The organism is Sphingobium lactosutens, from assembly GCF_013393185.1.
Classification (GTDB): domain Bacteria; phylum Pseudomonadota; class Alphaproteobacteria; order Sphingomonadales; family Sphingomonadaceae; genus Sphingobium; species Sphingobium lactosutens_A.
Window position 1 is genome coordinate 222,764 of record NZ_QJQX01000037.1, and the last position, 57,671, is coordinate 280,434.

Here is a 57,671-nt window from a genome sequence, read left to right on the forward strand (position 1 = left end):
CCCTGACGGCGATACAGCTCGACGATGCGGGCGACGTCGGCGCGGACCTTGGACCGGGTATAGATCTGGCGCGGTGCCAGTTTTATTTCAGGACGGATCTTGTCTTCCTTGAGGCGCTTATTACCTTCAAGGACGATACGGTTGATGACGGGATTTTCCTTCACCTCGACCGTCAGCGCACCATTGTCGTTGCGGATCTGGACGTCGGCGAACAGTTCGGTTTCGTACAGGTCGCGCAGCGCCTGATCGAGGATTTCCTGGCTGTAGGGCTGGCCGACGCGCAACTTGGTGTAGGACAGGACGGTATCCGGCTCCAGCCGCTGGGTGCCGGTCACGGTGACGGCGCTGATCGTGCCCTGCGGCGCGGGCGCGGAAACGGGTGCCGCCGTGGCAGGCGCAGGCGCGGTCTGGGCCATGGCGGGAACCGCCGGCAGGCCCGCGATCATGGTCGTCGCCAACAGGACGGCCACCACCGGGCGCTGCCTCATGCTGCTCTTGTTCGCTGTCACCCGCACCACCTCAAAAACTCGAAAAAACATGTGTCTGCTGCAACAGACGCCGCCAAATGGCGCATCCCTGCCCGAAGCGCGTCAGCCGATCAAGCCGGAGAGACTCTTCCACAGGCCGAAAGACGATAAATCGTTGAAAGTTACCAGCAGCATCATCGCCATCAGCACCGCCAGACCCGACCTGTAGGCCCATTCCTGCGCCTGCGGGCTGACCGGCCGCCGCTGCACCGCCTCGATCCCGTAGAACAGCAGATGGCCACCATCCAGCATGGGGATTGGCAAGAGATTGATGAACCCCAAGTTAATCGAGATGAGCGCGGCGAAGAAGATGAAGCTTTCCAGCCCCAGCGTCGCCGCCTGCCCCGACACCTGCGCGATCTTCAGCGGTCCGCCCAGTTCCTTGACCGACCGGCCGCCGCCGACGATCTGGCCCAGCGTTTCAACCATGGTGCGCACGATCTGCCCGGTGCGCTCGATCGCCACGATCGGTGCGCGCGCCAGGCTGACCGGCACGATCACCGGCTTGCCCGGCGCCAGGCCGAGGCGACCCACATTGAACTTGTTGCCGAAGCCGTCATCCTCGCTGACGCTGCCGATCCTGCCCTGCTTGACAATGCGTCGACCTGCGCGGTCCAGCACGATCTCGACCGGCTCGCCGGGGCGGATCTGCGCATAGAGGCGGATGTCGTCGAAGGTCGCCATCTCACGGCCACCCAGCGACACGATGCGGTCGCCCGCCTGGATACCCGCAGCCGCAGCCGCGCTGCCCGCCTGCACCTGACCGGCGACCGCCGGGGTGCGGCCTTCGCCATGGACGAAGGCGAAGGTCGCCAGGATCAGGATCGCGAAGAGGAAATTGATCGCAGGCCCTGCCGCCACGATCGCGGCGCGCTGCCACAGCGGCTTGCCGGGAAAGCTTTCCGCCCGATCCTTCGCCGGCATTTCCAGCCAGGCGGGATCGGTCATGCTTGCCGCGTTCATGTCGCCCTTGAAGCGGACATAGCCGCCCAGCGGCAGCGCCGCGACGCGCCAGCGCGTCCCGCGCCGGTCGACCCAGGCGAACAGCTCCGGCCCGAAGCCGATCGAAAAGGCCTCCGCCTTGACCCCGCACCAGCGGCCGACCAGATAATGGCCCAGCTCATGCACGAAGACGAGCGGTCCGATGACCGCCACGAAGGCGAGAACGGTCAACAGGAAACCGGGATTCTGGATCAAGCCGTCAATCTTTCCATCACTTCGCCCGCCATGACGCGCGCCTGTGCATCCGCAGCGAGCACATCGTCGATCGCGCAAGGCGTTGGCGCGCTATAGCGGTCCAACACATCCTCCACAATCATGGCAATATCAAGGAAGCCGATCCGCCCCGCAAGGAAAGCGGCGACCGCGACCTCATTGGCGGCGTTCAGGATGGCAGGCGCGGCCCCACCCTCATTGGCGGCGGCGCGGGCGAGACGAAGAGCCGGAAACCGTTCGGGATCAGGTGCTTCGAAGTCAAGCCTGCCAATCCGTGCCAGGTCGAGCGGCTGGCACGGCGTGGCGATCCGGTCGGGCCAGGCCAACGCATGAGCGATGGGGATGCGCATATCGGGCGAACCGAGTTGTGCCAGCGTCGAACGGTCTCGATATTCGACCATCGAATGAATCACGGACTGGGGGTGGACCAATATCTCGATGCGATCCAGCCCGACCGGGAAGAGATAGGCCGCCTCGATCAGTTCCAGCCCCTTGTTCATCATCGTCGCGCTGTCGACACTGATCTTCGCGCCCATCGACCAGTTGGGATGGGCCACCGCCTGCGCCGGCGTGATATCCGCCATCTCGTCCAGGCGGCGGGTGCGGAACGGGCCGCCGCTCGCGGTCAGGATGATTCTTGACACGGAATCCAGATCGCTGCCGGCAAGGCACTGGAAAATGGCATTATGCTCGCTGTCGACGGGCAGCAGGGTCGCGCCGGCCGCGCGTGCCGCCTCCATCATCAGCCCGCCCGCCGACACCAGCGATTCCTTGTTCGCCAGCGCCACCGTGCCGCCAGTCCTGAGCGCCGCCATGGTAGGCTTGAGGCCCGCACAGCCGACGATCGACGCCATCGTCCAGTCCGCGCCCAGCGCCGCCGCCTCGACCAGAGCATCCTCGCCTGCCGCCGCCTCGATCCCCGATCCGGCCAGCGCCTCCCTGAGCGCGCCGTGAAGCCGCTCCTGCCCGATCACGGCCACCTGCGCACCCGTTGCGCGCGCCTGCGCCGCGAGATTGTCCACATCGCTGTTGGCCGTCAGTGCGACCACCCGATAGGCATCGGGATCGCGCCGAATGAGGTCCAGCGTGGACAGGCCGACCGATCCGGTGGCGCCAAAGATCGAAACGCTCTTCATCCGCCCTGCACCAGGATCAGATAGGACAAGGCGGCAAGCGGCGCGGCGGCAACCACCCCGTCGAGCCGGTCCATCACCCCGCCATGGCCGGGCAACAGCGTACCGCTGTCCTTCACTCCGGCGCGGCGCTTCATATGACTTTCCAGCAGGTCGCCCAGTTGTGCCACCACGGCCAGCAGGCCACTCGCCGCCGCGAGCTGGATCGGCAGACCCGCGAAGCGATGCAGCAGGAAACCCAGCACCAGCGCCGCCAGCACGCCGCCGGCCAGACCGGACCAGGTCTTGGACGGGCTGACCCTCGGCGCCAGCTTCGGCCCGCCGATCGAACGCCCGGCGAAGTAGGCGCCGATATCGGTCGCCCACACCAGCGACAGCGCCCAGAAGGCGAGCAGCAGACCATAGGCGTAGGGCTGCTCGCCACGCAGGAACTGGAGCGCGGTGATCGGCACGCAGATATAGGGAATGCCCAGCGCCAGCTTCATGTTGCGGCTGGTGAAGACGATGAAGAAGAAAGCCCCTGCCCCGGCCATCAACACCGGCCAGTCGATGCCGGCCGCCAGCGGGCAGAGCAAGGCCAGCGGGATCGACACGGCGAACATCGCCGCCTTGCGCTGTTCGGGCGTCGCGCCGGTCAGGTCGCCCCATTCCCCCTGCATCAGCACGCCGGCCACCACCAGCAGCAGCCAGAAGAACAGCCCGCCCGCCAGCAGGGCGCCGAGCGCCACCGCGATCAGCGCGACGCCGACGATGGTGCGGGTGCGCAATTCGCTTGTCATAGAATCACAATCCGCCGAACCGGCGGTCCCTCAGGCGGAAGGCGTCCAGCGCCTGCGCCAATGCATGGGCGTCGAAATCGGGCCACAGCATGTCGGTGAAATAGAGTTCGGCATAGGCCGCCTGCCACAGCATGAAATTGCTGAGCCGCTGCTCACCCGAGGTCCGCACCAGCAGGTCGAGCGGCGGCAGGTCGGCGGTATCCAGTTCAGCATCGATCGCGGCAATACCGATATCGTGCGTCGCCAGATCGCCCTTCGCGACGCGATCGGCGAGCCGCTGCGCCGCCCGCACCATCTCGTCCTGCGCGCCATAGTTGAGCGCGATCGCGATCACCGGCCCCGTATTGCCTGCGGTGCGCGCCATGGCGCTCTCGATCAGTTGGACCAGAGACGGTTCGAGCGCCCGATAATTGCCGATCACCCGCAGCCGCACGCCATTGGCGTGAAACTCGTCAATGTCCGACTGGATGAAATGGCGCAGCAACCCCATCAGGTCGGACACCTCGGTCGCCGGCCGCTTCCAGTTCTCCGAAGAGAAGGCGTAGAGCGTCAGGCATTCGAGGCCCATATCCTGCGCCGCACGCGCGACACGGCGCACCGCCTCCACCCCGGCGCGATGGCCGGCGATGCGCGGCAGCAGCCGCTTCTTCGCCCAGCGGCCATTGCCGTCCATGATGATGGCGACGTGGCGCGCGCCATGGGCAGGCGCGGCGCGGGTGAGATCGGGCTTGGCTTGTGTGGCCATCAGAAGGACATGCGTGTTTTGGCCGCGAAAGGAAAGCCCCGGCTTACTGGCCGAGGATTTCCTTTTCCTTCGAGCTCGCTGCCGCGTCGATATCCGCGATGCTGCTGTCGGTCAGCTTCTGCACCTCGGTTTCCAGCCGCTTGCGCTCGTCCTCGCTGATCTCGCCCTTCTTCTCGTCGGTCTTGAGGCTGTCCATGCCGTCGCGACGGACGTTACGCACGGCGACGCGCGCGCCTTCGGCATATTTGCTGGCGAGCTTGGCCAGTTCCTTGCGGCGTTCCTCGGTCAGGTCCGGGATCGGCAGGCGCAGCGTCTGCCCGTCGACGATCGGGTTGAGGCCCAGACCCGCCGAGCGGATCGCCTTGTCGCAGGGACCGACATTGCTCTTGTCCCACACCTGGACCGACAGCATGCGCGGCTCGGGCGCCGATACGGTCGCAACCTGGTTGAGCGGCATATGCGCGCCATAGACTTCGACCGTGACCGGATCGAGCAGCTGGATGTTGGCGCGGCCCGTGCGCAGGCCGGACAGGTCGCCCTTCAGCGATTCAAGCGCGCCGGCCATGCGGCGTTCGATGTCAGCCTTGTTATATTGCGGCATGGTATTTCAGCGCTCCTGATTTTGCACGATCGTCGCCACGCCATCCCCGGCGAGCACCTTGGCCAGGTTGCCCGTCTCGCGGATGTTGAAGACGACGATGGGAATATTGTTTTCGCGGCACAGCGCAATGGCGCTGGCGTCCATGACTTTCAAATTGTCGTTCAGCACCTGGTCGAAGCTGATCTCTTCGTAGCGGACGGCGCCGCTCACCTTCTTGGGGTCGGCATTGTAGATGCCGTCGACGCTGGTGCCCTTGAACAGTGCATCGCAATTCATTTCGGCCGCGCGCAACGCTGCGGTCGTATCCGTGGTGAAGAAGGGGCTACCGGTGCCAGCCGCGAAGATCACGATCCGGCCTTTCTCCATGTGGCGCTCGGCCTTGCGGCGAATATAGGGCTCGCACACCGACGCCATGGGGATGGCCGACTGGACGCGGGTGTCATAACCCAGCTTTTCCAGCGCATTCTGCACCGCCAGCGCATTCATGACCGTGGCGAGCATGCCCATATAGTCGGCGCTCGCCCGGTCGAAGCCCTTGGCTGCGCCGGCAAGGCCACGGAAGATATTGCCACCGCCCACGACGACGCAGATTTCGAAGCCGGCATCCTTCGCCGCCGCAATCTCACCCGCGACACGGGCCACGGTTTCAGGCTCGATGCCGAACTGCCCTTGTCCCATCAGCACTTCGCCGGACAATTTCAACAGGATGCGCTTGTAGGCGGGCCGGGTCATGCGGGGCAAGAATCCTTATGGTTGGCAGGGAAAGCGCGCGGACATTAGAGGGGCAAAACCGGGATGCCAAGGGGCGTTTGCGCAATGATGATCCAACAAACCTCACTCGATCATCGCTTCAACCGTTTCCCGAGGGTAAAGCATGAATTCGCGGTAGAGCCGAAAATGCGGCACATCCTCCAGCGCGACAGGCCTGACGCTGTAACTGTCGATCTGCCACAGGTCCGCACCAGGCAATGCCATCAGGATCGGCGAATGGGTCGCCATGATGACCTGCGCATTGTCGGCGCGCTGTATCCGACGCAGCAGTTTCAGAAATTCGAACTGCCGCTGGGGCGACAGGGCGGATTCCGGCTCGTCCAATATATAGAGTCCCTGGCGCTCCATACGCTCGCCAAAGAAATCGAAAAATCCCTCACCATGGGACGCGCGCAGATATTGGGGGCCGACAGCCCCCACCTCGAATGCCGCCTGATCCAGATAGCGCGCGACCGAGAAGAAGGTCTCCGCGCGAAAGAACCAGCCTTGCTTGACCTGCGGCAGCCACGCTCCGCGCAGATGCCCCGCCAGCGAGCCAGCATCGCCAGCCGAGGCCGGCGCATCCTCCACCGCCCGCATTCCTTGCGCGCCGCCGGAATCGCTGAACCCAGCCAGTTGCGCGATCGCTTCCAGCAAGGTGGACTTACCCGTCCCATTCTCCCCGACCAGAATCGTCACCGGCCTGGAGAAATGGAAGTCCAGCCCGCCGTTACGAATGAGCGGAAGGTTGAAGGGATAATGACCCCAGTCCGGCGCCCGATCGGGATCGTCATCCCGCAGCCAGACACGCTTCAGATATGGCGGCGGCAGCGATGTCGTGCGTTGCTTCGATCCCATGGCGGGCCACGATAGCGAACGCCTATTCATCCGCAAGCGAAACGAAAAAGGGCGCCCCGCAGGGCGCCCCTTCCCTTTTTCCTGTCGCGTGCGCTGGCGATCAGACGCCGGCGGCGGCAGCCACTTCGGCGGCGAAGTCGCTGACTTCCTTCTCGATGCCTTCGCCCAGCTGGAAGCGGACATAGCTCTTCAGCGTGATCGAAGCGCCGGCATCCTTGGCGGCCTTGGCGACGACGTCGGCGACCGGGGTCTTGTTGTCCATCACGAACAGCTGCGACAGCAGAGCCTGCTCCTTGGCGAACTTGGCGACCGCACCGTCGACCATCTTGGCGACGATCTCGGCAGGCTTGCCCGATTCGGCGGCCTTTTCGGCGGCGATGGCGCGTTCACGCTCCAGCAGGGCCGGATCGATGTCGGCAGCCGACAGGGCCAGCGGGAAAGCGGCGGCGATGTGCATGGCGAGCTGCTTGCCCAGCGGCTCCAGAACGTCGGCAGGCGCATTGCCTTCCAGCGCGACCAGCACGCCGATCTTGCCCAGGCCCGGCGCAGCGGCGTTGTGGACGTAAGGCACGACGACGCCTTCGGTCACTTCGACATGGGCGACGCGACGGACGGTCTGGTTTTCGCCGATGGTGGCGACGTTCGACACCAGCTTTTCGGCGATCGTGCCGCCGGCGGGGTGCGCCTGCGCGGTCAGGGCTTCAGCGTCGGCAGCGCCGCTTTCCAGCGCGACGGCCGAAACGGTGCGGACGAAATCCTGGAACTGGTCGTTCTTGGCGACGAAGTCGGTTTCGCTGTTCACTTCGACGGCGACGCCCTTGGTGCCGGCGACGGCAACGCCGACCAGGCCTTCAGCGGCGGTACGGCTCGACTTCTTCTGGGCAGCGGCCAGACCCTTGGCGCGCAGCCAGTCGGTCGCCGCTTCGATGTCGCCATTGGCTTCGGTGAGCGCCTTCTTGCAGTCCATCATGCCCGCGCCCGAACGGTCGCGCAGTTCCTTGACGGCGGCAGCAGTAATCTCGGCCATGATAAGGCTCCTAATTTCTGAGGGGATTTAAATATGCGGCAGGGCGCGTTCCTTGTGGAGCGCGCCCTAGCCTGTCATTCTTGCAGTTCGAAGACCGCGGATCAGGCCTGAACGGCGATCTCTTCGGCTTCCGGCTCGGCCAGCGCGCCCAGGTCGACGCCCGAAGCCTGCTGCGCACCACGGTTGCCCTTGGTGGCGGCGGCGGCGATCGCGTCGCAATAGAGGCGGATGGCGCGGCTGGCGTCATCGTTCGCCGGAACCGGGAAGGCGATGCCGTCGGGCGACACGTTCGAATCGAGGATCGCGACGACCGGGATACCCAGCGTGTTGGCTTCCTTGATCGCCAGCTCTTCCTTGTTGGCGTCGATCACGAACATGACATCGGGGATGCCGTTCATGTCGCGGATGCCGCCCAGCGACAGTTCCAGCTTCTCGCGCTCGCGGGTCATCTGGAGGACTTCCTTCTTGGTGAAGCCGTGGGTGTCGCCCGACAGCTTCTCTTCGAGGGTCTTCAGGCGCTTGATCGAGCCGGAAATGGTCTTCCAGTTGGTGAGCATGCCGCCCAGCCAGCGATGGTTGACGAAGTGCTGGCCCGACTTGCGGGCGGCTTCGGCGATCGGATCCTGCGCCTGACGCTTGGTGCCGACGAACAGCACCTTGCCACCGGCGGCGACGGTCGCCGACACGAAGTCCAGCGCGCGGCCGAACAGCGGCACGGTCTGCGACAGGTCGAGGATGTGGATGCCGTTGCGCTCGCCGAAGATGTACGGCTTCATGCGCGGGTTCCAGCGGTGGGTCTGGTGGCCGAAGTGGGCGCCAGCCTCGATCAATTGGTGCATGGTGACGACAGGTGCCGCCATAATCTTTCTCCTTCCGGTTGCTACCTCTGGGAATCAGGAACCAGCCAAGACCTGAAAGGCCGGGCAAGGCACCGGATATGTCGATTCCCATGTGGAATGGGCGCGCGTTTAGACGCGAAAAAAGACAATTGCAAGGGTTGACGGCGCGCCCGAATGAGAACATAAGAAGAACAGACGGAACAAAGACGGTTAGCAGCCGTTCCCATCGTCATAGTGAGCCATGGCGTTCATATGGCAAGATAGAAAGTGGTCGACATGTTCACTCTTGTTGCAGCGACTCTCTTTTCCGCCGCCTTCATGTTGGCGATCGGCACCATCGCGTGGATGTTCGCGGCCTATCATGACAAGATGGTGGCCGCCCTGCTGTTCCAGCCCATTCCGCAGACGCCGCAGGTCTATCATATCCGCGTCAGCCGTCCGCGCGTGACGCATGGCCTGCGCAAGGTGAACCGTCCCCTGCCCGTCGGCGCAATCGCAGCCTGATCTGATTTATGGGGAGGGCAAGCCCCTCCCTTTTCCGTTCGTTTCGATCGCAGTCGAGACACACAGAGCAACTCAGCCCTGAACCGCCGCCTCGCGCTGCCGCTTCACCTTGGCATAGGACATGATGCCGAACGGGATGAGCGCAATATAACCCGCACACAGGATCAGCAGCGTCAGCCAGGGATCCGTCACCAGCAGGGCCGCCATCAGCCCCGCCACCGCAATCGCCTCCAGCCTGATGCGCTTGCGCAATCGCAGCGCCGACCAGCTATAGGTGGCGATATTGGAGATCATCAGGAACGCCGCGAAGGCCGTCCAAGGGGCGACCACATACCAGGCGCGGAAAAACTCCTCGCCCGTCACCAGCCAGAGATAGAGCGGCACGAACGCCAGCCCGGCCCCGGCAGGCGCAGGAACGCCGGTCAGGAATCCCGCCGATTTGTGCGGCTGCTCATCCGCATCGATGTTCGCGTTGAAGCGGGCCAGTCGCAGCGCACAGGACAGCGCATGGGCCAATGCGAAGATCCAGCCGAATTTCGGCATGGCATGCAGCGACCAGAGATAGAGGATCAGGGCCGGCGCGACGCCGAACGCGATCGAATCGGACAGCGAGTCCAGTTCCGCGCCGAAACGGCTTTCGCCACGCAACATGCGCGCGATCCGGCCATCCAGCCCATCGAGCACGCCGGCGAACAGGATCGACAGAACCGCCCGCTCCCACTCGCCCGAAATGCCGTACCGCACGCCAGTCAGGCCGAAGCACAGCGCCATCGCCGTGACGGCGTTCGGCGCCAGCATCCGCAGGGTTATCCCCCGCCGCAGCCCGCGCGGCACCGTGCGTCGCTGGCGGCTCAAGCCAACCGCTCCGCCTGCTGGGAAAGGATGCGCGTCACTGCTGGATGCCCGCCACCACGCGGCGGTCGCCGATCTGGCCGAGGATCGTCTCGCCCGCGACGGTGCGCTGGCCCAGGATCACGCGCGGCGCGGTGCCGGCAGGCAGATAGACGTCGACCCGGCTGCCGAAACGGATCAGGCCGATGCGCTGCCCTGCCGCGACCATGTCGCCAGGCTTGACGAAGGGCACGATGCGCCGCGCGACCAGACCCGCAATCTGGGTGAAACCGACGCGCAACCCGTCATGACGTTCGACCAGGATATGCTGGCGCTCATTATCCTCGCTCGCCTTGTCGAGGTCCGCGTTGAGGAACTTGCCGGAGATATAGACGACCGACTTCACCGTGCCTCCGATCGGCGTGCGGTTGATGTGGACGTCGAATACGCTCATGAAGATGGACACGCGGATCAGCGGCTGGTCGCCCAGCCCATTTTCCCCGGCCATTTCGCGCGGCGGCGGCACGCGCTGGATCAGCGTCACCAGACCATCGGCCGGCGCGATGATCGCGCCTTCATCCTGCGGCACGGCGCGCACCGGATCGCGGAAGAAGGCGAACACCCAGATCGTCACCATGACCATCAGCCAGCCCAATATCTCCCACCCCACAAGGAACAGGAGGCCAGTGATCGCGGCGGCGATCAGGCCGAACTTCATCCCCTCCGGATGGACCGAAGGGAAGCGCCATTTAACATTGCCGCCGGCGGCAATCGTGATCTCGTCATTCTCCATGGGCACCGTCTTTAGGGAGAGAGTGTTGCCCTGACAACGACCGATCCGGCGCATGGCTCCGCACGCGGCAGATTCCTGCCCCTCCATGGTTGAACATTGCCGCCGCTTTCCCTAGGGCGTCCCCATAATTCCACCCAAGAGAAAGAAGGCGAATAGGCGCTATGGCGAAGATCAAGGTGAAAAACCCCGTCGTGGAGATCGACGGCGACGAAATGACCCGGATCATCTGGGAATGGATCCGTGAGCGCCTCATTCTCCCCTATCTCGACATCGACCTGAAATATTACGACCTCAGCGTCGAAAAGCGCGACGAAACCAACGACCAGATCACGATCGATTCCGCGAACGCGATTAAGCAATATGGCGTCGGCGTGAAGTGCGCCACCATCACCCCCGACGAAGCCCGCGTCGAGGAATTCAACCTCAAGTCGATGTGGAAGTCGCCGAACGGCACGATCCGCAACATCCTGGGCGGCGTCGTGTTCCGCGAACCGATCGTCATCTCGAACGTGCCGCGCCTGATCCCCGGCTGGACCAAGCCGATCGTCGTCGGCCGTCATGCCTTCGGCGACCAGTATCGCGCGACCGATTTCAAGGTGCCCGGCGCCGGCAAGCTGCGCCTCGTCTTCGAAGGCGAGAATGGCGAGACGATCGACCGCGAAGTGTTCGACTTCCCCGGCTCGGGCGTCGCGATGGCGATGTACAACCTCGACGATTCGATCCGCGACTTCGCCCGCGCCTCGTTCAACTATGGCCTGAACCTCAAGTGGCCGGTCTACCTGTCGACCAAGAACACCATCCTCAAGGCCTATGACGGCCGCTTCAAGGATCTGTTCCAAGAAGTGTTCGAGACCGAGGGCTTCGCGCAGAAGTTCAAGGACACCGGCATCGTCTACGAACATCGCCTGATTGACGACATGGTGGCGTCCGCCCTCAAGTGGAGCGGCGAATTCGTCTGGGCTTGCAAGAATTATGACGGCGACGTCCAGTCGGACCAAGTCGCCCAGGGCTTCGGCTCGCTCGGCCTCATGACCTCGGTCCTGCTCTCGCCCGACGGCAAGACGGTGGAAGCCGAAGCCGCGCACGGCACCGTCACCCGCCACTATCGCCAGCACCAGCAGGGCAAGGCGACCTCGACCAACCCGATCGCCTCGATCTTCGCCTGGACCGGTGGCCTCAAGTTCCGCGGCAAGTTCGACGAGACGCCCGATGTCGTGAAGTTCGCCGAAACGCTGGAAAAGGTCTGCATCCAGACCGTCGAAAGCGGCGCGATGACCAAGGATCTGGCCTTGCTGATCGGCCCGGATCAGGCCTGGATGACCACGGAACAGTTCTTCGAGGCGATCCGCGCCAACCTGGAAACCGAAATGGGCAAGTGGAACTGATCCCTTTCCTTACGGTTTCAGTACGGTAACGGAACGAGGCGGCGCCGCATCCCGGCGCCGCCTTTTTCTTTGGCAGCAACGACCGGGAGACTGACCTTGACCACCACCGCCAAGAAACGCCTGGAGGTCCGCGCCGCGGTCCCGTCCGACGTGCGCGGCATCCAGCGGCTGATCGCCCGCGTCTATCCCGGCCTGCCCAATTATTCGCTGGCTACCCTGCGCGGCCAGATCAACAATTTCCCGACCGGCTGCTTCGTCGCCCTCTATGACAGCAAGGTCGTGGGCTATTGCGCGACCATGCGCGTCAGCAAGAGCATGGCCTTTTCCTATCATGACTGGGAGGAGATCACCGCCAACGGCTTCGGCACGCGCCACAGCGCGGCGGGCGAATGGCTCTATGGTTATGAAATGGCGGTCGATCCCAAGCTGCGCGGCCTGCGCATAGGCCAGCGCCTCTATGACGAGCGCAAGGAACTGGCCGAGGAACTGGACCTGCATGGCATCGTCATCGCCGGCCGCATGCCCGGCTATGCCCGCGCCAGGCGCCGCGTCGGCAGCCCGGCCGACTATCTGGAAAAGGTGATCCAGGGTAAGCTGCGCGATCAGGTCATCAGTTTCCAGCTCAAGAACCAATTCGAGCCGCTCGGCGTGCTCGAAAATTACCTGCCGGAAGACAAGCAGTCGGACGGCCATGCCGCGCATCTCGTCTGGCGCAATCCCTATGTCGACCCCGACGAGGCGCCCGAAATGCGCGTGCCGCGCGGCGTGGAGAGCGTCCGCCTCGCCACCTGCCAGCTTCAGGCGCGCGCCGTGAAGGATTTCGACGAGTTCGTCCGCAACATCGAATATTTCGTCGATGTCGCCGCCGATTATCGATCCGACTTCATCGTCTTCCCGGAGCTTTTCACCCTTCCCCTCCTCTCCTTCGAAACGAAGAAGCTGACGCCGATCGAGGCGATCGACAAGTTGACCGCATACACCCCGCGCCTGACCAAGGAACTGACGCGGATGGCGCTGGAATATAATATCAACATCATCGGCGGCTCTCACCCGACCCGCGCCGACGATGGCGATATCCAGAATATCGCTTATGTCGCGCTGCGGGACGGATCGGTCCATACGCAGGAAAAAATCCACCCGACCCCCAATGAGGCCTTCTGGTGGAACATCAAGGGCGGCGACGCGCTCGACGTGATCCAGACCGACTGCGGCCCGATCGGCGTCCTCATCTGCTATGACAGCGAGTTTCCCGAACTGGCGCGGCGGCTGGTGGATCAGGGCGCGCGGATCATCTTCGTGCCCTTCTGCACCGATTCCCGCCTCGGCTATATGCGCGTGCGCTATTGCGCGCAGGCCCGCGCGATCGAAAATCAATGCTATGTCGTCATGTCGGGCAATGTCGGCAACCTGCCGAACGTCGACAATATGGACATCCAATATGCCCAGAGCGCGATCCTGACGCCCTGCGACCTGCCTTTCGCCCGCGACGGCATCGCGGCCGAATCCACCGAGAATGTCGAAACGCTGACCATGGCCGACGTGAACCTGGCGGACCTCAGCTGGGCACGCGCCGAAGGGACCGTGCGCAACCTTCGCGACCGCCGATTCGACCTCTATCATATCGACTGGGACAGCAATCCCGACCATGGCCATGCGCCCAGCGGCGGGCCGGTTCCGGCAGGCGGCCATAATTCGCCGGGGGGTGGATAAATCCGCCTCCGCACATATCCAGGGGCAGCATTACCGTTCGGACTGGAACCGATCAGGCCCGGAACAGCACCCCGCCTGTCATCGGCGCCGGTGCGCCCGTCGTCCCCGGAAAGCTGATCGCCAGCCCTTTCAGGCGCCGCACCGCCATATAGGCGAAGCCCTGCGCCTCCAGCGCGTCACCATCCCAGCCCAGTTCGTCCACGCTCAGCACCTGCGCTCCCGTCCGCTGCGCCAGCATCGCCATCAGCGTCGCATTATGCCGCCCGCCGCCCGCGACATGGATCTGCGCCGGCCGCTCGGGGAGATGATCGACACCCCGCGCCACCGCCGCCGCCGTGAACGCCGTCAGGGTTGCCGCGCCATCTTCCAGATTCATGCCCCGAACAGCGTCGATGCTGAACTGCTCGCGGTCGATGCTCTTGGGCGGAGGCGCTGCGAACCAGGGATCGGCCATCAATGCCGCCAGCCGCGCTTCGTCCACCGTTCCCCGCGCAGCGCACGCTCCACCCGCGTCATAGGCGGCATCGCCATGGGTCTGCATCCAGTTGTCGATCAGCCCACTCGCCATGCCGGTGTCGAAGGCGACCAGCGTCCCGTCCGACCCGATGAAGGTGATGTTCGCCACCCCGCCCAGATTGAGCACGGCCGCCGGCTTTGCCAGCCCATCGGCCAACGCGCGATGATAGACCGGCAGCAGCGGCGCGCCCTGCCCGCCCGCCGCCACATCGGCGCTGCGCAGGTCGCCGACGACGGAAATCCCGAACGCCCCGGCCAGCGCTGCGCCATCACCAATCTGCCAGGTCCAACCCCATTCCGGCCGGTGCGCGACAGTATGACCGTGAAAGCCGATCACGCCCACATCCTGCGCGATATGCCCGCTGCGTCCCAGCAAGTCCGCCACCGCCTTCACATGATATTCGGTCAGGTCCGCCTCGACCGACGCGATCAGCGGCTCGAAGCCCGGTTTCTTCATCGCCATCGCCCGCTGGCACGCCTCGGCCAGCCGCAGGCGGAACCCGTCATCATATTGCATGGCGTGAAACGCGATCGCCTCGACTTGCCCCGCGCCATCCGTCTCGATGAGCGCGGCGTCGATCCCGTCGCGCGATGTGCCGGACATCAGGCCGATAGCTAGCATAGTCAAAACACTCCGCCTCTTTTACAGTCGCAACCGCAATGCTACAGGCGCGCGCCATGAGCAACTATCAGTCCGACCTCCTGCGCCTGCTCGAAGCGCGCGGCTACATCCACCAGCTGACCGATGCGGAAGGGCTGGACGCCCTTGCCGGCAAGCAGGTGGTGCCGGGCTATATCGGCTTCGATCCGACCGCGCCGTCGCTTCATGTCGGCCATCTCGTGTCGATCATGATGCTGCGCCAGTTGCAGAAGGCCGGTCACAAGCCGATCGTCCTGATGGGCGGCGGCACCGGCAAGATCGGCGATCCCAGCTTCAAGGACGAAGCGCGCAAACTGCTGACGGTCGACAGCATCAAGGACAATGTCGCCAGCATCAAGCGCGTGTTCGAACGCTTCCTGACCTTTGGAGACGGCCCGACCGACGCGATCATGGTCGACAATGCCGACTGGCTCGACAAACTGGAATATATCCCGTTCCTGCGCGACATCGGCCAGCATTTTTCGGTCAATCGGATGCTGAGCTTCGATTCGGTGAAGCTGCGCCTCGACCGCGAACAATCGCTCAGCTTCCTCGAATTCAACTATATGATCCTCCAGGCCTATGATTTCCTGGAATTGTCGCGCCGCTCGGCCTGCCGCCTCCAGATGGGTGGCTCCGACCAGTGGGGCAATATCGTCAACGGCGTCGAACTCGCGCGCAGGGTCGACGGGACGCAGGTCTTCGGCCTCACCACCCCGCTGCTCACCAATGCCGACGGCACGAAGATGGGCAAGACCGTAGGCGGCGCCGTGTGGCTGAACGAGGATCAGCTGTCGCATTACGACTATTGGCAGTTCTGGCGGAACACCGCGGACGCCGACGTCGCCAATCGCCTGCGCCTGTTCACCGACCTGCCGATGGACGAGGTGAACCGCCTCGCCGCGCTTCAGGGCGCGGAGATCAACGAGGCGAAGAAGATCCTCGCCAATGAGGCGACGGCGCTTTGCCGCGGCCTCGACGCCGCGACGGCATCGGCGGAAACGGCCCGCAAGACATTCGAGGAAGGCGCATCGGACGCCAACCTGCCGACCGTCAGCCTTGGCGCGGACGGCCTCAACGTCGTGCAGGCGACGACCGGCCTCGGCTTCGCAACGTCCAACAAGGAAGTGCGGCGCAAGCTGACCGAGGGCGCGATCAAGGTGAATGGCGAAGTCGTCACAGACCCGGCCGTCACGCTGAAGCCCGGCGACAAGCTCAGCTTCGGCGCGAAGAAGCACGGTCTTATCGTCGCCTGATGCTGGTTAAAGGGAAAGAGCGTTAGCCAGTGGTTAACGCTCTCCCCTAGTAAAGCGTCCATGTCCGAGGGACTAGACTCGGGCGCATGTCCTCCTCGGTCTTCGCCAATCTCGGCCATGTGCTGCGCACGCGCGACCCTTCGGTCGAGCAGAGGCGCGCGCAACGCGACCTGGTCGACATGGTCAGCCACGCCACCGCGCGCGGCCGCACCCAGGGCATCCGCATCATCAACATCTCCGCGCTGGGCCTGATGTGCCGCACCGACGGCGAGTTCCTGACCGGGGAGCGCATCACCGTCTGGTTGCCGGTGCTGAAGGATTATCCCGCCGTCATCCGCTGGGCGCAAGATGGGCGTGCCGGCATGGAGTTCATGGAACCGGTCAAGCCACGGCTCTACGACGCGATGATGGCGCTCATTCCGCCGCGCCGTACCGCCTGGTAGCAGCTTCCAGCGCCACAAGGCCCTCGCCCGCTTCCACCCGCTGACGCCCGCGCACCAGCGCCTCGGGCATGTCGGTCCGCAGGAAGGTGAGCATCGCCTCCCGCACCTCGCAGCGCAGGTCGAAGGCGATGCCCGCATTGCGCGCGCTCAGCAGGCCGCGCAGTTCCAGCGCATCGGCGCGATGGTCCGTTACCTGCAGGATCGCGACCCGCCCGTCCCAGCGGCTGTTGGCCTTCACGGCCTCTACGAAGCAGGCACGGATACGTTCGATATCGGCGGTCGGATCGACATAGAGAAAGACCGTGCCCAGCAGGTCGGACGTCTTCGTCGTCCAGTTCTGGAAAGGCTTTTCGAGGAAATAGGATACCGGCACCACCATGCGCCGGTCGTCCCATATGCGCACGATGACATAGGTCAGCTTGATCTCCTCGATCCGTCCCCATTCGCCTTCGATGATGACGACATCGTCCAGCCGGATCGGCTCGGAAAAGGCCATCTGGATGCCGGCGATCAGATTCTTGAGCGCCGGTTGCGCCGCCGCGCCGACCGCGAGGGCAGCCAGCCCCGCCGACGCCATCAGCGACACGCCGATCGTTCGCACGCCCGGAATGGCGATCAGCATCATCGCGATCACGAAGAAGCCGACGATGCACTGGCAGATGCGATAGAGGATGCTGATCTTGGTCCGTTGCCGCCGGGCCTTGAGGTTATCCTCGACGCTGATGTCGGCGCGCTCTTCCAGCATCGCCTTGCCCGCGCGCATCACCCGCAGGATCAGCCAGCCGACGAGCAGCGCAAAGATCATGCGCGCGCCGATCGACCATATATCCTCGATACGTTCGCCCAGTTCGATCGACTTGAGGCCCGCCCCCAGCGCCAGAAGCACGACCAGCCATCGGGTCGGCTGGAAGATGGCGGGCAGCAGTACCGGCTCGATCCGCGCGCGCTTCACCACGCGCACCGCGATCCAGTAGAGCGCCCAATGAATGACGAAGGCGATAGCCACCGACAGCGCGATCGAAAGCGCGGCCATCGGCGAGATATGGGTCAGGCTGATGTCGGACATGCCTGGGGCAACGCGGGCACGCGCTTTTTTGTTTCGCAGATGCAGCGGGATTTGCGGCAAAGGGTTATTTGCTACCGATCTTATCCTGATGCACCGCAGTTTTCCGCGCGCCCAGCATGGTCCAATGCTTGACGCCCGCTGGCGCCAACCATAGCATCCGTCACAGTCTGGTGCAGTATTCGGAGGCATGCTCCCATGGAAGACATCCCCACGGAGCGCGCGCCCGGATACCGCTATCCGAGACGCGACACCGCGCCTTTGATCCGGCAACTTTCCGTTGTTCCCGACTGGCGCAATGCCCTGCTGCTGATCTTTCAATGGGTCGTCATGATCGCGGCCTGTGTGATCGCGATCCGGGTGGATCGGGTCTGGGCCTATCTGCTGGCGGGGGTCGTCATCGGATCGCGCATCCAGTGTCTTGCGGTGATGATGCACGAGGCCTGTCACAGGATGCTGTTCAGCAATCGTCGCCTCAACGATCTGATCGGCGACATTTTCGTCGCCTATCCGCTGGCGCTGAGCGTGGATCTCTATCGTGTCGCCCATATGGTGCATCACCGCCACACCAACACGATGCGCGACTTTGATTATCGGGTCCAGCGGAAGGATCCCGACCAGCATTTCCCGAAAAGCGGTCGTGAGATGGGGGTGCTGCTGCTGCGCAGTGTGTTCGGCCTCAACTATTATCGCGTGGCGCGCGCCGGTCGGATCTGGGCGCCTATTGCCAATTTCCACAATCCCCGGCGCTTCGGCTTCGATTATCGGCTGGGGTTGCGGTTGCGCTATATCGTCTGGGCGGCGCTGGTCTACGGCCTGATCCTGGCGTCGCCGTGGCGCTGGCAGATATTGGGCCTGTTCACGATCCCGCAGTTCCTCTGGGTGAACGTCTTCAACCGGATCCGGGCGATGGCGGAGCATAATGGTGTCGCCGACGAGCGGGAACTCAACGGCACGCGCACCGTCATCCCCACTCTGCTCGACCGGTTCCTGATCGCGCCGTTCAATGTCAGCTATCATCTGGAACATCATCTGTTCCCGTCAGTGCCGGGGCACAATCTGCGGCGGCTACACAGGCATCTGATGACCGATCCGGTCTATGCGGCGAACGCGCATATCACGCGCGGCTATTGGGGCGTGATCCGGGAGTTGATGCCGCCGCCCGCACCTTCAGGCGCAACTGAGCAGGGCGCGGTTGCGGAGGTCAGATCCTGACGCCGGACCGGCTTCTACCCGCCCCTGAGCAATCCCACAGCCGCATCCTTCTCGAACAGATAGAGGCAGGTCCGCGCCGCCTGCCCGCGTGCGCTGTCGAGGCCGCCGTCGCGCTCGATCAGCAGATGCGCGTCGTCCCGCGCGCTGTCGACCAAAGCCGCAACATGCTCGGGCGTTGCGACCTTCAGTTCCGCCTCACCCGACTGGCGCGTGCCCAGCACTTCGCCCGCGCCGCGCAGCTTCAGATCCTCCTCGGCGATGCGGAACCCGTCATTCGTCTCGCGCATCAGCGCCAGCCGCGCCCGCGACGTCTCGCCCAGCGCATTGCCGCGCAGCAGCAGGCAGACCGACGGCTTGTCGCCGCGCCCCACGCGCCCGCGCAACTGATGCAATTGCGCCAGCCCGAACCGTTCCGCCCCCTCTATGATGATGAGGCTGCTATTGGGCACATCCACGCCCACTTCGATCACCGTGGTCGCGACCAGTATCTGCGTGCGGTTGGCGGCGAAGGCCTCCATCGCCGCATCCTTGTCCAGCCCTTTCATCCGGCCGTGGACAAGGCCAACGCGGTCGCCGAAGCGCATCTTCAGCGACTCCGCCCGCGCCTCGGCCGCGGCCTGGTCGCTGGTTTCGCTTTCCTCGACCAGCGGACAAACCCAATAGGCCTGTCCGCCGCCCTCGACATGGCGGGCCAGCGCATCGACCACCTCGTCCAGCCGGCTCGCGGCCATGACGAGAGTCTGGATCGGCTGGCGCCCCGGCGGCATCTCGTCCAGCCGCGACACCTCCATTTCGCCATAATAGGTCAAGGTCAGCGTGCGCGGGATCGGCGTCGCCGTCATCACCAGCAGATGCGGCGACCGCTCCGCCTTGCTCGCCAGCATCATCCGCTGCGCCACGCCGAAGCGATGCTGTTCGTCGATCACCGCCAGACCCAGCGCCTTATATTGCACCGCTTCCTGAAAGATGGCGTGGGTGCCGACGAGGATGTCGATGCTGCCATCCGCCAGCCCCATTAGAGTCGCTTCGCGCACCTTGCCCTTCTCACGCCCGGTCAGGATCGCGATCTCGATCGGCAACCCCGACGCCATTTTCCGCAGCGTCTCATAATGTTGCCGCGCCAGGATTTCGGTCGGCGCCAGCATGGCGCCCTGCATTCCCGCCTCGACCGCGTTCAGCAGCGCCATCAGTGCCACCAGCGTCTTGCCCGACCCGACATCGCCCTGAAGCAGCCGCAGCATCGGCGTCGCCTGCGCCATGTCGCCCTCGATTTCACCGATCGCCCGTCGCTGCGCTCCGGTGGGCGCGAACGGCAGCTTCAGCATCGCGCGCAGCCGCCCGTCGCCCTCGATCGGAACGCCACGCCGCCGCCGCGACGATTGCCGCACCAGCATCAGCGCCAGTTGCCCCGCGAAAATCTCGTCATAGGCCAGCCGCTCGCGCGCCTTAGCGTCCGACGGATCGGCATGGACCCGCGCCAGCGCATCCTTCCACGCGGGCCAGTCCTTGCGCGCCAGCAGGCTCGGCTCGATCCATTCGGGCAATTCGGGCGCGCGAGCCAAAGCCTGCCCCGCAATATCGCGCATCCGGTTGTTGGTCAGCCCTTCCGACAGCCCATAGACCGATTCGCGCGCGGGCACGGTCGCCGCCTCTTCGGGCGGCAGCACATAGTCGGGATGCACCATCTGGAGATTGTCGCCATAAGCTTCCAGCTTGCCCGACACGAATTTGGGTTCATTGAGCGGCAGCAGCTTGCGCGGCCAGGCGCTGTTCTTCCCGAAATAGACGAGGGAGACGGTATTGCCCCCCCCGTCCACCGCCTGCACGCGGAACGGCGCGCGCGCGCTGCCGCTGGCGCGATAATCGACCGGGGTCAGCATCGTACCAATCACCCGGCCCGCATCCGCCATGTCCAGCTCATCGGTCAGGTGCCGGTCCACCCAGCTCACCGGAATATGGAAGGCGACGTCGACCGCGCGCGCCAGCCCCAGCCGCTCCAGCGGACGGGCGAGCGCGGGGCCGATCCCCTTGAACAGGGATATTTCGGCAAAGAGCGGATTGAGAATATCGGGTCGCATGGCTATCTGCTCCCCCTAGAGCATTTTCGAGGCGGTCGGAACGGCCGCTGGCTCGGAAAATGTGACAACAAATTGCGCCAGCCGGGACGGTCATACAAATACCCGATCGGCAGGCGGCGCCATGCCCGTTAAAGGAACAAATTGTGAACGACAATCCCCAGATGCGCCGCATCAAATTCCGGGCCTGGCATCGCGGCACGCGGGAGGCGGACTATACGGTCGGCGGATTCTTCGAGCGTTACCATGCCGAATGGGACGCGGAGGAAATCGCCTGGTTCGAACGCTTCATGGATGAGCAGGACGCCGACATCATCGGCTGGGCGCTCGGCACCATCCCCGTGCCCGAAGTGTGGCAAGGCCCGATGATGGACAAGTTCCTCAAGCTCGATTTCGTGAAGATCGAAAATTGATGCCGTCATCTCCGCGAAGGCGGGGATCCATCTCCTGACGGACCAACTAGGCGAAAGGCCGGGAGATAGATTCCCGCTTTCGCGGGAATGACGAAAAACAGCATGACCGATCTCCAGAAAATCCTGAAGGCGAAGGCGCCGCTCACCCTGTCGGGCGTTCCCGCGGGTTTCCAGCCCTGGCTGCTGGCCGACATCGCCCGCGCTGCCGGAGTGGGGGGCGGGGCCGCGAATGGCCGCGCCGTCTTCATCGCGTCCGACGAGCAGTTGATGCGCGCGGTCGCGGATACGGCGCATTATTTCGCGCCGGAGATCGAAATCATCGAAATCCCCGCATGGGACTGCCTGCCCTACGACCGCGCCAGCCCTTCGCTGCGCGCCGCCTCCGCCCGCCTCGCGGGCCTCTACGCGCTCCAGGCGAAACCCAAGGGGCCGCAACTGGTCGTCACCACGCTGGCGGCGATGACCCAGCGCACCCTGACCCCGTTCCGCGTCCGCCAGCTGGTCGCGAAGCTCGCGCCCAAGGAACGGATCGCCATCCAGAAGCTGGCCGAGATGCTCCAGGCTAACGGCTATGTCCGCACCGACACCGTCCACGACCGGGGCGAATTCGCCATTCGCGGCGGCATCGTCGATCTCTTCCCCGGCGGCGAGGAACAACCGCTGCGCCTCGACTTCTTCGGCGACGAGATCGAGACGGTCCGCCGCTTCGACCCGTCCGACCAGCGCACGATCGAAAATGTCGAGGGCTTCACCCTCCTCCCCGCCTCCGAAGCGCTGCTGGACGAGGACACGATCAAACGCTTCCGTCTGCGCTATCGCGAGACGTTCGGCGCGACCGCGACCGGCGACCCGCTCTATCAGGCGGTCAGCGACGGCCGCCGCCTCGCGGGCATGGAACATTGGCTGCCCCTGTTCGAGGAAAAGCTGGTCCCTCTCGCCGATCATCTGGGCGACGGCGCAGTGCTGATCCGCGATCATGGCGTCGCCGGCGCGGCGGAATCCCGGTTCGAGGCGATCCGCGACTATCACGCCAACCGTATCCAGGCGAAATCCGCCGATCCCGGCGCCTATCGCCCGCTGAAACCCGATTCCCTCTATCTCGACGCCGCCGAATGGGACGCCGCCGTCGCCACCCTGCCGATGCACGGCACCACGCCCTTCCACGAACCGGAAAGCGCGACCGTGCTCGACTTCTCCGTGGACGGACCTCGCGATTTCGCGCCCGAACGCGCGCAGAACAGCAATATCTACGAAGCCGTCGGCAAGCATATCGCTGCGCTCCGCCGCGAGAAGAAGAAGGTCGTCATCGCCAGCTATTCCGGCGGCGCGCGTGAACGCCTCTCCGGCCTGCTCGCCGATCATGGCGTCGCCCGCCTCGCCGCGGCCGACAGCTGGCAGGAAGCGCTGGGCATCGCCGCGGGTGGCAGCGTCACGCTCATGGTCCTCGGCCTCGACCATGGCTTCACCGCGCCCGATGTCGCCGTCCTCACCGAACAGGATATGCTGGGCGACCGCCTCGTCCGCCGCGCCAAGCGCAAGAAGAGCGCCGACGCCTTCCTTCAGGAACTTGCCACCCTCTCGCCCGGCGACCTCGTCGTCCATATGGACCATGGCATCGGCCGCTATGAAGGGCTGACGCAAATCCCGGTGGCGAAAGCCCCGCACGACTGCGTTGCCCTCACCTACGCCGGCGGCGACAAACTCTACGTCCCGGTCGAAAATCTCGAAGTCCTCTCCCGCTACGGCTCCGAAAATGAGGGCGTAACCCTCGACAAGCTGGGCGGCGAAGCCTGGCAGCGGCGTAAGGCGAAGATGAAGGAGCGCATCCGCGAAATCGCGGGCGAGCTGCTCAAGACCGCCGCCGAACGCGCCCTGCGCGCCGCCACCGTCGCCGAGCCCGACGCGGCGGGCTATCCCGCCTTCGTCGACCGCTTCCCCTATCAGGAAACGGACGATCAGGACCGCGCGATCAGCGACGTTGTGGAGGATCTGGGCGCCGGCAAGCCGATGGACCGCCTCGTCTGCGGCGATGTCGGCTTCGGCAAGACAGAGGTTGCGCTCCGCGCTGCCTTCGTCGCAGCGATGGCGGGAATGCAGGTGGTGGTTATCTGCCCCACCACGCTCTTGGCGCGCCAGCATCACATGAATTTCGAAGAACGCTTCCGCGGCTTCCCGGTCAATATCGGTCGCCTCTCCCGCCTCGTCCCCGACAAGGAGGCCAAGGCGACCAAGGCGGGCCTGGCCGACGGCACGATCGACATCGTCGTGGGCACCCACGCGCTGCTCGCCAAGGGGCTGGAGTTCAAGCGCCTCGGCCTCGTCATCGTCGACGAGGAGCAACGGTTCGGCGTCACCCACAAGGAACGCCTCAAGTCCCTGAAAACGGACGTCCACGTCCTGACGCTGACGGCCACGCCCATCCCGCGAACGCTGCAAATGGCGATGTCGGGCCTGCGCGAACTATCGGTCATCCAGACGCCGCCGGTCGATCGCCTCGCGGTCCGCACCTACATCATGCCCTGGGACGGCGTGGTCATCCGCGAGGCGCTGCTGCGCGAACATTATCGCGGCGGCCAGAGCTTCTTCGTCGTACCGCGCATTTCCGACCTCACCGAAGTCGAGGAGTTCCTGCGCACCGAAGTCCCCGAAGTGAAGCCCATCGTCGCCCATGGCCAGATGAGCGCCACCGACGTCGAAGAACGCATGTCCGCCTTCTACGACAAGCGCTATGACGTGCTGCTTTCCACCACCATCGTGGAATCCGGCCTCGACATCCCCAGCGCCAACACGCTCATCATCCACCGCGCCGACCGCTTCGGCCTCGCCCAGCTCTACCAGCTGCGCGGCCGCGTGGGGCGCTCCAAAACGCGCGCCTATGCCTATTTCACGACGCCCGCCAACCGCATCATCACCGAAACGGCGGAAAAGCGATTGAAGGTTCTCTCCGACCTCGACACGCTCGGCGCAGGCTTCCAGCTCGCCTCCCACGACCTCGACATTCGCGGCGCGGGCAATCTCGTCGGCGACGAACAATCGGGCCATATCAAGGAAGTCGGGTTCGAACTCTACCAGTCGATGCTGGAGGACGCGATCATGGACGCCAAGGCCGGCGGTGTCGGCATCGAGCGGCGCAGCGACAGCTTCTCGCCCCAGATCACCGTCGACGCGCCGATCCTCATTCCCGACGATTATGTGCCGGACCTCGACCTGCGCATGGGCCTCTATCGCCGCATCAACGAACTGGAGGACCGCAACGGTCTGGAAGCGTTTGCCGCCGAACTGATCGACCGCTTCGGCAAGCTGCCGCTACCCACGCAGAACCTGCTCAAGATCATAGAGATCAAGCAGAACTGCCTGATCGCGAACATTTCCAAGATCGACGTCGGGCCGAAGGGCGCGCTGGTCAGCTTCTTCGAGGACCGCTTCCCCAAGCCCGCGGGTCTAGTCGCCTATGTCCAGAAACTCAACGGCGTCGCTCGCCTGCGCCCCGACAGCAAGATCGTCGTCGAACGCGCCTGGCCCGACCCGCAAGCCCGCCTCAACGGCGCGCTGCAACTGTCGAAGGGGCTGATGAAGGCGGCTGGGTGAGCCTGTCCCGGCGGCAATGGCACGGGGAGCTTCTTCCCCCTGCCGGGGCCGACGCTCTCCAACCGTCGCACTTCACATGCCGTGTCGCGTTCCGGCTGTCGCTGGAATGGCGGCACAGGAAATGTCCCGCAAATGCGGGCTCATTTCCTGCCATTCACCCCGTCAAGCCGCCACCGGCTCCAGCAATTGGTCGCGCGTCGCCAGCAATTCATCCAGCGGCGGCTGGTCGCTTCCGCGCGTCACGCTCGCCATGGCGCGATCGAGCCGCGCCCTCGACAGGTCGCTGATCTCCGGCAGCGTTTCCACGATGCCGACCATGTCGTCCATCTTGCCGAAGCAGTTGAGCGCCAGGTCGCATCCCGCCGCGATCACGCCTGCCGCCAGTTCCGGAATGCTGCCCTTGAGCGCCTTCATATCCAGGTCGTCCGACATCAGCAGCCCGTTAAATCCGATGCGCTGGCGGATGATCTCGCCGATCACGGTCGGCGACAGGGTGGCGGGCCGTTCCGCATCCCATTCGGTATAGACGACATGCGCGGTCATACCGATCGGCGCGTCGCGCAGCGTGCGGAAGGGAGCAATGTCCGTTTCCAGCGCATTGAGGTTCGCGTCGACCAACGGCAGTTCCAGATGGCTGTCGACCAGTGCGCGGCCATGGCCGGGGATATGTTTGACGATGCCGACCACGCCGCCCTCGGCCAGCCCCTCCAGCACCGCGCGGCCCAGCGCCGCCACCCGCATCGGCTCGGCGCCCAAGGTCCGGTCGCCCATGATGTCGCTCGCCCCCTCCTGCCGCACGTCGAGCAGCGGCAGCGCGTCCACGGTAATGCCGGCCTCCGCCAGCGTCAGCGCGATCGCCCGCGCATTGGCACGCGCCGCCGCGATCGCGCTCGAAGGCGCAACGTCATAGAGCCGGTCGAAGATCGCGCCGGGCGGAAAGCTGGGCCAGACCGGGCTTTGCATCCGGGTCACGCGCCCGCCCTCCTGATCGATCATGATCAGCAGGTCGTCGCGTCCGTGGAGGGCGCGCAGATCGTCGGTCAGCGCGCGCAGTTGCGCCCGATCGACAATATTGCGCTTGAACAGGATGTAACCCGCCGGCTCCGCCTCGGCAAAGAAGGCGCGTTCGTCGGGGGTCAGGGTTTCGCCGGCAAGGCCGAAGATCACAGGCTTCATGCCCACGATCCTAGCGCCCCCCGTGCAACCTGTCGAAGCGCAAATGGCAGGCTGGCCATAACCGGCGGTAGTCACCGTCAGGCCGGTATTCGCTCCACCACTTCCTCGCGCTCCGCATCCATCATCGCCTGGAGCATCCGCCGCCCCTCCACCGCATTGCGATCGGTCTTGATCAGCAGTTCGTCGGGATGCTCGCCGACCACCGCCAGCATCTTCTCGATTTCCTCGGTGGCGAACTTATCCTCTTCCAGCACCGGCCGAAGATAGTCGAACATGAAGTCCATGCCGTCCACATCCTCCGACGCCATGGCGAAGAAATAGATGCAGCTGCCCGGCGTCGCCGGCGTCACCGCATGATAGACGCGGCTGGTCACGATCGTCTCGCCCGGCCGTTCGGGATGATCCTGCGGATAGGCCATGTCGCCAATGCCGGCGTGGAAGCCGGGCAGGTAGAAATCCATCCCCGTCACCCGGTCGATCTTGCCCGCGTAGCGCCCCGCCGCCGCCATCACGGCGGGCGCATCGGCATTGCGGATAGTACGGCGGCAGCTCAGGAAACCCGGCCGCTTGGTCAGCACTTCCGGCGTCGACGCGTTCTCGACCGTGCCGATGCTGCTGGCGTGCAGATAGGCGAGGTGCGACAGGTCGAGCAGATTGTCGTTGAGCAGCTGGTAGCGCCCTTGCACCTCCTGTACATAGAAAGGCCGCGCCTCCATGCCCGGCATGGTGAAGCCGATCTCCTCCAGATCGGGCAGCAGCGACTCATCCGCCTTGTCCGCATCGCCCATCCAGATCCAGGCCCAGAGGCCATGTTCGACCAACGGATAACTCGGAATACGGTAAGCCCGCGGTACGAAATCCTGACTTGGAATATCGGTGCACTGGCCATCCGCACCGAAGGCGATGCCATGATAGCCGCAGACGATGCTGTCGCCTTTGAGGCAGCTCTTGCCGAGCGGGAAATGCCGGTGGGGACAGCGCCCGCCCACCGCGACCGCCTCGCCATCCTCCTTGCGGTAGAGCACGACCGGCTGGTTCAGGATCGTCCGCGCGATCAGGTCGCGTCCCAGTTCGTTGCGGAAAGCCGCGACATACCAGCCGTTGCGGACCGCGAAACACCCGTCGCGAAATGGATACATGATGCCTCTCCCTGCTCCATGACTCTGGATGCGCCGCTGTCGCGATCTCATCCAGCACTCTCTAACAATGTTAGACTAACACTGTTAGAGAGTGGCGTCAACGAATGGGATCGAACCCGTTCAACAGGGCGTCCAAACCCTGTTGGAACGCCGCATCGATCGACATATGGGCATGGAGATAGGCCGCATTCGGCCCCTGCGCGAAGGTCGTCCAGCCAGTGACGAGCGCCTGCACCGACGCCTGCATCGACACGGCCTGCGCCGCGCTCAGCCCCAGCGCAGTCAGCGGCGCGACGATCGCCTGCTCCATCCGTGCCAGCACCGCCTCTTCCTGCCCCGTCATCAGGATCAGCCGCCCGGCATCGCGCATCCCGTTCTGCGCGCGCCACAACGCCAGACCGAAAGCATGCAGCCAGCCACGCCAGTCGTCACTCGGCGGAATTTGCGCCAGGCAGTCGGTGAACACGCTTTCCGCCAGCAATGCCAGCAGCGCATTCTTGTCGGCGACATGCCAGTAGAGAGAGGGCGCCTTCACTTCCAGCCGCGCCGCCAGCTTGCGCAGACTGAGCTGGTCCAGGCCCTGTTCGTTGAGAATCTCCAGCGCCGCAGCGGCGATGGTGTCGCGGGTCAGTTTCCGGTCTGGCATGGCGTCTTGTCGATCAGCCGAACGATATTGTCCACCTGAGCAAGACGATCGCCGACCCGATCCGCGACAATCGCGTCACTCGTTGGTGATGGCTTCCTCATCGCAGAGCATGTCGATAGCGCGGCCCATCGCGTCCAGATGGACGGCGACATCCGGATTGTCTTGCACCTTCGGCGCGATGGTCTTTTGCCCGCCCGTCGTGAAATGCTTGAAGAACAGCCCCATCACATGGCTCACTCCCTCTTCCACCACTTCGCGGCAATCCGGCCCGAAATAGGCGCCCCGTACATGCGGCGCGGTGATCACCTCATAAGAGGGGAAATAGAGGCAGTGGGAAAAACGCTTCGTCATCTCGTCGGCCGCCAGACGCAGCACGGCCTTGGACAAGGTCGTCGACTGGAACACGTGCCGGTCCTCGAAAGTGGCGTTGAGCGGCACCGGGGACACGGTCAGGATGATGCGTACGTTCGGATTGATCTGCCGGATATAATCCAGCGAGAACTGCATGTCCTCGACGGTTTCCGCCAGATCGAAATTCTTGAACGCCACCAGTTCGGGGGTATAGACGCCGCCTGCCACGCCCGGCGCCAGCGGATAGACCGCGCCGTCGCGCCGATCGGCCCAGCCCTCGGTCAGGCCGAGCGTGAAGACGAAAATGTCCATCGTCCTGATGGCTTCGCGGATCGCGCGGAAATGCTGCTCGCGGTCGACCAGCAGTTCCGCCTCTGATACGAAGCCATGGGGCTGGATCTGCGGACGGAACGGATCGACGACGCGCCCGCCTCCACCCTTCGGCCAGCTTTTTTCCACCGGCTCGAACGCGCCATGCGCGCGCAGCAGCAATTGCCGAAGTTGACGCGCAGTGTAAAGATTGCCGTAGCGCGCCGAAAAGGTGCCATAGTTGAAGGTTCTGGCGATCGGCTCACCCATCAGCGGATGTGCCTGCTCGGTCACCAGATGATGATAGCCGCTATTGTTCAGATAACGGGCCACATGCTGCGCAAAGCAGCTGCCGGCCGTGACAATTCTGTCGTCCGGCCCGATCCGGAATGGGACATTATGGACCGGATCGAAGAGCGCCGGCTCGACGATGCCCGGCTCCTTCCTCCAGAATTGACGGTCGGGCAATCCCGAATAGGGCGAGACGGGCTTCATCAGCTGACCTCCGCGATTGCCTTCATCTGGTCGATCACCAACCGTCCATATTGCAGATTTCCGTGAGTCGGATCGTCATTCCAGTAATCGCGCTTCAATGCGCCGCTGTCGGACAAGGCTGCATCGGGCACGTCCACAAAAGAGATACCGTGCTGATCGCACGCCTGTCGGAACAGTTCGCACTGAATCCGATACAGCTTCAGGCGCAGCGGCAAAGGGCTGACGCGCAGATGCAGCTGATCCTTGAAGACGCCGGGGAAGTTCCTGATATGCGCCTGATCACCGCTCGGCGGCGGAGCGCAGAGATGGAAGATCTTCGCGGCGGCGAAATGCGCGACCAGTTTGGGGAAATGGATAAAGGTCGTGGCCTGAAGCTCCGCCTCGACAAACGCCCGCATCATGTCTTCGGGAATGAAGACGCGGTCAATGGCGTCATCACCGGGAACATGACCCTGCTCCGTGTCGCCGACGCTGAACGGGACGGGATTTTCGATCAGGCTGATGACGTTGTGGAAGTTTCCATGCAGCGACAGGAATATATAATTCGGCTGCACATCGCCAAAACCGGAGCAATCGATTTCGTTTCTGCGACGGTCAAAAATATGAGGACTCTTGTTCAGATTTGTGACCTGAATATCCTGATCTTCATCCCCGTCCAAACTTCCACAAATCGCGTTGACGTGACTCATGCCGATGACGAGGATCGATTGTCCAGTCACATTCATTGAGCATTCTCAGGCAATTGCGACAGCCGGCATGGCAAGTTATAGAAAAGCTTACAGGCTTTACTTGCGCAGGCAAGCCGAAGCGCGACAGTGGATATGGAAGCCTGAGAGCGAAACCGCAGAAGCCCCCCCTCCGTCTCAGTTGACGACCATGCAGCTTTCGCCGGCGACCTTGAGCTTGCCGCAGATCATGCTCGCCTGCCCGCCCGCGCTGGCGCGCAGGCGATAGACGGTGCCGCCGCCGACCTGCGCCTCTTCGATCGTCGTGGCGAGCGGGGCGAGATAGGCAAAGCGCTTGGACAGGCGGCCCCAGCCATCCTTGGCCACCGCCGCGCTGCCATAGGCGCCCAGCTGGATCGTGCCGCTCGCGGCCGCAGCCTTGGGCGCAGCGGCGGGCTTGGCCGCCGTTTCATCGGCAACGCGTGCCGACACGCTCTGCGCGGCGCGCGGCGCGACGGACGGCTTGGCATTGCCGGGCGCCGGCGCGGTGCCGGTGATCGGCGCTTCGGGCACGCGGCTCGGATCGATCCGACCGTCGCGCGCCACGCCCTCGCTTGCGGCATAGCTGGCGTCGCCTTCCCCGTCGAACTTCTTGGCGTCGGCCTCATGCGCGGGGATCTTGTAGTCGCCCGTCGGCGCCGCGATCAGCCGGCCTTCGCCGGCCCCGCCGCCATTGCGATTCTGCATCCACCAGACGCCGGCCACGACCGCGCCGATCAGCGCCAGTCCGACCAGGATCAGCCCCAGCAGGCGCAGCGGCGACAGCCGCTCCTCTTCGTCGTCGATCGCCGGCTCAAGCCAGGGCAGCCGATCCTCATCGTCCAGATCCAGTTGACCGCGCGCATAATCGCCCATGTTTCAGCGCCTCACTGCATTTCCGTCAGGGCCGCGACGCCCATCAGGGCCAGGCCGTTGCGGATAATCTGCCCGATTCCCTGCGCGAGGAAAAGGCGGGTAGCCGTAATCGCCGGATCATCCGCCAGGATGACGCGCGCGCGGGGATCGTCATTGCCCATATTCCACCAGCCATGGAAGGCAGACGCCAAGTCATTGAGATAGAAAGCAATCCGGTGCGGCTCGCGCGCCTGCGCCGATCCTTCGACGACGCGCGGGAATTGCGCGGCGAGCTTGACCATCGCCAGCTCCGCCGTCCCAAGAAGGGACAGGTCGGACGCGGGCAGGTCGATCCCCGCCTCCTGCGCGCGGCGGCCAAGCGAGGAAATACGCGCATGGGCGTACTGGACGTAGAAGACCGGATTGTCCTTCGACGCTTCCACCACCTTGGCGAAGTCGAAGTCCATCTGGGCATCGGCCTTGCGGGTCAGCATGGTGAAGCGGACGACGTCCTTGCCCACTTCCTTCACCACATCGGCCAAAGTTACGAAATTGCCCGCGCGCTTGGACATTTTCACCGGCTCGCCGTCGCGCAGCAGCCGGACCATCTGGATCAGCTTGACGTCGAACCGCGCCTTGCCCTCAGTCAGGGCGGCGACGGCTGCCTGAATGCGCTTCACCGTGCCGGCATGATCCGCGCCCCAGATATCGATCAGCTGGTCGGCGCTCTGGGCCTTCTGGTAGTGATAGGCCATGTCGGCGCCAAAATAGGTCCAGCTGCCGTTCGACTTCTTGATCGGCCGATCCTGATCGTCACCGAATTTGGTCGAGCGGAATAGCGGCAGCTCCACCGGCTCCCAATCGTCGGGCAGTTCGCCCTTGGGCGCTTCCAGCACGCCGTCATAGACCAGATCATGCGCGCGCAGCCAGGCTTCGGCCTGCTCGGGCTTGCCCGCCGCCTGCAACTCAGCCTCCGACGAGAAGAGATCGTGATGGATGCCGAGCAGCGCGAGATCGCTGCGGATCATGTCCATCATCTTCGCCACGGCAAAAGTACGGAACGTCACCAGCCAGTCCGCTTCGGGCGCACCGACGAACCTGTCGCCATATTCGGCAGCCAGCGCCTGCCCCACCGGCACCAGATAGTCGCCCGGATAGAGGCCTTCGGGGATCGCGCCGACATCCTCGCCCAGCGCCTCGCGATAACGGACATGCGCCGATCGGGCGAGCACGTCGACCTGACCGCCCGCGTCATTGATATAATATTCGCGCGTGACCTTGTGCCCGGCATATTCCAGCAACGTGGCGAGCGCGTCCCCGACGACCGCGCCCCGGCAATGGCCCATATGCATGGGACCGGTCGGGTTGGCCGAGACATATTCGACATTGACCGTCACGCCCTGCCCGAAGTCGGACCGGCCATAATCATCGGCGTCGGCATGGATCGCCGCCAGTTCGGCACGCCATGTCGGATCGGTCAGGGTCAGGTTGATGAAGCCGGGACCGGCGATGGAGGCGCTATCCACCTCGTCCAGCGCCTGCAACTTCGTCACGATCGCCTCGGCCAGCGCGCGCGGATTGGTGCCTGCGGGCTTGGCCAGCACCATGGCGGCATTGGTGGCCAGGTCGCCATGCGACACATCGCGCGGCGGCTCGACCGTCACGGGTTTGCGGTTGAGACCGGCGGGCAGGGCGCCTTCGGCCTCCAGCGCGTCGAGCACGGCATCGAGATGGGCGGTGAAACGGGTGTAAAGGGACACGGGACGAAACTTTCTTTCTATCCCGTTCGCCCTGAGTAGCCATTGAGCTTGTCGAAATGGCGTATCGAAGGGTCTTTCCCAGACACTATGCTTCGATACTTGAACAGGTGAACCATCCCCCGGATGGTTCAGGATCGTCCGGGGGACGATCCGACCTGTTCAACTTCGACTTCGCTCAGTCCCTACTCAGCACGAACGGGGAAAAATTAAAGTGGGCGCAACATTTAACGGGTCGCGTTATATCGGAGCTGATCCTGGGTCAGGTTGAAACCCACGAGCAGCTCGAAACTGGTTCGCTGCAACGCCGCCTTGACGTCGGGCTGGGCGAAGGGATCGATCGCGGCGTCGGCGTCGCCCGCCTTGCGCTTCTGCGTGATCTTCTGCTGGATTTCCGCGGGCAGCGTGGCGGCACCCTTGTCGACATAGGAACCGCCCTTGGCCTGCGCGCTGGCGCGATATTCGCCGGCTGCGAAGTTCAGCGTCACCTGCCCGATGCGCTTGGCGATCACGGCGTTGCCGCCCTGGACCACGGCCGAGAAATAGGGCAGCACGACCTGCCGCGCCGCGCTGGCGTCGCTGCGGCGGGCATTCACGGTGAAGGTCGCCTCGGTATAGAATTGCGCGCCATCCGCGCAGGTCGAGCGCAGATTCGTAATGTTCGCCACCACGTCGATCGCCGACGCATCAGTGCTGTTGGCCGGGTTAAACAGGGTGATGTCACCCGTCTGCGCCGGGATCGCCGCCACCGGGCAGGCCGAACGCACCGCGACGATGCCGCCCGTCGCGTCGATCTCACCCCGGCGCGAACAGCCCGCCAGAGCCAGGGCCATCATTCCAGTCAGGGCGATATGAGACAATTTCACAGGCAGATATTCCTTCACGCGGCCCAATAGGCCAGAAGCTTTGCGCTTCCTTATCCATCCCCCGCCCGCCACGCAACTGCAAGGACGCGGCTTTCCGGTTCACCCTTTCTTCCTGCGCGACATTCGCCTAAGCGGCAGGCATGACCGATGCGCCCGCCGCCCTGCCACCCATGACCCTGCTGATCGCCGCGCCGCGCGGCTTCTGCGCCGGGGTCGACCGCGCGATCATCATCGTCGAGAAGGCGATCGAGAAATATGGCGCGCCGGTCTATGTCCGCCACGAAATCGTCCACAACAAGTTCGTCGTCGATGGGCTGAAGGCCAAGGGCGCGATCTTCGTCGAAAGCCTCGACCAGGTTCCCGACGGCGTTCCCGTCGTCTTCTCCGCCCATGGCGTGCCCAAGGCCGTGCCGGCCAAGGCGGAAGAGCGCGGCCTCGACTATCTCGACGCCACCTGCCCGCTGGTCAGCAAGGTCCACCGCCAGGCCGAACGCCAGGTCGATGCCGGCCGCCACATCCTCTTCATCGGGCACAAGGGCCATCCCGAAGTCATCGGCACCTTCGGCCAGGTTCCCGACGGCACCATGACCCTGATCGAGACGGTCGAGGATGCCGAAGCATTCACGCCTGCCGACCCCGCCAACCTCTCCTTCCTCACCCAGACGACGCTGTCGGTGGATGACACCGCCGCGATCGTCGCCACGCTGCTGCGCCGCTTCCCGGCCATCCATGCGCCCAAGGGCGAGGACATCTGCTACGCCACCTCCAATCGCCAGACTGCGGTCAAGGCGATCGCGGGCAAGTGCGACGCCGTCTATGTGATCGGCGCGCCGAACAGTTCCAACTCGTTGCGGCTGGTCGAGGTCGCCGAACGCGAAGGCACCCCCGCACGCCTGATCCAGCGCGCCGCCGACATCGATTTCGACTGGCTGAAGGATGTGAAGACGCTGGGCCTGACCGCCGGCGCCTCCGCCCCTGAGATACTGGTGCGCGAGGTCGTCGACCGAATCGGCGAGCGCTTCGCCATCTCCGAACAACAGGTCGAGACGGCGCAGGAGCATATCGCCTTCAAGCTACCCCGCGGACTGGAGACCGCATAAACCATGGCCGTCTACACCCACGTTCCCGCCGAAGAGATCGACGCTTTCCTCACCCGTTATGACGCCGGTCGCCTCGTGTCGGCCAAGGGCATCGCCGAAGGGGTGGAAAACAGCAATTACCTGCTCGAAACCACGGGGCAGGACGGGCGCAAGGATCCAGGGGGCCATCGCTATATCCTGACGCTCTACGAAAAGCGCGTGGATGAGGCGGACCTGCCCTTCTTCATGGATCTGCTCGACCATCTGGGGGCGCGCGGTTGCCTCGTTCCGCGCTTCATCGCCGATCGGGAAGGCAAGCGACTCCAGCAGCTGTCGGGCCGCCCCGCCTGCCTGATTGAATTCCTGACCGGCATCAGCGTCACCGAACCGACGCCCGGACAGGCGCGCGCAGCCGGTGTGGCGCTTGGCGAACTGCACAAGGCCGCGCAGGGCTTCACCGGCGAGCGTCGCAACGCGCTCGACAAGGCCGGCTGGCACGTTCTGGCGGACAAATGCGGCGCGGATTTCGACCAGATCGAACCGGGCCTCGGCGCGCGCGTGGCGGAGGAACTCGCCTTCCTCGACGCCCACTGGCCCACCGACCTGCCGCGATCGGTGATCCATGCCGACCTGTTCCCCGACAATGTCCTGATGCTGGGCGATGAGGTGACGGGCCTGATCGACTTCTATTTCAGCTGCACCGACATCCGCGCCTATGACCTGGCCGTCACCCACAGTGCCTGGTGCTTCAGCAATGACGGCGCGATCTGGTTCGGCGACCGCGCGGCCGCGATCGGCGAAGGCTATGCCAGCGCCCATGGGCTGACCGATGCGGAGCGCACCGCCTTCCCGATCCTGTGCCGGGGCGCAGCCCTGCGCTTCCTGCTGACGCGCGCCTATGACTGGATCAACACGCCCGCCGACGCGCTGGTGACGCGGAAAGACCCGCTCGCCTATCTGCGCCGGCTGGATTTCTACGCCAAGGCCGACCCGGCGGAATTGCTCGGCGCATGACCGATCTTCCCCAGGTCGACATTTTCACCGACGGCGCGTGCAAGGGCAATCCCGGTCCCGGCGGCTGGGGCGCGGTGCTGCGCTTTGGCGACAAGGAGAAGGAAATCTCCGGCGGCGAGCCGCAGACCACCAACAACCGCATGGAAATGATGGCCGCGGTCGAGGCGCTCAACATGCTCAAGAAGCCCTGCCGCGTGACGCTCTACACCGACAGCAAATATGTGATGGACGGCATCACCAAATGGGTCTTCGGCTGGCAGAAGAAGGGCTGGAAGACCGCCGACAACAAGCCGGTCAAGAATGTCGAGATCTGGCAGTTACTGCTCAAGGCCGCCGCGCGCCATCAGGTGACGTGGCAATGGGTGAAGGGCCATGCCGGCCACCCCGAGAATGAACGCGCCGACCAGCTCGCCTGCGCGGCGGCGGAGACGTTCCGGAAATAAAAACATCGCCTGTCCTGGAAAGGATGCCTCCCGCGCCAACCATGGGGCGGATGCTCTTCCAACGCCCATATGCGATATCCTCGCATGCCGAAGGCGCCCCGGCTTTGACTGGCTAATCGTTCAACAACGCTGTGACTGTCTTTGTCTCGGTATAATGGAGGACTCCCTCCTCGCCGACCTCCCGGCCCCAGCCGGATTCCTTGACCCCGCCGAAAGGTGCCGAGGGATCGTTCATCCCGTGCGTATTGATCCACACCGTTCCGGCCTGAAGCCGGCGCGCCGTGAGATGCGCGCGGGACAAGTCACGGGTCCAGATATTGGCGGCCAGACCATAGCGCGTGTCGTTGGCCGCCCGCACCACCTCATCCACATCATCGAAGGGCGTGGCAACCAGCACCGGGCCGAAAATCTCCTCGCGCACGATGCTGGCGTCGGCATCGGGATTGGCGAAGATCGTCGGCTCGACGAAATAGCCGTCCCGGTCGCCCGTCCCGCCACCGGTGACGAGGTCCGCCCCACTCGCACGTCCCTGCGCGATGAAGTCCAACACCCGCCCCTGCTGTACCTTCGACACCAGCGGCCCCAGCATCGTATCGGGATCGCGGCCATGGCCCAGCTTAAACGTCTTCGCGGCTTGCGCGACGCCGTCCACCACCTTGTCGAACACCGAACGTTCGACATAGAGGCGCGAGGCGGCGAGGCAGACCTGCCCCGAATTGAAGAAGATGGCGAGCGCCGCGCCCATTGCAGCCTTGTCGAGGTCAGCATCGGCGAAGATCAGCGAAGGCGATTTCCCGCCCAGTTCCAGCGTGACACGCTTCAGATCCTTCGCCGCCGTCTGGACGATCTGCTTGCCCACGCGGGTCGATCCGGTGAAGGCGATCTTGTCGATCCCGGGATGTTCGACCAGCGCCTGCCCTGCTTCATGCCCATAACCGGTGACGACGTTCAGCACACCCTCGGGCAGCCCTGCTTCCAGCGCCAGTTCGGCTAGGCGCAACGCCGTCAACGGCGTGACTTCGGACGGCTTCAGGACGATGGTGCATCCCGCCGCCAGCGCGGAAGCGACTTTCCAGGCCGCCATCGCCAGCGGATAGTTCCACGGCACGATCTGGCCGACGACACCGATCGGCTCGCGCACCGAATAGCTGTGATATTGGCGGCCATCGCCCGAAATCGGGTTCACCTGCCCGTAGAGCTTCGACGTCCAGCCGGCCATGTAGCGGAAGATGTCGACCGCGGCGGGCACGTCCACCGCCAGCGCATGGTGCACCGCCTTGCCATTGTCGTAGCTTTCCAGCAGCGCCAGTTCCTGGTCATTATCTTCAATCTTGCGCGCGATCGCCTCGATGATCCTGCCGCGATCAAGCGGCCGCATCCGCGCCCATGCGGCGGACTCGAATGCGGCGCGCGCCTTCGTCACGGCGCGATCCACATCCGCCGCCGTCCCCGCCGGGACCCTGGCGAACACCTGCCCGGTCGCCGGGTCTTCCACATCGATCGTGCGACCGTCCCCGGCCGCTTCCCATGCTCCGCCGATCAGCATCTTCTGCTGTGGCAGGCGGACCTCATGCCCCTTCTCGCCATGCACTCCGGCGGCGATCGTTGAGGGTGCATTCATGGGCCATGTCTCCAGTTGAGAAGAAGGAGCCGCGCCCGCCTTTCAAGACGCGGCCCAGGGGGAGCAGAAGCGATTTCAAATCAGATGGACCCATCTGATGAGTCGGAAATCGCGTTAAAACAAAGGCTAGAAGCGAGCCGACAGGGTCGCGCCAAAGGTGCGCGGCCGTCCCGCGAACCGCACCGTCGTGTCGGTGATGCGCGTGGCGTTGGACCAGTAATAGATGTTGCCCAGGTTCCGCACGAAGGCGCTGATCTTGTAGCGTTTGTCGTCGAAAGACAGGCCGGCGCGCAGGTCGATCAAGGTATAATCCTCGATCGTCAGCCCACCCTGCGCCGTCAGATCCGCAGACGGGGTCGCGCGGGCATTACCCAACACGGCCTTGGTATCGCTCTGGAAATTCAGGTTTGCGCCGACGAACGCCTCGATATCGTCGCTCAATGCCCAATCATATTGGGCGTCGGTTACGATCTGGAATTTGGGCGTATAGGGAAAGGCCGATCCGCCAAAGTCCAGCTGGTTGCCATAGCTGTCATAATTGACGAAGCTCCCCTTTATCTTCGTGTCGAGATAGGTCGCGCCGATACTGACGCGCAGGCCGTCGGTTGGCGCCAGGTCGAGCTGCAGTTCCGCGCCCTGCACGCGCGATTTGGGCACGTTGACCAGCGCCTCCAGCGGCCCGAACACATCGGGATTGGCGATGACGCGGCCCTTCAACTGCTTGTCGCTATAGTCATAATAGAAGAGCGCACCGTTGATCTGGGCGGTGTTGTCCAGCAGCGTCAGTTTGGTCCCCAGTTCATAGGCTGTCACCGATTCCTGCGTCACCGGGTTGAACTGGTTGGCGTCGCTGGCCGACAGCAGCGGGAAGCTGCCCGATTTATATCCCTTGCTGACCGAGGCGTAGAGCAACACGTCCCTGCTCGGCTTGTAATCGATACCCGCACGCCAGGAAACATTATCCTCATTCAGCGAGCGCTGCACCTCTCCAACGGTCAGGGTCGTGCCATCGATCGTCACGCAGCCGTCGGTCGGAATGTCGATCGCCGGCAAGTTCACCGTACCGCGAATGAAGTTGACCAGATTTTCGATGCCAAAGCCCAGCGCGTTGCCGCGGTCGGCCGTGCAACCCGCGAAATCAATATTGGTCTTGGTATAGCGCACCCCGGCATGCAGCGTGATGCTGTCGCCGATATCATAGTCCAGATTGGCGAAAACCGCCTTGTTCACGAACTTCTGCCGAGCATATTGGCTATAGACGAAGAAGGGGATGCCCAGCCCCGCATCGACGAAATTATAGGCCGATGTCGACTGGTCATAGGGACCGGCGTCATCCTGCTGGTAGGTCTTCTCCCGCGCATAATTGGCGCCGAGAATATAGGTGAGGCCGCCGGTCCTGCCCTGCAACCGCAATTCCTGCGACAGCGCCGTGATCTTGCCGGTAGTGTTGTAGAAATAGTCGCGCAGCGCCACGCCATCGGGATCGATGTCCTGGTCGTTATGATATTGCGAATAGCTGGTGATCGACGTCAGGGTGAGGTCGTCGGTCAGGTCGATGTCGCCGCGGAACGCCGCCGACAAGAACCAATCGTCGCGTTTGGGCTTCTGCTCCGGCGTCCAGTCGGCGTCACGATTGTTGCGCGGCGCGATCGGATAGGTCGCCAGCGGCCACAGCCGCGCCGGATTGCCCAGCGGCACCACGCCGATCTGCTGCGCCGCCTGCCCGTCGCTCTTGTCGATGAAGCCGTTGAGATTGAGCGAGAAACGCACCCCGTTCGACGGCTCGAAGTCGAGCAGGATGCGCCCTGTGGTGAAGTTGCGGTCCCCCAGCTTCTCGTCGCGGGTGTAACTGCGCTGCCACGCCCCGCCCTGCTCGGTACGCACTGCCACCCGCGCCGTCAGCGTGTCGCTGATCGGCCCGCTGATGAAGCCCCCGCCCGACACCTGCCCGAAACTGTCCACCCCCGCGTCGATCCCGGCCTTGAAGGTCGACGTCGGCTTGGCCGCGATATAGTTGATCGCGCCGCCGGTCGCGTTGGATCCGAATAAGGTGCCCTGCGGCCCCTTCAGCACCTCGACCCGCTCCAGGTCGAGCGTCGCGCCGCGCGTCATGATCGAAAAGGGGATCGGCACCTGGTCCTGATAGATGCTGACCGTGGGCTTGGCCGCAAGGCTGGTGTCATAGAAGCCGATGCCCCGCAGCGTGTAGACCGGCGTCGCAAAGGCGCTTTCGGTATAGTTGAAACCCGGCACGATCTTCACCAGGTCGGCGACATTGGTGATGCCCTGGTTCGCCAGCTTTTCACCCGACGCGGCAGTAATCGACAGCGGCACGTCGTTGATCGCCTGTTCGCGCTTCTGCGCGGTGACGATGATGTCGCCCAGACCGGCGGACTGCTGCGTCTGCGGCGCGCCATGCTCCTGTGCGAAGGCAGGCGATTGCAGCGCCATAATCGAAACGCTTGCGGCCAGCAGGGCTATTGTCTTTTGCATGTCAGGCTCCTCCCATATTGCCCGGATATTCTACCCTCGGGCATTGTCCCGGCCCCGCCTGCGCGGTGTTCCGGCTTCTGAAAATTCAGGCTTTCCTGAAACGGATCGGCAGCGCCTTGTAGCCGCCGACGAAATTGGTCTCGACCAGTCGCGGATCGCCGGCCATCTCGACCGATTCCAGATGCGGCAGCAGTTCCTCGAACAGGATGCGCATCTCCAGCTTGGCCAGATGCTGGCCCAGGCACATATGCGGGCCGAAGCCGAAGGCGATATGCGGGTTGGGCGATCGGCTGATGTCGAACCGATCCGCGTCGGCGAACACATCCTCATCCCGGTTCCCGGACGGATAGCAGATCATCAGCCGCTCCATCGCGCGGATGTCCATGCCGCGCACCTGCGTATCGGCGATAGCGTTGCGCATGAAATGCTTGACCGGGCTGGTCCAGCGGATCGCTTCATCGACCAGGCCGGGGATCAGCGACGGATCGGCCTTCACCTTCGCCCAATTCTCCGGATAGACCATCATGCCGTGCAACCCGCCGGCCGTGGACGATGACGTCGTGTCATGCCCAGCCGTGGCGATCGCGACATAATAGCCGTTCGCCTCGTTACGCGGGATCGGCGCGCCGTTGATCCGCGAATTGGCGATCAGCGACAACAGGTCGTCGGTCGGCTGTTCGCGCCGCTGCGCGCTCAACCTGTCGAAATAGGTGTAGAAATCCTCGATCGAGGCGGCCCATTGCCTGGCTGCAACCACTGGGTCCGCCGCCATTTCCGGCCGCTGCTCCTCGGGATCATGGACGCCGAAAAATTCCTGCGTCAGCTTCAGCATCTTCGGCTCGTCTTCTGGCGGCACGCCGAAGAGCGTCATGATGACGCGCAGCGGATAATGGAGCGCGAAGTCGCGGACAAAGTCGCATTCCCCGTCGAAGCTCAGCAGATTGTCGACCGACTGGCGCGCCAGCACCCGAATCTGCTCCTCCAGCTTGCTGATCTTGCCGGGCAGGAACCAGTTGGAGGTCAGCGTGCGGTAGGACGCATGTTCGGGCGGATCCATATAGGTCAGCGACGATAATATGCGCAGTGACCCGCCATTGATCTCGCGGGTAAAGGCGTCGGACGCCTGGTCGTTCAGCACTGGATTATGGTCGGCATTGTGGAACAGCTTGGCGTTGCGCTCCACTTCCTTGATGTCGGCATGTCTGGTGACGATCCAGAGCGGGTCATAGCCCGGCACCTGCGCGATCCCCAGCGGCATATGCTCACGCAGCCATTTGAACGCGCCATAGATTGTCGCGTCGTCGGTATAGCTTCTGGGCGCGATCACGATCCGCGCAATGTCGTCGGGAATGATCGGACGCGTGTCTGCATCCAGCGAAATCGCCATGAAACTACCCTCTCCCTGCTACGCCGTCTCGGGACACTTGCGTATTACGTATGCCTATTACGTAGTTGTGGACAAGCGGAGTCGTCAATCGTAAAAAGCGGTCGGACCATTCAGCCTTTGAATGGCGGGAATCGACGGAAACTCAGCCTCTACGAACGAAAATGCCGCAATACCGTCCCCAAAACTGAATGATCGCCCAAAGATTGAATAGGAGGATGACCATGGAAGTGCAGGCAGCCGTCGCCCGGACCCCCGGCGGCGATTTCACGCTCGAACGACTGACCCTGTCCGACATCCGCGCCGACGAGGTGCGGGTTAGGATCGTCGCGACGGGTCTGTGCCACACCGATATCGTCGTGCGCGACCAGTTGCTGCCGACGCCGCTGCCCGCGGTGCTCGGCCATGAAGGCGCCGGCATCATCGAGGCGATCGGCGCGGACGTCACCTCGGTTGCGGTCGGCGATCCTGTCGTGCTGGGCTTCGCCGCCTGCCGAGAATGCCCTCAGTGTCTGGCGGGCGAACCGGCCTATTGCCGCGATTTCGCTGCGCTGAATTTCGGCGGGTGCCGCGCCGATAGATCGACCTGCCTGCATGACGGGAGCGCGCCGGTCAGCAGCCATTTCTTCGGACAATCCTCCTTCGCCACCTACGCCATCGTCGCCGCGCGCAACGTGGTGAAGGTACCCGCCGACGCACCGCTCGATCTGCTTGGTCCCCTCGGCTGCGGCATCATGACCGGTGCGGGCGCGGTGATGAAGGCGCTGAAATTGCAGGAGGGCGAAACCATCCTGATCACCGGAGGCGGCCCCGTCGGCCTCAGCGCCGTCATGGCGGCCAGAGCTTCGGGCGCAAGCGCCATCATCGTCGCCGATCCGTTGGAAAGTCGCCGCGCCATGGCGCTGGACCTGGGCGCCACCCATGTCATCGACGTGACGGCGGGCGATATAGCGGAGCAGTTGCGCGCCATCGTGCCGCCGGGCGTGCATTGCGTACTGGACACGTCGGGCGCGGTTCCCGCGATAGAAGCGGGCGTCGCGGTGCTCGGTCCACTCGGCCGCCTCGCCATCGTCGGCGTGCCCAAGGCGCCGGATGCCGCGATCAGCCTCAACATCCTGCACCTGCTATCGCTGGGCATCTCGGTCTGCGGCGTGACCGAAGGCAATGCCGATCCTCAGACCTTCCTGCCCGAACTGATCGCCCTCAATGCACAGGGCCTGTTTCCGTTCGAAAAACTGATGACACGCTATCGGCTGGCGGACATCAACCAGGCGATCACCGACCAGCATGAAGGCCGCTGCGTCAAGGCCGTGCTGACGATGGCTTGACCGTCTCGTCGGGGCGATCCGTTTCCTTGCCGGCGCGGATCGCCTCGACATGGCGGAAAAAGGCGCGCTGGCGCATCAGGCCGAAGAAATCGAGCATCAGCGGCAGCGCATGTTCCACCATGGTCGCGGCCTCGTCCACGTCGATATGCCCCTCCACCCGCTCCATGAAGGTCGTCGCCTCCCACCGCCCGACAAAGTCCGCCGCTTCGGTGTAGAAGCCCAATATCTCCGGCGTATAGTCCAACCGCTGGTCGAAACCAGCCTTGCGCATGTCGCCCCAGATACGCACCAGATGGGCACAGGTGATGCTGAGCGCCTCGCCCTGATCGGTGTCGATGATGTCGAGGATGCCGATCTTCGCCAGCGTGCGGGCATCCTCCGCAGCATCGGGGTAACGATCCAGCAGCGACGCGATCATCACCGGCGGGCCGTCCACGCCGACGCGGTGCGCGACCAGTTGCTCCAGCTGGTCGAACGCGCTGGCCTCCACCCGGCCATCGGTCCCCTCGCCGCCAATGATCGCCTTGATCTGCCCCAGCGTCAGCCGGTTCTCACGCTGCAACCGCCGCACCGCCAGGATCGCCTGCACATGCTCCTCGCCATAGTCGGCGACGGTCTTGCGCGGGCGGGCAGGCTCGGGGATCAGCCCCTCGCGCAGATAGACGCGGATCGTCTCGCGATGGACCCCGGTCCGTTCCTCCAACTCCCGCATCTTCATGACATGGCTACAGCATGGCGGAACGGACAGGGCAACCCGCTATGTTACTTATATACGCAAGGCTATATCGTTCAGGCGGCGACCTTGCCGCCCTCCTCCGCCTCCTGCATCGCGCTCAGCACGCGGCGTGCCTGATTGACCGCACCGTCGCTGGCGATGCCGACAAAGGGCCGTTCCGGCTCGTCGTCGATGCGCGCCTGCTGCGCCTGCAACGTTTCCTCATCCTCGGTGATGGTGTCGTAAAACTGGTCGAACAGCACATCCGGCACGCCGCTTTCCCTGGGCGCGGTGGTGCAGATTGTCCAGAGATAATGGCTGGTCGTCTCCGTCTCCGGCGTGATGAAATGGTTGTTGGCCAGCATGAAGCCATTGTCGCGCTTGCCTTCATAGGCCCCCGTGCCGACATCGCAGCCACCCGCATTGACGCGGCAGGTCATGCCTATGCCAGGTTCGAAGCGAACCTCCTGCCAGCGGTCGACCCGCCCCTTGAAGCCGCCCGCGTCGATATAGGATTTGGGCGGCACCGAATTGGGCATCTTGCGCAGCAGCGTCACCTTGCGCCCGTCAAACTCGACCTTGGTGTCGGCGCTATAATGCTGTTCCGGGTTCCCGCCGATCGTCCGCGCATGGATGTAGGGCACATGGGTCAGGTCCATGATATTGTCGATGATCAGTTGCCAGTTGGCCTTGACCGGGAAATTATAGGGTCGCCACGTCCAGGCCGGATCATTATGTTCCGGGCTGTCGACGATGATCGATGGATCGGCCAGCGCCGGTTCGCCCATCCATATCCAGATCAGATGGTCCTTCTCCACCACCGGATAGTGGCGGACGTTGGCGGAGGCGGGAATGCGCGCCTGGTTGGGGATACGGGTACAGGTGCCCTTCCCGTTGAACTCGACCCCATGATAGCAGCAGCGGATGACGTCGCCATCGACATGGCCGGCGGACAGCGGCATGGCGCGATGGCTGCACCGATCCTCCAGCGCGGCGATCTCGCCACTTTCGGTGCGGAACAGCACGACCGCCTTGTTCAGATATTTGCGGCCCAGCGTCTTGCCCGGTTCGATATCGGCGGCGAAGGCGGCCACATACCAGGCGTTATAAATGAACATGCGACTCTCCTTACCCTGGCCGATGACGTGCCGGCCCCATTTGATCTTGTACGTAAGCTATGCACCACGCGTCTCGCCCGCCAATCGCTATGCGTTAATGCCATAAGATAAGCGGGATGAGCGATAAGATTAGCGGACCGATCCGCCCGACTCCCCTGACGTCAGCGCAGATAGAGGCCACCATTCATGTCCAGCGTCGCGCCGACGAAGAAGCCGCCCCGGTCGGACGCCAGCAGCGCCGCCGCAGCAGCAATCTCGCTCACCGCCATGAAGCGGCCGACGGGCACCTCGCCTTCCACCCGCGCAATCTGCTCCGCCGACAGGCGCGCCTTGGCCGTGTCGATCGGGCCGGGCGCGATGGCGTTCACGGTGACGCCGGTCCCGGCCAGATAGCGGGCGAAATATTTGGTCAGCATGATCGCCCCCGCCTTGGACGCGGCATAATGGGGCGAAGCGACCGTGCCGCCATTCTGCCCGGCAAGCGAGGTGATGTTGACGATCCGGCCATAGCCATGTTCACGCATATGTTCGGAGAAAATCTGGCAGCTCAGGAACACGCTGCGCATGTTGATCTGGACGATCGCATCGAATTCTTCGGGCGTGATATCCTGCGTCGGGGTGCGCTTGGCGAAACCCGCATTGTTGACGACGATATCAACCTTTCCCCAATCCGCGGCGATCCGGTCGCGCGCAGCCAGGAAAGCCGCCTTCTCCCGCACGTCGAGCGGCAGGGCGATGGCGCTCGCGCCGCTTCGGTCCAGCGAATCCGCCACCTGCTGTGCAACGGCCAGATCGACGTCGCTGACCGCCACCTTGCCGCCCCCAGCGTGAATTTCGCGTGCGATCGCTTCACCCACGCCCCGGCCGCCGCCGGTGATGAGGGCTGTGCGCCCTTCGAAGGAAAAGCTGCCATTAGCGGGCAAATCAAACTGTTCGGCCATGATCCGTCCTGATCCTGATAAAGAAAAAGGGGGAGGCTGCACCCTCCCCCTGTAACGCCTTCCGACTTACGGCCTGATGGAGAGGGTCAGGCCGTAGGTGCGCGGCGTATTGGTGAAGATCTTCCAATAGGTCGTGCCGTTACCCGGCACCGCCAGGAAGGCCGTGATGTCGTCGGCATTGACGATCTGATAATTGTTGGTGAGGTTCTTGCCCCAGACACCCAATGTCCAGCGGCCATCGGCGGACTCATAATTCAGCCGTGCGTTGAGCGTCCGCCCCTTGGTATCGTCATAGAGATTGTCGTAGAGCCGCAGCGTATTGGCATCGTCGGTCGAGATGCGGCTGGAATAGTTGAAATCAGCCTGCGGCGTCAGCTTCGCACCATTGGCCATCGCCAGGTCATAGCTCGCCCCGACGGTGAAGCTGTCACGCGGCGCGAACTTGGCCGGATTGCCCGAATAGTCGAGATTGACCAGCGGATCGCGCAGATCGGTATAGCTGCCGATCAGATGCGTATAATTGCCGGTCAGGCGCAGCCCATCGACCGGCCGCAGCACGGTTTCGACTTCCCAGCCCTTCATCTTCAACGTGCCATTATAGGTATGGGCGATACCGCCCGCGCCCGAGAAATTCTGGAGATTCTTGGTCTTCTGCTTGAACAGCGCGACGTTGAGATCGAGCATATTGTCGAACAGCCGCGTCTTGGCACCGATTTCGTAATTCTGCGCCTTTTCCGGGTCCAGCGGGATGGTCGGGTCGCGATAGGCATTGTCCACAAAACCACCCGACTTGAAACCCTTCGCCCAGGTCGCATAGAGATTGACCTTGTCGATCGGCTCATATTTCAGCGTCACGCGCGGGGTGAAGGCGTTCCAGGTCTTGCCGCCCGATGCCAGCACTTCGCCGGGGAAACCGAAGCCGGGGATCGCCCCCGCATCGGTAGTCGAGAAGGCATGATAGTCGATCTTCTTGCGGTCCGACGTATAGCGGCCGCCAGCGACCAGCGAGAGCTTGTCGGTGACTTCGAACGTACCTTCGCCGAACACCGCGACGCTGCGGACGTTACCGTCCTGTACGCGCGTGATGTTGGTGACGTCGGGGTTGCGCCGCACGGTCGCATTCACGGCTGATCCGGGCAGCGGGCTGTAATAGAAGATGTTGGTCGTCGACACGTCGGCCGACAGATAATAGGCGCCCACCACATAGGAGAAGCGGCCCGGCGCGGACGCGAAGCGCACTTCCTGCGTGAAGCTGCGATTCTTCACCACCTGCCGACGATCGAACACCGGCACTTGCGTCGCAACCGGCACGTCGTCGTTGATCGCATGGCTGTCATTCAGGCGATAGCCGGTGATCGACGTCAGCGTGCCACCCAAAACGTCCAGATCGCCGCGCAGATAGCCGCCACGCAACCGCTGGCGATAGGGTGAGCGGGCAAAATCATTGTTCGTCCATTTGCTGTTATCATAATCGCCAAAGGTCGCCGGAATGCGCTGCACCCCGCCAATGCCGAGGCCAATCGCCCCACCATTGCCTTCCGTATAGCTATAGTCGCCAGACAGGACGATCTTGAGCGTATCGGTCGGCTGGAACAGCAGCTTGCCGCGCATCGCGACGCCATCGGTCTTGCCATAGCTGCCCTTCTGGTTGCGCGTGTCGATCAGGCCGTTGGACGTTTCCGTGCTGAACGCCGCGCGGAACGCCAGCTTGTCGTCCACCAGCACGCCGTTCACCATGCCCTCGGTGCGGACATAGGCGCCATTGCCCGCCGTCACCTGGCCATACCAGTCTTCCTTCATTTCGGGATTGTTGGTGATGACCGCGATCGCGCCACCCACCACGTTGCGGCCGAACAACGTGCCCTGCGGCCCGCGCAACACTTCCACGCGTTGGATATCGTAGAAATTGGCGTTCAGGTCATTGTTGAACACATAATAGACGTCGTCCATGAAATAGGCGACCGGCGTGTCCAGCGTGGCGGTGCGGAAGGTCGACACATTGCCGCGGATCGCGACTATCGACAGCGACTTGTCCGATGTGTTGACGGTGATCCCCGGCATCTGCTGCGTCAGGGCGGTCGGACTGAACACCTGTGTCTTGCGCAGATCCTCGCCACCAAAGGCCGCGATCGAGAAAGGCACTTCGCGCACCGTCGATTCGCGGCGCTGCGCCGTTACGATAATGTCCCCGCTGACCGATTCCTGCGGCGCGCTCTCTTGCGGCGCGGCAGCTTCCGCCTGCGCCATGGCCGGCGCGCTGGCGCCGATCATCAAAGCGCCCAGAACGGCGCCGATGGCGGTGGAAGTTTGGATTTTGAACGGCATGAAAAGCGTCTCCCCTGGGATGCGAGCGGCTTGCCTGCCGCCTTGACCAGTGGGGTGAAGCAGCAAATTTCTTCGTCGCACAATAGCTTCGTCCCGATTTTTGAATGGTACGACCATATTCCGATTGGGGTCGCCGCCCGCCAGCGTCTAGCGAGGATGCAGCAGATGCAACGAACGACGGCGGGCAATGGCGGCATTTTCCGTATTGGCCCGACCGTCCGACAGGGTAGTGTAGGAAGAGCCTGAACCATGCAGTCCAGTGATAGCGCAGACCTGACCAAAGTTGGTCCCGGAACCGTGATGGGCAATTTCATGCGGCAATATTGGTTGCCCGCCTGCCTCTCGTCCGAAGTGCAGAGCGACGGCGATCCGGTCCGGCTGATGATCCTGTGCGAAAAGCTGATCGCCTTTCGCGACAGCAGCGGCCGGGTCGGCATCATGGACCATCGCTGCCCGCACCGCTGCGCCTCGCTCTTCATCGGCCGCAACGAGCAGAACGGCATCCGCTGCGTCTATCATGGCTGGAAGTTCGACGTGGACGGCAAGTGCGTCGACATGCCGTCCGTCCCCGCCCGCATGGATTTCAAGGAAAAGGTTCATGCCAAGGCGTACAAGACCCATGAGGCCAACGGCCTGATCTGGGTCTATATGGGGCAGGATCAGGCGAACCCGCCGCCGCTGCCGGAAATCGAGGCGACGATGCACCCGGACGCCGAAATCTGGTGCCTGCAGCGCGACTGCAACTGGCTCCAGGCGCTGGAAGGCGACATCGACACCAGCCATGTTGGCTTCCTGCATGTCGGCGGGATCGAGGCGGACGATCTGGAACCCGATCATCCGATGCGCCCGACCGTGCTGGATCGCGCACCGGAATATGAAGTAGCCCAGTCCGACTGGGGCGTCATGTATGGCGGCTATCGCCCCAATGACGATGGCCAGATGAGCTGGCGCGTCGCCCATTATATGTTCCCGATGTGGACGCAGACGCCCAACAACCGTTTCGCCACCCGCGCCATCGCCCGCGCCTGGGTGCCGATGGACGACGAACATTCGATGCTGTTCGACATCACCTGCGGCGTGGATGCAGGCAACCCGGCCTATAATTCGACGCTGAAGGACGGCACACCGCTGTTCGACCAGATCAGTTATGCCCCCAACACCACCGACTGGTTCGGCCGCTGGCGCTCGACCGACAGCGAAGCGAACGACTGGGCGATCGACCGGGAATCGCAGCGTAACGGCCACCAGTTCACCGGCATCCCCAACATCACGATGCAGGATCAGGCCGTGACCGAAAGCATGGGGCCGATCACCGATCACAGCTTCGAAAATCTGGCCCCGACCGACCAGATGATCGCCCGTGTCCGCCGCCGCGTACTGCTGGCCGCCCGCGCCTTCGCCAACAAGGGCATAGTGCCGCCGGGTATCGAAAATCCGGACGTCTTCTACCGCGCCCGCGCAGGCTCCTTCCTGCACGACCCCAGCGACAGCTTGCAAAATGCCTATGAAACGGCCTTGGCAAAGGCCGTTCGCTGGCCCGCCAAGGTCGAGGCGGCGGAGTGAACCAGACCGGCGGCCGGCACGATCCATGTGCCGGCTTGCCCCGAATGAAGGGACATAAGGTGACGAGACGCATTGCGATCCGCACCGGGCGCCTATCCATCGCGCACCGGCCGGGTCAAGAGACGCATCGCGCCGAGGGGAGAGTGTGATGCAGGTACGTATCCGGACCATCCGTTGGGAAGCGGAAGGGATCAACAGCTATATATTGGAACCGGTCGGCGGCGGCATGATGCCCGCGTTCGAACCCGGCGCCCATGTCGACCTCCAACTCGAAAAGGGGCTGGCGCGCAGCTATTCGCTGGTCAACGATCCCGCCATTCGCGGCTATTATGAAATCGCTGTCCACCATGCGATCGACGGTCGCGGCGGATCGCGCCACATTCACGAAAAATGGCGCGTCGGCCAGATCGTCGAGATGTCGGAGCCAAAAAACAACTTCCCGATGGTGGAGGATGCCAGCCACACGGTGCTGGTCGCCGGCGGCATCGGCATCACCCCCATGCTGCCGATGATCGCGCGGCTGGAGAAGCTCGGCCGAAGTTGGGAACTCCATTATGTCGCCGCCACCCCGGATCGCGCCGCCTATGTCGACCGGGTCGAAGAATATGGGCAGGTCGAAATCGCCTATGACGGCCTTCCCGGTGGCCAGCGGCTGGACCTGAAGGCCATTTGTGGCCGTGCCCCGGCCGACGCGCATCTCTATTGCTGCGGCCCGACCGGCATGTTGGACGCTTTCGTCGCGACTAATGCCGACCGGCCGAAGGGCCATGCCCATATCGAATATTTCTCCGCCGAAACCGAACTGGCGACCGAAGGCGGCTACACGCTGGAACTGGCCAGGACCGGCAAGACCATCGCGGTCGAGGAAGGCGAAACGATGCTGGACGCGTTGCTGATGGCGGGCGTCGATATCGGCTTCGCTTGTTCGGAGGGGATTTGCGGCACCTGCCAGGTCAAGGTGCTGGACGGGGTGCCCGACCATCGCGACCATTTCCTGACCGATGAGGAAAAGGCCGCGAACAAACTCATCATGGTCTGCTGCTCCGGCGCGAAGACCGCCAATCTGGTGCTGGACATATAAGGGCAAGCGCGCAGCCCATGGGTAGTGGGCAGCGAAGAAGGATAACAGGGCAAAAGCCCATCGAGGAGAAGCCGTTTGGCAGGGATCGCGTTGGAGCCGGAAGGCAAGGGCATGCTGGACGCCTTGCCCCTGTCCTCCTTTCAGGTATGGGCTGTGCTGATGATTGCCGCGACCGTCGTTCTGGACGGTCTGGACAATCAGATGCTCGGCCTCGCCGCCCCGTCCCTGTTGAAGGAATGGCAAATCAGCCGCGATGCGCTGGGTTTCGTCTTTGCGCTGGGTTTCGTAGGCATGGCGGTGGGTACGCTGACATCCGGCTTCATCGGTGATCGGTTCGGCCGGCGCGGCGCGCTGCTAATCGGCGTGGCCATCTTCGGCGTGGCGACGCTCGCCACCGGCTTTTCGGTCGAACTCTGGCATGTCGCCGTCCTCAAGACGCTGGCAGGCGTCGGCCTTGGCGGCGTGCCCGGCACGGCGAGCGCCATGATCGCCGAATTCACCCCCGCCCGCTGGCGCAGCGTCGCCGTCACCTTCGGCGTGGTGTGCGTGTCGATCGGCGGCATATTGGGCGGCGTCGCGGCTGCTGCCATCCTTCCTGTGCTGGGCTGGCGCTGGCTCTTCTATCTGGGCGGCCTGCTCACCATGGCCTTCGTCGCCCTGCTCTGGTTCCTCCTGCCGGAATCGCCCCGTTATCTCGCCGAACGGCCCGATCGCCGCGCGGAACTGGACGCGATCCTGCGCCGCATCGCCCATCCCGATCCGGCCTCCGTCCAACCGGCGGAGAAGGTGGATGGGAAAGCGCCCTACACCCCCTTCAGCGCCTTGCTGAAAGGCACAATGCTGCGGGACAGCCTGGCGCTCAGCCTCGCCATGTTCTCGGGCATGTTCATGATTTACCTCATGTTCAACTGGGCGCCGACCATGCTCTTCAGCGCCGGCTTCGGTCTCCAGACCGCCAGCCTCGGCCTCACCAGCTTCAACCTGGGCGGCACGATCGGCGCCATGTTCGCCAGTCTCGCCATCATCCGCTTCGGATCGCGCCCCACGCTGATCCTGATGGCGATCACCGGCGCGGGCGTCTGCGCGCTGCTGGCGCTCCTGTCCATCGACGGCGGCCGCAACGAACCGGCAGTCCTCGCCGCTCTCGGCGCGCTCGGCCTGTTCGCCAGCGCGGCGCAGTCGGCCATGTTCGCAGTCGGCGCGCACGCCTTCCCCACCGCCGTGCGCGCGCGCGGCCTGGGCCTGATGGGCGCAGCCGGCCGCGCCGGCGCGATCGTCAGCGCGGTCGCCGGCGCCTCCCTGATCGGCGGCGGCAATATGGGTTTCTTCGGCGTTCTTGCCGCCCTGATGCTGGTCAACGCCCTTGGTTTCATCGCCGTGCGGGGTCATGTCCCCCGGCTCGGCCGACAGGATGTACGCGCATGAGCGACTATGACTATATCGTGATCGGTTCCGGATCCGCCGGCAGCCTGATGGCCAACCGCCTGTCCGCCGATCCGGCGAACCGCGTCGCCCTGATCGAAGCCGGCCCGTCCGACCGCAATTGGCCCGTCAACGTCAAGACCGCCATGCCGGTCGGCAATATCTTCCTGCTGCCGCACGAAAAATATAATTGGAAACAGTCGCTGGCCGGCAACGAAGCCGTCAATAACCGCCAGATCAACTTCCCGCGCGGCAAGCTGTTCGGCGGATGCAGCGCCATCAATGGCGGCGTCTATATTCGCGGGCAGAAGGCCGATTATGACGCATGGGCGGACGCAGGCAATGCCGGCTGGGCCCATGACGACGTCCTCCCCGCCTTCAAGGCGGTGGAAAATTATCACGGTCCCGACCAGCCCTGGCACGGCAAGGGCGGCGAACTGGACGTCGAAAAGCCCAAAAGCTGGAACCCGATCGCTACCGCCATCGTCGATGCCGCCGCACAGGCCGGCCATCACCGCAACACTGATTTCGCGGGCGAGCGGCAGGACGGTTTTGGCCGCTACGACCTCAACCAGCGGAACGGCACCCGCCTCTCCAGCGCCCGCGCCTTTCTCCATCCGGCGCTCCATCGCGAGAATCTGACCGTCCTTGACGAAACCATGGTCCGCCGCATCCTCTTCGATCGCGGCCGAGCCAGCGGCATCGAGATCGAGAAGGACAGCGCCCGCCGCATCCTCACCGCCCGACGGGAGATCATCCTGTGCGCCGGCGCGACCAACTCGCCGCAACTGCTGATGCTCTCAGGCATCGGTCCGCAAGATCATCTGCGCGACATGGGCATCGACCTCATCCATCACCTCCCCGGCGTCGGCCAGCATTTGCAGGATCATCCGACCGTCCATGTCGCGATGGAAAATCCGTCGGGTGAATCCTACGCCATCTCGCCCAAGGCGCTGCCCCGCATCCTCGCCAGCCCCTTCCGCTACCTCTTCAACCGCACCGGCATGCTGGCGTCCAACGTCGCCGAATGCGGCGGCTTCCTCTGCACCGATGGCAGCGGCCGGCCGGATATCCAGATCACCTTCCTAGTCGGGCTGAAGATCGACGCCCGCTCGGTCCCGCGCCGCCACGGCTATATGGCGCTGATCCAGCTGCTCCGCCCCAAAAGCGCCGGATCGGTCCGCTTGGCGACCAACCGGCCGGAGGACAAGCCGGTCATCGACCCCAATTTCTTCGCCGACCCCTATGACATGAAGACCCTGATCGCCGGCTTCCGCGAAGCCCGGAATATCTTCGCTCAGCCCTCGCTGGCCGCCATGACCGGCGCGGAAATCGAACCCGGTGCCCAGCATCAGAGCGACGCGGAGATCGACGCCGCCCTGCGCCAGATCGTCAACACCGCCTACCACCCGACCGGCACAGCCAAGATGGGGCCAGACAGCGACCCCATGGCTGTTGTCGACAATCGCCTGCGCGTGCGCGGCGTTGCCGGCCTGCGCGTGGTCGACGCATCGGTCATGCCGGAAATCATCAGCGGCAACACCAGCGCCCCTACCATGATGATCGCCGAGCGCGCCGCCCGCTTCATCCTCGAAGACGCCCTTCGATCCAATATCGCCGCCTGACCGGCCCGGAGAGACTTATGACCATCACCACCATCCCGCCTCGCCCCGCCCTACTCGATCGGCCCGAACAGGATATGCTGATCGACGGCCAGCGCGTGCCGGCCTTGTCGGGCAAGCGGTTCGAAACCCGCAATCCCGCCACTGGCGAATTGCTGGCGCTGGTGGCGCAGGGCGATGCGGCGGATGTCGACCGCGCGGTCCAGGCAGCCCGCACCGCGCTCTCCGGTCCCTGGGGCCGCATGAAAGGCGCGGAACGGCAACGCATCATGCTGCGCCTCGCCGATCTGGTGGAGGCCCATTATGAGGAACTGGCGATGCTCGACACGCTGGACCTCGGCGCACCCTACAGCCGCACCATATTGGGCAAGGCGCGCGCCGGTAGCTTGCTGCGCTACTATGCGGGCCAGGCGACGCTGATCGCCGGCGAAACACTGGACAACAGCGCGCCCGGCGATGTCCTGTCCCATACGTTGAAGGAACCGATCGGCGTCGTCGCGGCGATCAACCCCTGGAACGGCCCGATCGGCATGTCCGTGTGGAAGGCCGGCCCGGTCCTCGCCAGCGGCTGCACCCTCGTCATGAAGCCGGCCGAACAGACGCCGCTGTCCGCCCTGCGCTTTGGCGAACTGTGCCTTGAGGCGGGCGTGCCCGAAGGCGTCATCAACATTCTGACCGGCATGGGCGATGCCGGCGCGGCGCTCTCCTCTCACCCCGGCGTGGACAAGATCGCCTTCACCGGGTCGACCGGCGTGGGCGAGAAGATCCTGCACGCCGCCGCCCCCACCATGAAGCGGGTCACGGTCGAACTGGGCGGCAAGTCCCCCAATATCGTCTTTGCCGACGCGGACCTGGACAAGGCGGTGCCCGCCGCCGCCATGGCCGTCTTCGCCAATTCGGGCCAGATTTGTTCTGCCGGAACCCGCCTCTTCGTCCAGTCCTCGATCCGCGCCGAGTTCATGGAGCGGCTCGCCGCCTTTACGAAAACGATTAAGGTTGGCGACCCGCTGAACCCGGAAACCCAGATCGGCCCGGTCGTTTCCGCGCTTCAGATGGACAAGATATTGGGCTTCATGGACAGCGCGGTGGCGGAAGGCGCCAGCGCGCTGGCCGGCGGCGGCCGCCTGTCCGGCGCCGGTTATGACAACGGCTATTTCCTTGCCCCCACCATCTTCGACAATGTCACCGACGACATGACGATCGCGCGGGAAGAGATTTTCGGCCCGGTCCTGTCCGCCTTCTCGTTCGACACCGTCGAGGACGTGCTGGAGCGTGCCAACGCCACCCCCTTTGGCCTCGGCAGCGGCGTATGGACCCGCGACCTCGCCACCGCGCACCGCATGGCGCGCGGGATCAGGGCCGGGTCGGTATGGGTGAATTGCTACCAGATGCTCGACCCCGGCGTCCCTTTCGGCGGCTATGGCATGAGCGGCTTCGGCCGGGAGTCCGGTCCGCACCATATCGAGGATTATCTGGAAACCAAGGCGGTGTGGATCAAGCTGGATTGAGAGGCGCGCGCGCGGACAGGCGCTTAGACCCAGCCCTCCCCGCGCAACCCCACAACCTCCGCTTCTTCCACACGGCGCGTCGCCGCATCCTTCACCAGATCCAGAAACCGCCGCTGGATAGCGGTAGGGCGCCAGCTACGGCGCGTCGTGATGCCAACCAGGCGACGGCTGGTTTCCAGTGGCGGGCCGACCTGCGTCAGCAATCCGCTGCGGATTTGCAACGCCACCTGATCGGGCGACAACAGGGTCAGGAAATGCCCTTCGGTCAGCAGCCGGCCGATAATCATCACCGATCCGCATTCGATCGGTGTCGGAGGCTGTGGCTGATCGGCGAACAATTGCTGCCATTGTTCGCGCAGCGGCGAATTGGCGGGCGCGACGATCCAGGGATAGGCAGCCAGTTGCGCCATGGTCGGCGCCGAGACCTGCGCCAGCGGATGCCCGCTGCCCGCCGCGATCACCAGCCGGTCCTCCACCAGCGGCATCTGGTAAAGGTCGGCAATCTCATAAGGCCGCAAGGCACCTACAATCATGTCGATCACGCCATCGCGCAGCGGTTCGACCAGTTCGCGCCAGCTGCCCTCCAGCACCTTGAACGCCGCGCGCGGCTCCTCCCGCGTCAACCGGCCCATCGCGGCCGGCACCAGATAGGGCCGCGACAGCGGCAGCGCACCGAACGCAATCAGTTCGCTGCCGCTGCCGCTATCCAGCCCCAGGTCCGCGATCGCCGCCGAAATTTCCGCCACAGCCAGCCGTGTGCCCCGCGCCAGCCGCTTGCCCGCCGGATTGAGCCACACCACGCGTCCCCGCCGCTCGACCAGCTTGCCGCCGATCATCTGCTCCAGATCGCCGACCGCGCGATGCACCGCCGTCTGCGACAGGCCGGTGCCCTGCGCGGCAGACGCGAAACTCCCCGCCTCCGCCAGCGCCAGAAAGGCGCGCAACTGTGTCATCGTCATCAGTCGCTCGGGATGCAGGAACACCGCCGACAGGCCCTTCGCCCCAGCCGACAGATGTTCCAAAGCCGCCTGCGCACGCTCGATCACGATCTCTCCCATCGGAGTCGCGACCATGCCGCCCGATCGCCGCTCGAACAGCGTGTATCCGAACTGCCGCTCCAGCTTGGCCAGCCCCTGCGTCAATGCCGGCTGCGACAGGCTGACCGCGTCGGCTGCGGCGGTGATGCCGCCATGCTCCCGGATCGCGAGCAGGGCGCGCAGGTGCCGCAGGTTGAGATCAAACGGGTCGGTGGACATCAGCGCTGCATCCTAATGCCTGCCGACAGGAACGCCAGCAGGGATAGAAGATTTGAATGGACTGACCATTTATCAAATGGTAGGACCATTAATGACGAAAAAGCGATTCAGCTGTCCAACTCATTGTCTCACTCATATAGGAGGGGAAGCCCCGTGGATTTCGAACTGCCCGACGATATCAAGGAATTTTGCGACGTCACCCGCACCATTGTGCGTGACCTGCTGCCCTATGAGGTCGAATTTCAGGAAACCGGCATGGTCCCGCCGATCGTCCGCCAGACGCTGGTCGACAATGGCTATTTCGGCATGGCCCTGCCCGAAGCCTATGGCGGCCTTGGCCTCGGCGCATTGGCGCAGGCGGCAGTGCAGATAGAACTCGCCCGCCTTCCTCCCCAATTCTGGACCGAACTGCGTCCGCTGATGGGGCCGGGGGCAAAGAACATCATCTATCATGCCAGCGAGGAACAGCGCGCTGCCCTGCTCCCCGGCATGGCCACCGGCGAAATCCCGATCGCCTTCGCGCTGACCGAACCCAATAGCGGCTCCGATCCGGGGTCGATGCGCACCACCGCCGTCCGCAATGCCGACGGCTGGCGGATCAATGGCAGCAAAACCTTCATCTCGAACGGGAAGAAGGCGAAATATGTCATCGTCTATGCCTATACCGACAAGGCAGCGGGCGCCCGCAACGGCATCTCCGCTTTCCTGATGCCGGCCGACACCCCCGGCTTCTCGGTCACCGGCACGATCGAACTGATGGGCACCGCATCGCCCGGCGTGTTCGAACTCAGCTTCGACGAATGTCAGGTGCCCGCCGACGCGCTTCTGGGCGAAGAGGGCCAGGGCTTCCGCTACGCGCTCGAAGGCCTCAATGAAGGCCGCATCAATGTCGGCGCCACGGCGGTCGGCATGGGCGAATATGCGCTGGAACTGGCGATCGAGGAATCGAAGGTCCGCCCGGCCTTTGGCGGCGTCATCTCCGAATTCCAGGCGATCCGCCACTATCTGGCCAATATGGCGACCGACATGCGCGCCGCCCGCCTGATGCTGCTCGACGCCGCCTGGCGTTACGATCAGGGCGACAAGAGCCGCGAACGAGCCTCCATGGCCAAGCTGTTCGCAACCGAAGCGGGCAGCCGTACCGTCGACACCGCCGTCCAGATTTTCGGCGGCAACGGCTATTGCCGCGGCTTTGCGGTCGAGCGCCTCTATCGCGACATCCGCATCACGCGGATCTATGAAGGGTCCTCGGAAATCCAGCGCAACACCATCGCGCGCGAACTGCTGCGTTAAGCGAAAAGGGGGAGGGCATTTCCCCTCCCCCAATCGTCAGATCAGTTGCCCTGCCGTCCGCAGATCCGCGAGCGCATCATCGGACAATCCCAATTCCTCGCGCAGCAGCGATGCGCCATGTTCGCCCAGTTCCGGCACCAGATCGCGCGGTTGCGCCCGCGATCCGCTCATACGGAACGGCGGATTGGGCACGGCATAGGGACCGGCTGCATCATGGATCGTCGTCCATGCCTCCCGCGCGGCAAGCTGCGGATCATCCAG

General features: G+C 64.1%; 50 protein-coding genes (2 of these 50 running past the window's edge). 18 read left to right on the forward strand and 32 right to left on the reverse strand.

Annotated elements, in window-relative coordinates; genetic code table 11:
- The 10 genes from bamA to rpsB all read right to left on the reverse strand — a co-directional run.
- On the reverse strand, positions 1-488 hold the 5' portion of the coding sequence (gene bamA / locus DM806_RS08705; RefSeq protein ID WP_256869170.1) for an outer membrane protein assembly factor BamA. 2,125 nt of this gene lie to the left of the window's left edge; the window shows 488 of its 2,613 coding nt (coding positions 1-488); the start codon lies at positions 486-488; its stop codon lies beyond the left edge, outside the window.
- A gap of 102 nt (positions 489-590) precedes the next feature.
- Positions 591-1,724 carry an RIP metalloprotease RseP gene (rseP, locus tag DM806_RS08710; protein WP_179042836.1) on the reverse strand — a complete coding sequence of 378 codons (1,134 nt, stop codon included), beginning with the start codon at positions 1,722-1,724 and terminating at the stop codon, positions 591-593.
- On the reverse strand, positions 1,721-2,878 hold the full coding sequence (locus DM806_RS08715; protein WP_179042837.1) for a 1-deoxy-D-xylulose-5-phosphate reductoisomerase: 1,158 nt from the start codon (positions 2,876-2,878) through the stop codon (positions 1,721-1,723). Before DM806_RS08715 ends, rseP begins: the two co-directional genes overlap by 4 nt.
- On the reverse strand, positions 2,875-3,654 hold the full coding sequence (locus tag DM806_RS08720; RefSeq protein ID WP_179042838.1) for a phosphatidate cytidylyltransferase: 780 nt from the start codon (positions 3,652-3,654) through the stop codon (positions 2,875-2,877). Before DM806_RS08720 ends, DM806_RS08715 begins: the two co-directional genes overlap by 4 nt.
- 4 nt (positions 3,655-3,658) lie before the next feature.
- Positions 3,659-4,399 (reverse strand): isoprenyl transferase, encoded by a 741-nt coding sequence (locus DM806_RS08725; protein WP_179042839.1) that lies wholly within the window; start codon positions 4,397-4,399, stop codon positions 3,659-3,661.
- Between the two features lie 43 nt (positions 4,400-4,442).
- Positions 4,443-5,000: a ribosome recycling factor gene (gene frr, locus DM806_RS08730; protein WP_179042840.1), complete on the reverse strand. Its 558-nt coding sequence runs from the start codon at positions 4,998-5,000 to the stop codon at positions 4,443-4,445.
- A gap of 6 nt (positions 5,001-5,006) precedes the next feature.
- Positions 5,007-5,732 (reverse strand): UMP kinase, encoded by a 726-nt coding sequence (gene pyrH / locus DM806_RS08735; protein ID WP_179042841.1) that lies wholly within the window; start codon positions 5,730-5,732, stop codon positions 5,007-5,009.
- Positions 5,733-5,834: 102 nt separating this feature from the next.
- Positions 5,835-6,608 (reverse strand): AAA family ATPase, encoded by a 774-nt coding sequence (locus DM806_RS08740; protein ID WP_179042842.1) that lies wholly within the window; start codon positions 6,606-6,608, stop codon positions 5,835-5,837.
- A 100-nt stretch (positions 6,609-6,708) separates the two neighbouring features.
- Positions 6,709-7,635 (reverse strand): translation elongation factor Ts, encoded by a 927-nt coding sequence (tsf, locus tag DM806_RS08745; protein WP_179042843.1) that lies wholly within the window; start codon positions 7,633-7,635, stop codon positions 6,709-6,711.
- A gap of 101 nt (positions 7,636-7,736) precedes the next feature.
- The gene (gene rpsB, locus DM806_RS08750; protein WP_093013169.1) at positions 7,737-8,495 is read right to left on the reverse strand and encodes a 30S ribosomal protein S2; all 759 of its coding nucleotides are present in this window, start codon (positions 8,493-8,495) and stop codon (positions 7,737-7,739) included.
- Between the two features lie 255 nt (positions 8,496-8,750).
- On the opposite strand from rpsB, the gene DM806_RS08755 reads away from it, so the two are divergent.
- Positions 8,751-8,978 carry a hypothetical protein gene (locus DM806_RS08755; protein ID WP_179042844.1) on the forward strand — a complete coding sequence of 76 codons (228 nt, stop codon included), beginning with the start codon at positions 8,751-8,753 and terminating at the stop codon, positions 8,976-8,978.
- A gap of 72 nt (positions 8,979-9,050) precedes the next feature.
- Here the strand turns inward: DM806_RS08755 and DM806_RS08760 are convergent, their stop codons facing one another.
- Together DM806_RS08760 and DM806_RS08765 are read right to left on the reverse strand one after the other, a co-directional pair.
- Entirely contained in the window at positions 9,051-9,776 is a 726-nt protein-coding gene (locus DM806_RS08760; RefSeq protein ID WP_179042892.1) for a CDP-alcohol phosphatidyltransferase family protein, read from the reverse strand.
- A 91-nt stretch (positions 9,777-9,867) separates the two neighbouring features.
- A complete protein-coding gene (locus DM806_RS08765; RefSeq protein ID WP_179042845.1) occupies positions 9,868-10,602 on the reverse strand; it encodes a phosphatidylserine decarboxylase in 735 nt (244 codons plus the stop codon).
- 161 nt (positions 10,603-10,763) lie between these two features.
- Here DM806_RS08765 and DM806_RS08770 point away from each other — a divergent pair, with 161 nt between their 5' ends.
- Both DM806_RS08770 and DM806_RS08775 read left to right on the forward strand, forming a co-directional pair.
- Positions 10,764-11,987, forward strand: coding sequence for an NADP-dependent isocitrate dehydrogenase (locus tag DM806_RS08770; RefSeq protein WP_179042846.1), 1,224 nt, complete (start codon positions 10,764-10,766; stop codon positions 11,985-11,987).
- Positions 11,988-12,083: 96 nt separating this feature from the next.
- The gene (locus DM806_RS08775) at positions 12,084-13,697 is read left to right on the forward strand and encodes a bifunctional GNAT family N-acetyltransferase/carbon-nitrogen hydrolase family protein (protein ID WP_179042847.1); all 1,614 of its coding nucleotides are present in this window, start codon (positions 12,084-12,086) and stop codon (positions 13,695-13,697) included.
- A gap of 52 nt (positions 13,698-13,749) precedes the next feature.
- Here DM806_RS08775 and DM806_RS08780 read toward each other — a convergent pair whose 3' ends face one another.
- Positions 13,750-14,835 carry an anhydro-N-acetylmuramic acid kinase gene (locus DM806_RS08780; RefSeq protein WP_179042893.1) on the reverse strand — a complete coding sequence of 362 codons (1,086 nt, stop codon included), beginning with the start codon at positions 14,833-14,835 and terminating at the stop codon, positions 13,750-13,752.
- A 56-nt stretch (positions 14,836-14,891) separates the two neighbouring features.
- On the opposite strand from DM806_RS08780, the gene tyrS reads away from it, so the two are divergent.
- Both tyrS and DM806_RS08790 read left to right on the forward strand, forming a co-directional pair.
- The gene (tyrS, locus tag DM806_RS08785) at positions 14,892-16,109 is read left to right on the forward strand and encodes a tyrosine--tRNA ligase (RefSeq protein ID WP_179042848.1); all 1,218 of its coding nucleotides are present in this window, start codon (positions 14,892-14,894) and stop codon (positions 16,107-16,109) included.
- A gap of 86 nt (positions 16,110-16,195) precedes the next feature.
- Positions 16,196-16,552 (forward strand): PilZ domain-containing protein, encoded by a 357-nt coding sequence (locus DM806_RS08790; protein ID WP_179042849.1) that lies wholly within the window; start codon positions 16,196-16,198, stop codon positions 16,550-16,552.
- On the opposite strand, the gene DM806_RS08795 is transcribed toward DM806_RS08790, so the two are convergent.
- Entirely contained in the window at positions 16,524-17,618 is a 1,095-nt protein-coding gene (locus tag DM806_RS08795) for a mechanosensitive ion channel family protein (RefSeq protein WP_179042850.1), read from the reverse strand. The two genes, DM806_RS08790 and DM806_RS08795, sit on opposite strands and share 29 nt — an antisense overlap.
- A gap of 195 nt (positions 17,619-17,813) precedes the next feature.
- On the opposite strand from DM806_RS08795, the gene DM806_RS08800 reads away from it, so the two are divergent.
- Positions 17,814-18,830: a fatty acid desaturase family protein gene (locus DM806_RS08800; protein ID WP_179042851.1), complete on the forward strand. Its 1,017-nt coding sequence runs from the start codon at positions 17,814-17,816 to the stop codon at positions 18,828-18,830.
- Positions 18,831-18,844: 14 nt separating this feature from the next.
- Here the strand turns inward: DM806_RS08800 and recG are convergent, their stop codons facing one another.
- Positions 18,845-20,908: an ATP-dependent DNA helicase RecG gene (recG, locus tag DM806_RS08805; RefSeq protein ID WP_179042852.1), complete on the reverse strand. Its 2,064-nt coding sequence runs from the start codon at positions 20,906-20,908 to the stop codon at positions 18,845-18,847.
- 143 nt (positions 20,909-21,051) lie between these two features.
- On the opposite strand from recG, the gene DM806_RS08810 reads away from it, so the two are divergent.
- Both DM806_RS08810 and mfd read left to right on the forward strand, forming a co-directional pair.
- On the forward strand, positions 21,052-21,318 hold the full coding sequence (locus DM806_RS08810; RefSeq protein ID WP_179042853.1) for an FAD assembly factor SdhE: 267 nt from the start codon (positions 21,052-21,054) through the stop codon (positions 21,316-21,318).
- A gap of 102 nt (positions 21,319-21,420) precedes the next feature.
- Complete coding sequence (gene mfd / locus DM806_RS08815; RefSeq protein WP_179042854.1) at positions 21,421-24,906, forward strand: transcription-repair coupling factor; 3,486 nt, start codon at positions 21,421-21,423, stop codon at positions 24,904-24,906.
- A 162-nt stretch (positions 24,907-25,068) separates the two neighbouring features.
- Here mfd and nagZ read toward each other — a convergent pair whose 3' ends face one another.
- From nagZ to DM806_RS08855, 8 genes are all read right to left on the reverse strand, one after another.
- Positions 25,069-26,082 (reverse strand): beta-N-acetylhexosaminidase, encoded by a 1,014-nt coding sequence (nagZ, locus tag DM806_RS08820; RefSeq protein ID WP_179042855.1) that lies wholly within the window; start codon positions 26,080-26,082, stop codon positions 25,069-25,071.
- A gap of 77 nt (positions 26,083-26,159) precedes the next feature.
- Entirely contained in the window at positions 26,160-27,221 is a 1,062-nt protein-coding gene (locus tag DM806_RS08825; protein WP_179042856.1) for a Rieske 2Fe-2S domain-containing protein, read from the reverse strand.
- 97 nt (positions 27,222-27,318) lie between these two features.
- The gene (locus DM806_RS08830) at positions 27,319-27,867 is read right to left on the reverse strand and encodes a TetR family transcriptional regulator (RefSeq protein WP_179042857.1); all 549 of its coding nucleotides are present in this window, start codon (positions 27,865-27,867) and stop codon (positions 27,319-27,321) included.
- A 75-nt stretch (positions 27,868-27,942) separates the two neighbouring features.
- Positions 27,943-29,022 (reverse strand): GSCFA domain-containing protein, encoded by a 1,080-nt coding sequence (locus DM806_RS08835; RefSeq protein WP_179042858.1) that lies wholly within the window; start codon positions 29,020-29,022, stop codon positions 27,943-27,945.
- Complete coding sequence (locus tag DM806_RS08840; protein ID WP_179042859.1) at positions 29,022-29,747, reverse strand: hypothetical protein; 726 nt, start codon at positions 29,745-29,747, stop codon at positions 29,022-29,024. Before DM806_RS08840 ends, DM806_RS08835 begins: the two co-directional genes overlap by 1 nt.
- Before the next feature lie 138 nt (positions 29,748-29,885).
- A complete protein-coding gene (locus DM806_RS08845) occupies positions 29,886-30,602 on the reverse strand; it encodes an SPOR domain-containing protein (RefSeq protein ID WP_179042860.1) in 717 nt (238 codons plus the stop codon).
- Positions 30,603-30,613: 11 nt separating this feature from the next.
- Entirely contained in the window at positions 30,614-32,341 is a 1,728-nt protein-coding gene (argS, locus tag DM806_RS08850; RefSeq protein ID WP_179042861.1) for an arginine--tRNA ligase, read from the reverse strand.
- 224 nt (positions 32,342-32,565) lie between these two features.
- A complete protein-coding gene (locus DM806_RS08855) occupies positions 32,566-33,174 on the reverse strand; it encodes a hypothetical protein (protein ID WP_179042894.1) in 609 nt (202 codons plus the stop codon).
- A gap of 170 nt (positions 33,175-33,344) precedes the next feature.
- On the opposite strand from DM806_RS08855, the gene ispH reads away from it, so the two are divergent.
- From ispH to rnhA, 3 genes are read left to right on the forward strand one after another with little or no spacing between them, the layout of a single operon-like run.
- The gene (gene ispH, locus DM806_RS08860) at positions 33,345-34,304 is read left to right on the forward strand and encodes a 4-hydroxy-3-methylbut-2-enyl diphosphate reductase (RefSeq protein WP_179042862.1); all 960 of its coding nucleotides are present in this window, start codon (positions 33,345-33,347) and stop codon (positions 34,302-34,304) included.
- 3 nt (positions 34,305-34,307) lie between these two features.
- The gene (thrB, locus tag DM806_RS08865) at positions 34,308-35,297 is read left to right on the forward strand and encodes a homoserine kinase (RefSeq protein ID WP_179042863.1); all 990 of its coding nucleotides are present in this window, start codon (positions 34,308-34,310) and stop codon (positions 35,295-35,297) included.
- Complete coding sequence (rnhA, locus tag DM806_RS08870; protein WP_179042864.1) at positions 35,294-35,740, forward strand: ribonuclease HI; 447 nt, start codon at positions 35,294-35,296, stop codon at positions 35,738-35,740. The genes thrB and rnhA overlap by 4 nt, the downstream gene beginning before the upstream one ends.
- 112 nt (positions 35,741-35,852) lie before the next feature.
- Here the strand turns inward: rnhA and DM806_RS08875 are convergent, their stop codons facing one another.
- The 3 genes from DM806_RS08875 to DM806_RS08885 all read right to left on the reverse strand — a co-directional run bounded on the left by DM806_RS08875 (position 35,853) and on the right by DM806_RS08885 (position 41,241).
- A complete protein-coding gene (locus DM806_RS08875) occupies positions 35,853-37,361 on the reverse strand; it encodes an aldehyde dehydrogenase family protein (protein ID WP_256869171.1) in 1,509 nt (502 codons plus the stop codon).
- 126 nt (positions 37,362-37,487) lie between these two features.
- Positions 37,488-39,854 (reverse strand): TonB-dependent receptor, encoded by a 2,367-nt coding sequence (locus DM806_RS08880; RefSeq protein WP_218647409.1) that lies wholly within the window; start codon positions 39,852-39,854, stop codon positions 37,488-37,490.
- A gap of 85 nt (positions 39,855-39,939) precedes the next feature.
- Positions 39,940-41,241 carry a cytochrome P450 gene (locus DM806_RS08885; protein WP_179042865.1) on the reverse strand — a complete coding sequence of 434 codons (1,302 nt, stop codon included), beginning with the start codon at positions 41,239-41,241 and terminating at the stop codon, positions 39,940-39,942.
- A 221-nt stretch (positions 41,242-41,462) separates the two neighbouring features.
- Here DM806_RS08885 and DM806_RS08890 point away from each other — a divergent pair, with 221 nt between their 5' ends.
- A complete protein-coding gene (locus tag DM806_RS08890) occupies positions 41,463-42,566 on the forward strand; it encodes an NAD(P)-dependent alcohol dehydrogenase (protein WP_179042866.1) in 1,104 nt (367 codons plus the stop codon).
- On the opposite strand, the gene DM806_RS08895 is transcribed toward DM806_RS08890, so the two are convergent.
- The 4 genes from DM806_RS08895 to DM806_RS08910 form a co-directional block, all read right to left on the reverse strand.
- Positions 42,541-43,284 carry a MerR family transcriptional regulator gene (locus tag DM806_RS08895; protein WP_179042867.1) on the reverse strand — a complete coding sequence of 248 codons (744 nt, stop codon included), beginning with the start codon at positions 43,282-43,284 and terminating at the stop codon, positions 42,541-42,543. The two genes, DM806_RS08890 and DM806_RS08895, sit on opposite strands and share 26 nt — an antisense overlap.
- Positions 43,285-43,355: 71 nt before the next feature.
- Positions 43,356-44,399, reverse strand: a complete 1,044-nt coding sequence (locus tag DM806_RS08900) for an aromatic ring-hydroxylating dioxygenase subunit alpha (protein WP_179042868.1) — start codon at positions 44,397-44,399, stop codon at positions 43,356-43,358.
- Between the two features lie 161 nt (positions 44,400-44,560).
- On the reverse strand, positions 44,561-45,340 hold the full coding sequence (locus DM806_RS08905; protein WP_179042869.1) for an SDR family NAD(P)-dependent oxidoreductase: 780 nt from the start codon (positions 45,338-45,340) through the stop codon (positions 44,561-44,563).
- Positions 45,341-45,406: 66 nt separating this feature from the next.
- A complete protein-coding gene (locus tag DM806_RS08910) occupies positions 45,407-47,665 on the reverse strand; it encodes a TonB-dependent receptor (RefSeq protein ID WP_179042870.1) in 2,259 nt (752 codons plus the stop codon).
- A gap of 249 nt (positions 47,666-47,914) precedes the next feature.
- Between DM806_RS08910 and DM806_RS08915 the strand changes: the two genes are divergently transcribed.
- The 5 genes from DM806_RS08915 (at position 47,915) to DM806_RS08935 (ending at position 54,861) form a co-directional block, all read left to right on the forward strand.
- The gene (locus tag DM806_RS08915; protein ID WP_256869172.1) at positions 47,915-49,228 is read left to right on the forward strand and encodes a Rieske 2Fe-2S domain-containing protein; all 1,314 of its coding nucleotides are present in this window, start codon (positions 47,915-47,917) and stop codon (positions 49,226-49,228) included.
- Positions 49,229-49,376: 148 nt separating this feature from the next.
- Entirely contained in the window at positions 49,377-50,309 is a 933-nt protein-coding gene (locus DM806_RS08920) for a PDR/VanB family oxidoreductase (protein WP_179042871.1), read from the forward strand.
- 75 nt (positions 50,310-50,384) lie between these two features.
- Positions 50,385-51,734, forward strand: a complete 1,350-nt coding sequence (locus DM806_RS08925; RefSeq protein WP_256869173.1) for an MFS transporter — start codon at positions 50,385-50,387, stop codon at positions 51,732-51,734.
- Positions 51,731-53,356, forward strand: a complete 1,626-nt coding sequence (locus tag DM806_RS08930) for a GMC family oxidoreductase (protein WP_179042872.1) — start codon at positions 51,731-51,733, stop codon at positions 53,354-53,356. The genes DM806_RS08925 and DM806_RS08930 overlap by 4 nt, the downstream gene beginning before the upstream one ends.
- Positions 53,357-53,373: 17 nt before the next feature.
- Positions 53,374-54,861, forward strand: a complete 1,488-nt coding sequence (locus tag DM806_RS08935) for an aldehyde dehydrogenase family protein (protein ID WP_179042873.1) — start codon at positions 53,374-53,376, stop codon at positions 54,859-54,861.
- A 23-nt stretch (positions 54,862-54,884) separates the two neighbouring features.
- On the opposite strand, the gene DM806_RS08940 is transcribed toward DM806_RS08935, so the two are convergent.
- A complete protein-coding gene (locus tag DM806_RS08940) occupies positions 54,885-56,117 on the reverse strand; it encodes a LysR family transcriptional regulator (RefSeq protein WP_179042874.1) in 1,233 nt (410 codons plus the stop codon).
- 153 nt (positions 56,118-56,270) lie between these two features.
- On the opposite strand from DM806_RS08940, the gene DM806_RS08945 reads away from it, so the two are divergent.
- On the forward strand, positions 56,271-57,410 hold the full coding sequence (locus tag DM806_RS08945) for an acyl-CoA dehydrogenase family protein (RefSeq protein ID WP_179042875.1): 1,140 nt from the start codon (positions 56,271-56,273) through the stop codon (positions 57,408-57,410).
- 36 nt (positions 57,411-57,446) lie between these two features.
- Here DM806_RS08945 and DM806_RS08950 read toward each other — a convergent pair whose 3' ends face one another.
- A protein-coding gene (locus tag DM806_RS08950) for a CaiB/BaiF CoA transferase family protein (RefSeq protein WP_179042876.1) crosses the window boundary here: on the reverse strand, positions 57,447-57,671 show its 3' end. The gene runs 966 nt beyond the window's last position; the window shows 225 of its 1,191 coding nt (coding positions 967-1,191); its start codon lies beyond the right edge, outside the window; the stop codon is at positions 57,447-57,449.

Coding starts and splice junctions, on each gene's coding strand:
- ispH (WP_179042862.1), top strand. CDS start 33,345: ATGACCGATGCGCCCGCCGCCCTGCCACCCATGACCCTGCTGATCGCC.
- nagZ (WP_179042855.1), bottom strand. CDS start 26,082: ATGAAGCCTGTGATCTTCGGCCTTGCCGGCGAAACCCTGACCCCCGAC.
- DM806_RS08935 (WP_179042873.1), top strand. CDS start 53,374: ATGACCATCACCACCATCCCGCCTCGCCCCGCCCTACTCGATCGGCCC.
- rnhA (WP_179042864.1), top strand. CDS start 35,294: ATGACCGATCTTCCCCAGGTCGACATTTTCACCGACGGCGCGTGCAAG.
- DM806_RS08765 (WP_179042845.1), bottom strand. CDS start 10,602: ATGGAGAATGACGAGATCACGATTGCCGCCGGCGGCAATGTTAAATGG.
- DM806_RS08880 (WP_218647409.1), bottom strand. CDS start 39,854: ATGCAAAAGACAATAGCCCTGCTGGCCGCAAGCGTTTCGATTATGGCG.
- frr (WP_179042840.1), bottom strand. CDS start 5,000: ATGCCGCAATATAACAAGGCTGACATCGAACGCCGCATGGCCGGCGCG.
- DM806_RS08855 (WP_179042894.1), bottom strand. CDS start 33,174: ATGATGGCCCTGGCTCTGGCGGGCTGTTCGCGCCGGGGTGAGATCGAC.
- DM806_RS08715 (WP_179042837.1), bottom strand. CDS start 2,878: ATGAAGAGCGTTTCGATCTTTGGCGCCACCGGATCGGTCGGCCTGTCC.
- DM806_RS08795 (WP_179042850.1), bottom strand. CDS start 17,618: ATGTCCGACATCAGCCTGACCCATATCTCGCCGATGGCCGCGCTTTCG.
- mfd (WP_179042854.1), top strand. CDS start 21,421: ATGACCGATCTCCAGAAAATCCTGAAGGCGAAGGCGCCGCTCACCCTG.
- DM806_RS08930 (WP_179042872.1), top strand. CDS start 51,731: ATGAGCGACTATGACTATATCGTGATCGGTTCCGGATCCGCCGGCAGC.
- tyrS (WP_179042848.1), top strand. CDS start 14,892: ATGAGCAACTATCAGTCCGACCTCCTGCGCCTGCTCGAAGCGCGCGGC.
- DM806_RS08740 (WP_179042842.1), bottom strand. CDS start 6,608: ATGGGATCGAAGCAACGCACGACATCGCTGCCGCCGCCATATCTGAAG.
- rpsB (WP_093013169.1), bottom strand. CDS start 8,495: ATGGCGGCACCTGTCGTCACCATGCACCAATTGATCGAGGCTGGCGCC.
- DM806_RS08770 (WP_179042846.1), top strand. CDS start 10,764: ATGGCGAAGATCAAGGTGAAAAACCCCGTCGTGGAGATCGACGGCGAC.
- DM806_RS08825 (WP_179042856.1), bottom strand. CDS start 27,221: ATGTATCCATTTCGCGACGGGTGTTTCGCGGTCCGCAACGGCTGGTAT.
- DM806_RS08940 (WP_179042874.1), bottom strand. CDS start 56,117: ATGTCCACCGACCCGTTTGATCTCAACCTGCGGCACCTGCGCGCCCTG.
- DM806_RS08760 (WP_179042892.1), bottom strand. CDS start 9,776: ATGCTGGCGCCGAACGCCGTCACGGCGATGGCGCTGTGCTTCGGCCTG.
- DM806_RS08840 (WP_179042859.1), bottom strand. CDS start 29,747: ATGAATGTGACTGGACAATCGATCCTCGTCATCGGCATGAGTCACGTC.
- DM806_RS08755 (WP_179042844.1), top strand. CDS start 8,751: ATGTTCACTCTTGTTGCAGCGACTCTCTTTTCCGCCGCCTTCATGTTG.
- DM806_RS08720 (WP_179042838.1), bottom strand. CDS start 3,654: ATGACAAGCGAATTGCGCACCCGCACCATCGTCGGCGTCGCGCTGATC.
- DM806_RS08915 (WP_256869172.1), top strand. CDS start 47,915: ATGCAGTCCAGTGATAGCGCAGACCTGACCAAAGTTGGTCCCGGAACC.
- DM806_RS08780 (WP_179042893.1), bottom strand. CDS start 14,835: ATGCTAGCTATCGGCCTGATGTCCGGCACATCGCGCGACGGGATCGAC.
- DM806_RS08900 (WP_179042868.1), bottom strand. CDS start 44,399: ATGTTCATTTATAACGCCTGGTATGTGGCCGCCTTCGCCGCCGATATC.
- DM806_RS08905 (WP_179042869.1), bottom strand. CDS start 45,340: ATGGCCGAACAGTTTGATTTGCCCGCTAATGGCAGCTTTTCCTTCGAA.
- DM806_RS08920 (WP_179042871.1), top strand. CDS start 49,377: ATGCAGGTACGTATCCGGACCATCCGTTGGGAAGCGGAAGGGATCAAC.
- DM806_RS08830 (WP_179042857.1), bottom strand. CDS start 27,867: ATGCCAGACCGGAAACTGACCCGCGACACCATCGCCGCTGCGGCGCTG.
- DM806_RS08885 (WP_179042865.1), bottom strand. CDS start 41,241: ATGGCGATTTCGCTGGATGCAGACACGCGTCCGATCATTCCCGACGAC.
- recG (WP_179042852.1), bottom strand. CDS start 20,908: ATGCGACCCGATATTCTCAATCCGCTCTTTGCCGAAATATCCCTGTTC.
- DM806_RS08890 (WP_179042866.1), top strand. CDS start 41,463: ATGGAAGTGCAGGCAGCCGTCGCCCGGACCCCCGGCGGCGATTTCACG.
- DM806_RS08895 (WP_179042867.1), bottom strand. CDS start 43,284: ATGAAGATGCGGGAGTTGGAGGAACGGACCGGGGTCCATCGCGAGACG.
- DM806_RS08910 (WP_179042870.1), bottom strand. CDS start 47,665: ATGCCGTTCAAAATCCAAACTTCCACCGCCATCGGCGCCGTTCTGGGC.
- DM806_RS08835 (WP_179042858.1), bottom strand. CDS start 29,022: ATGAAGCCCGTCTCGCCCTATTCGGGATTGCCCGACCGTCAATTCTGG.
- DM806_RS08845 (WP_179042860.1), bottom strand. CDS start 30,602: ATGGGCGATTATGCGCGCGGTCAACTGGATCTGGACGATGAGGATCGG.
- DM806_RS08725 (WP_179042839.1), bottom strand. CDS start 4,399: ATGGCCACACAAGCCAAGCCCGATCTCACCCGCGCCGCGCCTGCCCAT.
- DM806_RS08790 (WP_179042849.1), top strand. CDS start 16,196: ATGTCCTCCTCGGTCTTCGCCAATCTCGGCCATGTGCTGCGCACGCGC.
- thrB (WP_179042863.1), top strand. CDS start 34,308: ATGGCCGTCTACACCCACGTTCCCGCCGAAGAGATCGACGCTTTCCTC.
- pyrH (WP_179042841.1), bottom strand. CDS start 5,732: ATGACCCGGCCCGCCTACAAGCGCATCCTGTTGAAATTGTCCGGCGAA.
- DM806_RS08875 (WP_256869171.1), bottom strand. CDS start 37,361: ATGAATGCACCCTCAACGATCGCCGCCGGAGTGCATGGCGAGAAGGGG.
- DM806_RS08800 (WP_179042851.1), top strand. CDS start 17,814: ATGGAAGACATCCCCACGGAGCGCGCGCCCGGATACCGCTATCCGAGA.
- tsf (WP_179042843.1), bottom strand. CDS start 7,635: ATGGCCGAGATTACTGCTGCCGCCGTCAAGGAACTGCGCGACCGTTCG.